At 63.8% G+C, this 54,147-nt stretch carries 60 protein-coding genes and 1 riboswitch (2 of these 61 only partly in view); of the genes, 36 read left to right on the top strand and 24 right to left on the bottom strand.

All coding sequences use genetic code 11. The annotated features are described in order from the left end of the window. The 3 genes in view from EN869_RS23705 to lptF are tightly spaced (at most 2 nt apart) and all read right to left on the bottom strand, a layout consistent with a single transcriptional unit that may run on beyond the window. On the bottom strand, positions 1-407 hold the beginning of the coding sequence (locus EN869_RS23705) for an LPS-assembly protein LptD (RefSeq protein ID WP_167507108.1). 1,993 nt of this gene lie to the left of the window's left edge; the window shows 407 of its 2,400 coding nt (coding positions 1-407); the start codon lies at positions 405-407; the stop codon falls past the left edge of the window. Then, complete coding sequence (lptG, locus tag EN869_RS23700) at positions 407-1,489, bottom strand: LPS export ABC transporter permease LptG (protein WP_127228400.1); 1,083 nt, start codon at positions 1,487-1,489, stop codon at positions 407-409. Before lptG ends, EN869_RS23705 begins: the two co-directional genes overlap by 1 nt. A 2-nt stretch (positions 1,490-1,491) precedes the next feature. After that, positions 1,492-2,688 carry an LPS export ABC transporter permease LptF gene (gene lptF, locus EN869_RS23695; protein ID WP_127228399.1) on the bottom strand — a complete coding sequence of 399 codons (1,197 nt, stop codon included), beginning with the start codon at positions 2,686-2,688 and terminating at the stop codon, positions 1,492-1,494. 377 nt (positions 2,689-3,065) lie between these two features. On the opposite strand from lptF, the gene EN869_RS23690 reads away from it, so the two are divergent. Further along, entirely contained in the window at positions 3,066-4,586 is a 1,521-nt protein-coding gene (locus EN869_RS23690; protein ID WP_127228398.1) for a leucyl aminopeptidase, read from the top strand. 7 nt (positions 4,587-4,593) lie between these two features. After that, positions 4,594-5,043 (top strand): DNA polymerase III subunit chi, encoded by a 450-nt coding sequence (locus EN869_RS23685; protein WP_127228397.1) that lies wholly within the window; start codon positions 4,594-4,596, stop codon positions 5,041-5,043. 30 nt (positions 5,044-5,073) lie between these two features. On the opposite strand, the gene EN869_RS23680 is transcribed toward EN869_RS23685, so the two are convergent. Continuing rightward, positions 5,074-5,496 carry a hypothetical protein gene (locus EN869_RS23680; RefSeq protein WP_127228396.1) on the bottom strand — a complete coding sequence of 141 codons (423 nt, stop codon included), beginning with the start codon at positions 5,494-5,496 and terminating at the stop codon, positions 5,074-5,076. Positions 5,497-5,618: 122 nt separating this feature from the next. On the opposite strand from EN869_RS23680, the gene EN869_RS23675 reads away from it, so the two are divergent. The 6 genes from EN869_RS23675 to EN869_RS23650 are packed head-to-tail and all read left to right on the top strand — an operon-like array spanning position 5,619 to position 11,803. Beyond that, a complete protein-coding gene (locus EN869_RS23675; RefSeq protein ID WP_127228395.1) occupies positions 5,619-6,608 on the top strand; it encodes a 3-oxoacyl-[acyl-carrier-protein] synthase III C-terminal domain-containing protein in 990 nt (329 codons plus the stop codon). A 3-nt stretch (positions 6,609-6,611) separates the two neighbouring features. After that, entirely contained in the window at positions 6,612-7,595 is a 984-nt protein-coding gene (locus EN869_RS23670; protein ID WP_127228394.1) for an NAD(P)-dependent oxidoreductase, read from the top strand. Continuing rightward, positions 7,592-8,416, top strand: coding sequence for an MBL fold metallo-hydrolase (locus tag EN869_RS23665; protein ID WP_127228393.1), 825 nt, complete (start codon positions 7,592-7,594; stop codon positions 8,414-8,416). Before EN869_RS23670 ends, EN869_RS23665 begins: the two co-directional genes overlap by 4 nt. Further along, positions 8,413-9,669, top strand: coding sequence for a F390 synthetase-related protein (locus EN869_RS23660; protein WP_127228392.1), 1,257 nt, complete (start codon positions 8,413-8,415; stop codon positions 9,667-9,669). The genes EN869_RS23665 and EN869_RS23660 overlap by 4 nt, the downstream gene beginning before the upstream one ends. Continuing rightward, positions 9,666-10,811, top strand: coding sequence for a GNAT family N-acetyltransferase (locus EN869_RS23655; RefSeq protein WP_245489592.1), 1,146 nt, complete (start codon positions 9,666-9,668; stop codon positions 10,809-10,811). The genes EN869_RS23660 and EN869_RS23655 overlap by 4 nt, the downstream gene beginning before the upstream one ends. Then, entirely contained in the window at positions 10,808-11,803 is a 996-nt protein-coding gene (locus EN869_RS23650) for a Rieske 2Fe-2S domain-containing protein (RefSeq protein WP_127228390.1), read from the top strand. Before EN869_RS23655 ends, EN869_RS23650 begins: the two co-directional genes overlap by 4 nt. A gap of 207 nt (positions 11,804-12,010) precedes the next feature. Here EN869_RS23650 and EN869_RS23640 read toward each other — a convergent pair whose 3' ends face one another. The 3 genes from EN869_RS23640 to EN869_RS23630 all read right to left on the bottom strand — a co-directional run bounded on the left by EN869_RS23640 (position 12,011) and on the right by EN869_RS23630 (position 17,479). After that, positions 12,011-13,177, bottom strand: a complete 1,167-nt coding sequence (locus EN869_RS23640; RefSeq protein WP_127228389.1) for an ATP-grasp domain-containing protein — start codon at positions 13,175-13,177, stop codon at positions 12,011-12,013. A gap of 212 nt (positions 13,178-13,389) precedes the next feature. Next, positions 13,390-14,166 (bottom strand): OmpA family protein, encoded by a 777-nt coding sequence (locus EN869_RS23635; RefSeq protein WP_127228388.1) that lies wholly within the window; start codon positions 14,164-14,166, stop codon positions 13,390-13,392. 85 nt (positions 14,167-14,251) lie between these two features. Continuing rightward, the gene (locus tag EN869_RS23630; protein WP_127228387.1) at positions 14,252-17,479 is read right to left on the bottom strand and encodes a DUF6212 domain-containing protein; all 3,228 of its coding nucleotides are present in this window, start codon (positions 17,477-17,479) and stop codon (positions 14,252-14,254) included. 204 nt (positions 17,480-17,683) lie between these two features. On the opposite strand from EN869_RS23630, the gene EN869_RS23625 reads away from it, so the two are divergent. After that, positions 17,684-18,697, top strand: a complete 1,014-nt coding sequence (locus EN869_RS23625; protein ID WP_127228386.1) for a glycosyltransferase family 2 protein — start codon at positions 17,684-17,686, stop codon at positions 18,695-18,697. 25 nt (positions 18,698-18,722) lie between these two features. Here EN869_RS23625 and EN869_RS23620 read toward each other — a convergent pair whose 3' ends face one another. Beyond that, a complete protein-coding gene (locus tag EN869_RS23620) occupies positions 18,723-19,013 on the bottom strand; it encodes a hypothetical protein (protein WP_127228385.1) in 291 nt (96 codons plus the stop codon). A 152-nt stretch (positions 19,014-19,165) separates the two neighbouring features. Beyond that, the gene (locus EN869_RS23615; protein WP_127228384.1) at positions 19,166-21,850 is read right to left on the bottom strand and encodes a glycosyltransferase family A protein; all 2,685 of its coding nucleotides are present in this window, start codon (positions 21,848-21,850) and stop codon (positions 19,166-19,168) included. 232 nt (positions 21,851-22,082) lie between these two features. On the opposite strand from EN869_RS23615, the gene EN869_RS23610 reads away from it, so the two are divergent. Together EN869_RS23610 and EN869_RS23605 are read left to right on the top strand one after the other, a co-directional pair. Further along, entirely contained in the window at positions 22,083-22,598 is a 516-nt protein-coding gene (locus EN869_RS23610) for a hypothetical protein (protein ID WP_245489593.1), read from the top strand. Positions 22,599-22,850: 252 nt separating this feature from the next. After that, positions 22,851-25,340, top strand: a complete 2,490-nt coding sequence (locus tag EN869_RS23605) for a sulfatase-like hydrolase/transferase (protein WP_127228383.1) — start codon at positions 22,851-22,853, stop codon at positions 25,338-25,340. A gap of 104 nt (positions 25,341-25,444) precedes the next feature. Here EN869_RS23605 and EN869_RS23600 read toward each other — a convergent pair whose 3' ends face one another. Further along, on the bottom strand, positions 25,445-25,930 hold the full coding sequence (locus EN869_RS23600) for a MarR family winged helix-turn-helix transcriptional regulator (RefSeq protein WP_127228382.1): 486 nt from the start codon (positions 25,928-25,930) through the stop codon (positions 25,445-25,447). 90 nt (positions 25,931-26,020) lie between these two features. Between EN869_RS23600 and EN869_RS23595 the strand changes: the two genes are divergently transcribed. Beyond that, a complete protein-coding gene (locus tag EN869_RS23595; RefSeq protein WP_127228381.1) occupies positions 26,021-26,389 on the top strand; it encodes an antibiotic biosynthesis monooxygenase family protein in 369 nt (122 codons plus the stop codon). Between the two features lie 3 nt (positions 26,390-26,392). On the opposite strand, the gene EN869_RS23590 is transcribed toward EN869_RS23595, so the two are convergent. Together EN869_RS23590 and EN869_RS23585 are read right to left on the bottom strand one after the other, a co-directional pair. Next, the gene (locus EN869_RS23590; protein ID WP_127228380.1) at positions 26,393-27,469 is read right to left on the bottom strand and encodes a glycosyltransferase family 2 protein; all 1,077 of its coding nucleotides are present in this window, start codon (positions 27,467-27,469) and stop codon (positions 26,393-26,395) included. Positions 27,470-27,474: 5 nt separating this feature from the next. After that, positions 27,475-28,392 carry a lysylphosphatidylglycerol synthase domain-containing protein gene (locus EN869_RS23585; RefSeq protein WP_127228379.1) on the bottom strand — a complete coding sequence of 306 codons (918 nt, stop codon included), beginning with the start codon at positions 28,390-28,392 and terminating at the stop codon, positions 27,475-27,477. Positions 28,393-28,753: 361 nt separating this feature from the next. On the opposite strand from EN869_RS23585, the gene EN869_RS23580 reads away from it, so the two are divergent. Continuing rightward, positions 28,754-29,338 (top strand): DUF995 domain-containing protein, encoded by a 585-nt coding sequence (locus EN869_RS23580; protein WP_245489594.1) that lies wholly within the window; start codon positions 28,754-28,756, stop codon positions 29,336-29,338. A gap of 144 nt (positions 29,339-29,482) precedes the next feature. Here EN869_RS23580 and galE read toward each other — a convergent pair whose 3' ends face one another. From galE to EN869_RS23565, 3 genes are all read right to left on the bottom strand, one after another. Then, a complete protein-coding gene (gene galE, locus EN869_RS23575; protein WP_127228378.1) occupies positions 29,483-30,604 on the bottom strand; it encodes a UDP-glucose 4-epimerase GalE in 1,122 nt (373 codons plus the stop codon). Next, entirely contained in the window at positions 30,601-31,659 is a 1,059-nt protein-coding gene (locus EN869_RS23570) for a UDP-glucuronic acid decarboxylase family protein (protein ID WP_127228377.1), read from the bottom strand. Before EN869_RS23570 ends, galE begins: the two co-directional genes overlap by 4 nt. 629 nt (positions 31,660-32,288) lie before the next feature. Beyond that, the gene (locus EN869_RS23565) at positions 32,289-32,750 is read right to left on the bottom strand and encodes a carboxymuconolactone decarboxylase family protein (protein WP_127228376.1); all 462 of its coding nucleotides are present in this window, start codon (positions 32,748-32,750) and stop codon (positions 32,289-32,291) included. A gap of 135 nt (positions 32,751-32,885) precedes the next feature. Here EN869_RS23565 and EN869_RS23560 point away from each other — a divergent pair, with 135 nt between their 5' ends. Genes EN869_RS23560 through EN869_RS23550 form a run of 3 tightly spaced genes read left to right on the top strand, consistent with a single transcriptional unit; the run spans position 32,886 to position 35,075 of the window. Then, entirely contained in the window at positions 32,886-33,506 is a 621-nt protein-coding gene (locus tag EN869_RS23560) for a TetR/AcrR family transcriptional regulator (protein WP_245489595.1), read from the top strand. Between the two features lie 32 nt (positions 33,507-33,538). Further along, entirely contained in the window at positions 33,539-34,168 is a 630-nt protein-coding gene (locus tag EN869_RS23555) for a hypothetical protein (protein ID WP_127228374.1), read from the top strand. A gap of 58 nt (positions 34,169-34,226) precedes the next feature. Then, complete coding sequence (locus tag EN869_RS23550; RefSeq protein ID WP_127228373.1) at positions 34,227-35,075, top strand: 23S rRNA (adenine(2030)-N(6))-methyltransferase RlmJ; 849 nt, start codon at positions 34,227-34,229, stop codon at positions 35,073-35,075. Between the two features lie 15 nt (positions 35,076-35,090). Here the strand turns inward: EN869_RS23550 and EN869_RS23545 are convergent, their stop codons facing one another. Continuing rightward, entirely contained in the window at positions 35,091-35,846 is a 756-nt protein-coding gene (locus EN869_RS23545; protein ID WP_127228372.1) for a helix-turn-helix domain-containing protein, read from the bottom strand. 188 nt (positions 35,847-36,034) lie between these two features. Here EN869_RS23545 and EN869_RS23540 point away from each other — a divergent pair, with 188 nt between their 5' ends. From EN869_RS23540 to EN869_RS23525, 4 genes are all read left to right on the top strand, one after another. Then, positions 36,035-36,457, top strand: coding sequence for a VOC family protein (locus tag EN869_RS23540; RefSeq protein WP_127228371.1), 423 nt, complete (start codon positions 36,035-36,037; stop codon positions 36,455-36,457). Between the two features lie 36 nt (positions 36,458-36,493). Then, complete coding sequence (locus tag EN869_RS23535; protein WP_127228370.1) at positions 36,494-36,859, top strand: DoxX family protein; 366 nt, start codon at positions 36,494-36,496, stop codon at positions 36,857-36,859. A gap of 126 nt (positions 36,860-36,985) precedes the next feature. Continuing rightward, positions 36,986-37,438, top strand: a complete 453-nt coding sequence (locus EN869_RS23530) for a hypothetical protein (protein ID WP_127228369.1) — start codon at positions 36,986-36,988, stop codon at positions 37,436-37,438. Between the two features lie 16 nt (positions 37,439-37,454). Beyond that, entirely contained in the window at positions 37,455-38,069 is a 615-nt protein-coding gene (locus tag EN869_RS23525; RefSeq protein ID WP_127228368.1) for a LysE family translocator, read from the top strand. A 71-nt stretch (positions 38,070-38,140) separates the two neighbouring features. On the opposite strand, the gene EN869_RS23520 is transcribed toward EN869_RS23525, so the two are convergent. The 3 genes from EN869_RS23520 to EN869_RS23510 all read right to left on the bottom strand — a co-directional run bounded on the left by EN869_RS23520 (position 38,141) and on the right by EN869_RS23510 (position 40,550). Then, positions 38,141-39,385 carry an RNA polymerase sigma factor gene (locus EN869_RS23520; protein WP_127228367.1) on the bottom strand — a complete coding sequence of 415 codons (1,245 nt, stop codon included), beginning with the start codon at positions 39,383-39,385 and terminating at the stop codon, positions 38,141-38,143. After that, positions 39,382-39,786 carry a YciI family protein gene (locus tag EN869_RS23515; protein WP_127228366.1) on the bottom strand — a complete coding sequence of 135 codons (405 nt, stop codon included), beginning with the start codon at positions 39,784-39,786 and terminating at the stop codon, positions 39,382-39,384. The genes EN869_RS23520 and EN869_RS23515 overlap by 4 nt, the downstream gene beginning before the upstream one ends. Positions 39,787-39,959: 173 nt before the next feature. After that, positions 39,960-40,550, bottom strand: a complete 591-nt coding sequence (locus EN869_RS23510; protein WP_127228461.1) for a TetR/AcrR family transcriptional regulator — start codon at positions 40,548-40,550, stop codon at positions 39,960-39,962. Between the two features lie 118 nt (positions 40,551-40,668). Here EN869_RS23510 and EN869_RS23505 point away from each other — a divergent pair, with 118 nt between their 5' ends. From EN869_RS23505 to EN869_RS23490, 4 genes are all read left to right on the top strand, one after another. Further along, on the top strand, positions 40,669-41,184 hold the full coding sequence (locus EN869_RS23505) for a DinB family protein (RefSeq protein WP_167507110.1): 516 nt from the start codon (positions 40,669-40,671) through the stop codon (positions 41,182-41,184). Between the two features lie 411 nt (positions 41,185-41,595). After that, positions 41,596-41,955, top strand: a complete 360-nt coding sequence (locus tag EN869_RS23500) for a hypothetical protein (RefSeq protein ID WP_189341269.1) — start codon at positions 41,596-41,598, stop codon at positions 41,953-41,955. A gap of 270 nt (positions 41,956-42,225) precedes the next feature. Continuing rightward, complete coding sequence (locus tag EN869_RS23495) at positions 42,226-42,822, top strand: glutathione S-transferase (RefSeq protein WP_127228365.1); 597 nt, start codon at positions 42,226-42,228, stop codon at positions 42,820-42,822. A gap of 270 nt (positions 42,823-43,092) precedes the next feature. Next, the gene (locus EN869_RS23490) at positions 43,093-43,461 is read left to right on the top strand and encodes a TfoX/Sxy family protein (protein ID WP_127228364.1); all 369 of its coding nucleotides are present in this window, start codon (positions 43,093-43,095) and stop codon (positions 43,459-43,461) included. Positions 43,462-43,533: 72 nt separating this feature from the next. Here the strand turns inward: EN869_RS23490 and EN869_RS23485 are convergent, their stop codons facing one another. Next, entirely contained in the window at positions 43,534-44,181 is a 648-nt protein-coding gene (locus EN869_RS23485) for an outer membrane protein (protein WP_127228363.1), read from the bottom strand. A 411-nt stretch (positions 44,182-44,592) separates the two neighbouring features. Here EN869_RS23485 and EN869_RS23480 point away from each other — a divergent pair, with 411 nt between their 5' ends. From EN869_RS23480 to EN869_RS23435, 10 genes are all read left to right on the top strand, one after another. Continuing rightward, positions 44,593-45,357: an SDR family oxidoreductase gene (locus tag EN869_RS23480; RefSeq protein WP_127228362.1), complete on the top strand. Its 765-nt coding sequence runs from the start codon at positions 44,593-44,595 to the stop codon at positions 45,355-45,357. Continuing rightward, a complete protein-coding gene (uvrC, locus tag EN869_RS23475; RefSeq protein WP_127228361.1) occupies positions 45,354-47,435 on the top strand; it encodes an excinuclease ABC subunit UvrC in 2,082 nt (693 codons plus the stop codon). The genes EN869_RS23480 and uvrC overlap by 4 nt, the downstream gene beginning before the upstream one ends. A gap of 163 nt (positions 47,436-47,598) precedes the next feature. Beyond that, positions 47,599-48,195, top strand: coding sequence for a CDP-diacylglycerol--glycerol-3-phosphate 3-phosphatidyltransferase (pgsA, locus tag EN869_RS23470; RefSeq protein WP_127228360.1), 597 nt, complete (start codon positions 47,599-47,601; stop codon positions 48,193-48,195). Positions 48,196-48,200: 5 nt separating this feature from the next. After that, positions 48,201-48,458 (top strand): molybdopterin converting factor subunit 1, encoded by a 258-nt coding sequence (gene moaD, locus EN869_RS23465; RefSeq protein ID WP_127228359.1) that lies wholly within the window; start codon positions 48,201-48,203, stop codon positions 48,456-48,458. A 1-nt stretch (position 48,459) separates the two neighbouring features. Then, the gene (locus tag EN869_RS23460) at positions 48,460-48,936 is read left to right on the top strand and encodes a molybdenum cofactor biosynthesis protein MoaE (protein WP_127228358.1); all 477 of its coding nucleotides are present in this window, start codon (positions 48,460-48,462) and stop codon (positions 48,934-48,936) included. Positions 48,937-49,230: 294 nt separating this feature from the next. After that, positions 49,231-49,644, top strand: coding sequence for a YbaY family lipoprotein (locus tag EN869_RS23450; protein WP_127228356.1), 414 nt, complete (start codon positions 49,231-49,233; stop codon positions 49,642-49,644). Between the two features lie 223 nt (positions 49,645-49,867). Further along, positions 49,868-50,137 (top strand): hypothetical protein, encoded by a 270-nt coding sequence (locus EN869_RS23445; RefSeq protein WP_127228355.1) that lies wholly within the window; start codon positions 49,868-49,870, stop codon positions 50,135-50,137. A 79-nt stretch (positions 50,138-50,216) separates the two neighbouring features. Continuing rightward, positions 50,217-50,279: riboswitch (Fluoride riboswitch) on the top strand. 98 nt (positions 50,280-50,377) lie between these two features. Next, positions 50,378-50,770, top strand: a complete 393-nt coding sequence (crcB, locus tag EN869_RS34560) for a fluoride efflux transporter CrcB (protein ID WP_127395068.1) — start codon at positions 50,378-50,380, stop codon at positions 50,768-50,770. A gap of 3 nt (positions 50,771-50,773) precedes the next feature. After that, positions 50,774-51,214 carry a fluoride efflux transporter CrcB gene (crcB, locus tag EN869_RS34555; RefSeq protein WP_127395069.1) on the top strand — a complete coding sequence of 147 codons (441 nt, stop codon included), beginning with the start codon at positions 50,774-50,776 and terminating at the stop codon, positions 51,212-51,214. 13 nt (positions 51,215-51,227) lie between these two features. Next, positions 51,228-51,572, top strand: a complete 345-nt coding sequence (locus EN869_RS23435; RefSeq protein WP_127228354.1) for a DUF190 domain-containing protein — start codon at positions 51,228-51,230, stop codon at positions 51,570-51,572. A gap of 113 nt (positions 51,573-51,685) precedes the next feature. Here the strand turns inward: EN869_RS23435 and EN869_RS23430 are convergent, their stop codons facing one another. Together EN869_RS23430 and ndk are read right to left on the bottom strand one after the other, a co-directional pair. Then, positions 51,686-51,892, bottom strand: coding sequence for a hypothetical protein (locus EN869_RS23430; RefSeq protein ID WP_127228353.1), 207 nt, complete (start codon positions 51,890-51,892; stop codon positions 51,686-51,688). A 184-nt stretch (positions 51,893-52,076) separates the two neighbouring features. Next, positions 52,077-52,499, bottom strand: coding sequence for a nucleoside-diphosphate kinase (ndk, locus tag EN869_RS23425; protein ID WP_127228352.1), 423 nt, complete (start codon positions 52,497-52,499; stop codon positions 52,077-52,079). A gap of 126 nt (positions 52,500-52,625) precedes the next feature. On the opposite strand from ndk, the gene EN869_RS23420 reads away from it, so the two are divergent. Continuing rightward, complete coding sequence (locus EN869_RS23420; protein ID WP_127228351.1) at positions 52,626-52,892, top strand: hypothetical protein; 267 nt, start codon at positions 52,626-52,628, stop codon at positions 52,890-52,892. Between the two features lie 20 nt (positions 52,893-52,912). Here EN869_RS23420 and EN869_RS23415 read toward each other — a convergent pair whose 3' ends face one another. Next, entirely contained in the window at positions 52,913-53,209 is a 297-nt protein-coding gene (locus EN869_RS23415; RefSeq protein WP_127228350.1) for a DUF1905 domain-containing protein, read from the bottom strand. 15 nt (positions 53,210-53,224) lie between these two features. Then, the gene (locus EN869_RS23410; protein ID WP_127228349.1) at positions 53,225-53,917 is read right to left on the bottom strand and encodes a glutathione S-transferase family protein; all 693 of its coding nucleotides are present in this window, start codon (positions 53,915-53,917) and stop codon (positions 53,225-53,227) included. A gap of 61 nt (positions 53,918-53,978) precedes the next feature. On the opposite strand from EN869_RS23410, the gene EN869_RS23405 reads away from it, so the two are divergent. Continuing rightward, positions 53,979-54,147 carry the start of a DinB family protein gene (locus EN869_RS23405; RefSeq protein WP_127228348.1) on the top strand. The gene runs 341 nt beyond the window's last position, so the window shows 169 of its 510 coding nt (coding positions 1-169); the start codon lies at positions 53,979-53,981; its stop codon lies beyond the right edge, outside the window.

Genomic DNA, 54,147 nt, shown 5'->3' with positions numbered 1-54,147 from the left:
GTCTCCACGCGCAGCGCGTTGAGGAAGCCGTCGGCAAAGTCGTCGGTGATGTCGATATGATCGGAATTGACCTTGGTGCCGTCGCTGTTGACGAGCTCGACGGCACCGCTGGCGACGAGTCGCTTGGTGTCGCGGTTGTACACCACGCGCTGGGCGACCAGCTTGTTGCCGCCATAGTCGATCTGGACGCCGCCGACGGCGGTCACCGTATGCTTGTCGTTGTCATAGACGAGCGTATCGGCGGCCAGCAGCATCTGCGTGCCGGAGGGGACGGGCTTGGCGGCAATCGTCTGCGCCAGCGCGGGTACCGTCGGTACCGCGCAAGCGAACAGACATGCCAAGGCTGTCGCCCCATAGAGGCGTGCCAAACCGGCCTGCCTATGGCTGCGCAATCCAGCCTCCCTCACTAGCCGTCTTCCTTGTATAGCAGAAAGGTCACCCCAAAGAACATAGCCACGACAACCGGAACCCATGCAGCCACCACCGTAGGCACGAATCCGGCTACACCGAATGCCTTGACCAGTACCGAAACGACATAAAGCAGAAAGCCGGCCACGACGCCACCCAGAATCATCGTTGCAGACTGCCCCATTCGCGCAAATCGCATTGAAACCGTTGCAGCAATCAGCGTCATGGCGACGAGAAGGAACGGCAACGCCACCAGCGAATCAAACTGCATGGCGAAGGCATTTGCCTTGAGCCCGAAGGAGCGGGCAACCTCGATCTTGCGCGGCAGCTCGTAGAAAGGGATGGTTTCCGGACGCGCCAGGCGCTCCTGCACGAATTCCGGCTTGAGATTGGTCGGCACCTTGTCGGACGCCAGCGCCTGGATATTGCCGCCCCTGAAGACCTTGACGTCCTGAAGTTCCCAGTAGCCGTCGCGCAGGAAGGCCTTGGCGGCATCCTTGCGCTCGGCGATGTTGCCCTGCGGGTCGAGGACGAAAAACACTACGTCAGCCATCTCCAGCCCCTGGTTGAGGATGGCGCGGGCGCCGATGATGGTGTCGCCCGATTCGGTCTTCTGCCTTAGCCATGGCGTGACATTGGTGGTGACGGCGTTCGACTTGCCGGCCCTGAGATCGTTCTCCATCTGCTCGGACCAGGAAAAACCATGCGCGGCGATCGGGTTCATCACGCCCACCGACAGCACGCCGAACATCAGCGCGCCGACGCAGCACGGGAACAGGAACTGCCAGGCCGAAACGCCGGCCGAACGTGCGATCACCAGCTCATAGCGTCGGTTGAGCGACACCAGCGTCGCCATCGCCGAGAACAGCCCGACGAACGGCACCGTCTGCAGCATGATCATCGGCATCCTGAGCGCCGAGATGGCGAAGGCGGTGCCGTAGGTGAAGCCCGGCAGGCCTGTCGTGCGGCCGGACAGCTCGGTGAAATCGATCAGGAACACCAGCGCCAGCAGGCCCAGGAAGAACCAGAAGGTGATCGTGACGTAGCGGAAGAAGAAATAGCGGCCCAGCGTCCAGCCCATGGTCAGGCTCCCTGGCCGGAAGTGCGCCGGGCGAGCCAGAGCTTGAACGCCGTCCAGCTGTCGCCGGCGCGCTTGGCAAGGTTGGTCAGCCAATCGGCCCAGCTGACTGGCAATTCCATGCTGCGCGAGGAAACGATGAACCAGATCGAAACCGCCGAAGCGACGAGCGGTATGGCGTAGAGCAGGTAGACGTAATACCCGACCCTGTCGGCCTTGCCAGCGGCGAAGAAGCCCAGCCATCGCACGAACAGCGCGACGGCGATTGCCGTGATCAGCGGATTGATGCGCGCCTCGCGGTGCGAGCGCGCGTCGCCGGCTACGGCAAGCGCGATCAGCGCGAACACCAGCGAATAGGACCATTCGGCGAAGCGCTGGTTGAGCTCCGCCCAGTAGCTGCCCGGTTCGCGCTGGAACATCTTGTCGTTGGGATCCGGGTTGAGCAGATACGCCGTCGTCCGGTCCTTGGGCAAAAGCGTGATGTCGTTCGCCGCCGACATGAAGGCTGACAAGTCGAAGGCATAAGAGGTGAAGCGGATGACGGAGAGGTCGCCGGTCACCGATTTGCGGTTGATGACGCCGTCATTCATCATCAGCACCTTCTCGTCACCCTTTTCGACGATGCTGCCGCTCTTGGCGTAATACGTGAGGCTGGCGCCTTCCTCGCGCGAATCGGCGACGAAGATGCCGCCGAGCCTATTGCCGGGAAGCCGTTCGCCGACCTGCAGGTAAAGGCCCTCGTCGATCTTGCGGAACGTGCCTTCCTGGATGATCAGCGACACGAGATCGGCGCGCGAAGCCGCCACCAGCTGCCGGTTCTTCTGCCTGGCATAGGGGTCGATGGCGTTGTCGACGATGAAGGAAAAGGCGCAGGCCGCGATCGCGAGCAGCAGGATCGGCCGCGCGATCGTCCAGCGCGAGGCGCCGGCGGCGCTGAGTACGGCCAGCTCCGAATCGGTGTTCATTGCGCTCAGCGTCTGCGCCACCGCCACGACCAGCGCGAACGGCACCACGATCGGGATGATCGAAGGGATGATGAGCGCCGCGACTTCGAAAAAGGTAAGCGCCGACTGGCCGTTGTCGGTAACGAGGTCGATCTTGGCCAGAACCTGCGTCGTCCACACGATCGCCAGCGTCCAGACCAGCGCTGCGAGGAACATCGTCAGCGCCCGGCGCATGATGTAGCGTTCAACGACCTTCATGAAGGCTTTTCTCGATTTTGCCGAACGGCATCATGCCCGCCGACAAGGTAGTGATCCGGCGGCGCCCGCACAACTGGGTCATCGGCGGCTCGCTCCGGTTTGTCGCCCCACGCCACATACCCCGGCGCGGCGGAGTCTCCGCGCCAATCGATAAGAAATGCAAAACATCGATGGTTAACAGCAGGTTGCGGCAGCAGGCTAAGGTCGTGCCGAGGCGAATCCCTCGTCTATGATGGCGCCGATATAGACCGCGATTTCGGCCAAAGTCTTGCCAAATGGCTGAAAACGACCAAATGTCGCGCACGCTTGCCAAACCGCTCGCTCGCTGAAAATTACCTTTGCCGGCACCTTACGGCCATCCCCGAAAGCAGGACCTGATGACGTTGAGACCATCCATTTCTTTCGCCAAATTCGCCGTGCCGAAAAAGGGCAGCGTCTTCGTGTTCGCGGCCGACGGCGGTGGGCTCGGCGAGGCGGCGAAGGCCTGCGATCCTGCCGGTGCGCTGGCGCGCGCGTTTCCGGTCGCCGATTTCTCCGGCAAATTCGCAAGCTCCGCCGAGGTGCTGGCGCCGGAAGGAACGTCCGTCGACAGGCTGGTGGCGGTGGGCGCCGGCAAGGTCTCTGCCCTCGACGACAACGCCTGGCTGAAGCTAGGCGGCGCCGTTGCCGCTTCACTGCGCAAGGCGACCGAGGTGGCGGTCATCCTCGATCTGCCGGAGCTGCAGCCCGATGGCCGCCAGGCGGCGAGCCTTGCCGCCGGCATCCTCCTGCGCAGCTACGCCTTCGACAAATACAAGACCAGGAAAGACAAGGAGGACGGCCAATCTGACGCGAAGGACGCCAGGAAGGCCGAGGCGGCGAAGCCCGCCAAGATAACCATCCACTGCGCCGACCCCGCGGCCGCGAAGAAGGCTTTTGCCGGCGAGGAGGCGGTGGTCGATGGCGTGCTGCTGGCGCGCGACCTCGTCAACGAGCCGGCCAATGCGCTGGGGCCGATAGAATTCGCCGAACGCGTCAAGGCGCTGGAGCAACTCGGCGTCGAGGTCGAGATCCTGACGGAAAAGGAAATGAAGAAGCTCGGTATGGGCTCGTTGCTCGGCGTTGCGCAAGGCTCGCCGCGCGGCGCGCGTCTTGCGGTGATGCGCTGGAATGGCGGCAAGGCCAAGGACGCGCCGCTCGCCTTCGTCGGCAAGGGCGTGACCTTCGACACCGGCGGCAATTCGATGAAGCCGGCCTCGGGCATGGAAGACATGAAGGGCGACATGGGCGGAGCGGCCGCCGTCACCGGGCTGATCCACGCGCTGGCGACGCGTAAGGCAAAGGCCAATGTGGTCGGCGTCGTCGGCCTGGTCGAGAACGCCGTGGACGGCCATGCCCAGCGCCCCGGCGACATCGTCACCTCGATGTCGGGCCAGACGATCGAAGTGCTCAACACCGACGCGGAGGGCCGCCTCGTGCTCGCCGACGCGCTCTGGTACACCAACGATCGTTTCAAGCCGAAATTCATGATCAATCTGGCGACCCTGACGGGCGCCATCATGGTGGCGCTCGGCCAGCACTATGCCGGCCTCTTTTCCAACAATGACGAGCTTGCCGGCCGGCTGTCCGGCGCCGGCCAGGCCAGCCAGGAGCGGCTGTGGCGCATGCCGCTCGGGCCGGAATACGACAAGCTGATCGATTCCAAGAATGCCGACATGAAGAATATCGGCGGCCGCTATGGCGGCGCCATCATCGCGGCGCAGTTCCTGCAGCGCTTCGTCAAGGACACGCCCTGGGCGCATCTCGACATCGCTGGTACCGCGATGGCCGCGCCCTCGAGCGAGATCAACCAGTCCTGGGGCTCGGGCTTCGGCGTGAGGCTGCTCGATCGCCTGGTGCGCGATCACTACGAAGGGTAGGCTCGGGATGGCCGACATCCTGTTCTACCACCTGACCGAATCGACGCTCGAGGAGGCGCTGCCCGGCCTGCTCGAGCGCAGTATCGAGCGCGGCTGGCGCGCGGTGGTGCAGACCGGCACGGAAGAGCGCCGCGACGCGCTCGACCAGCATCTGTGGATTTTCCGTGACGATTCCTTCCTGGCGCATGCAACCGACCGTGAGGCCTATCCGGCCGAGCAGCCGATCCTGCTCACCACGGGCGAGGGCAACCAGAACGCCGCGCAGATACGCTTCCTTGTCGACGGCGCGACGCCACCGGAGCTTTCCGGCTACGAACGCGCCGTCTTCCTGTTCGACGGCCATGACTCGGCACAGCTCGAAGCCGCGCGCGGCCATTGGAAGACGATGAAGGAAGCCGGCCACGCCGTAACCTACTGGCAGCAGACGCCGGATCGGCGCTGGGAGCGCAAGGCCTGAGCATCAGTGCCCTGCAGTTTGAGGTGGCTCTTACGGCGCTTTCTGCTGATGAAGCAGCGCCCGATTTGCCTGCAGCAGGTCGAGATACCGCTGCTTGGCCGCGGGCTCGGCCAGGCAGAAGAACCGGAGCAATTCGTTGGCCCGATCTTCGAAGGCACGGAACGCCGGAGCCTCTTTCGTTCCGGCACTGGTTGAACGACTAAGCACAAACTGGTCTCTGAAGTTCGACCCGTCCTCAGAATTGGCCACGGCGATCTTGTCGACTTGTCCGTCGACATAGGACGTCGTTATGCGCGACTCGTAGCCATTCGGGTTTTCGTCGACGGCTACGAGGATCCCGTTGCCATCTGGTTTTGGGCAGTCGACCGAGACTCTTAGAAAATCGCCGTTGGCAAAGCTGCAAGTGCAGCCGCAGAACACCAAAACCAACGCAAGATTGATTGAGTTCTGCACGTGTGGATCCCCTTCGCCTCGCCGGAAACATCAACGCCAACAATAGTTGGCGGAATGTCGCCACGAACTGCTAGCATCGATCTATGAGTTGGAAGAAGACCAATTCAAGCGGCGGGGGTAGAATGCGGATCAGGATTGTCGGAACCGGCAGGGCGGTACCGGCTGAGCGCCTCACCACACGGATGCTGGAAGAGCGGCTTGGCCTCGGCCAGGGCGCGCTGGAAACCGTCACCGGCGTCGCCGAGCGCTATGTCTGCGAGCTCGAATCGCAAATCGATCTCGCTTGCGCCGCGGCCACGCTTGCGCTTGAGGACGCCGGCCTCGATCCAGGCACCGTCGACCTGATCGTCGGCGGCTGCGGCGTGCCTTACCAACCGTTGCCGGCGAGCGCGCCCCTGGTCATGCAGCGCCTGGGGCTGGCGGACGGCTCGGCCGCCGCCTTCGACGTCAACAGCACCTGTCTTGGCTTCCTCACCGCCTTCGAGACCGCCGGCCGCATGATCGAGGCAGGGCAATGCGGGACGGCGCTGGTGTTTTCGTCCGAAGTCGCCTCGCGCGCTTTGCCGTGGCAGGACGCGCCGGAGGTCGCGGCGCTCTTCGGCGATGGCGCGGCGGCGGCCGTGCTGCGCAAGGCCAAGCCAAGCGAGGGCAAGGTGGCGGCTAGCCTGATGCGTACCTATCCCTCCGGCTGGGAAGCTTGCGGCATCGGTTCAGGCGGCACACGCTTCGATTTCCGCAAGGAGCAGGAAGCGTTCGCCGCGCACAGCCTGTTCCACATGGACGGCAAGGAATTGTTCCGGCTCACCTCGCGCCACTTCAACGGCTTCGTCGACATCCTGCTCGAGCGCGCCGGCTGGCGGCGGGAGGACGTCGATCTCGTCGTGCCGCATCAGGCGAGCCCGTTCGCGCTTGCGCATATGGCGCGCCAGACCGGGTTCGCGCCGCAAAAGCTCGTCGACATCTCCGCCCGCTTCGGCAACCAGATCGCGGCCTCCATTCCCTTCGCGCTGGACGTCGCGCGCCGTGAGGGCCGCGTGGCGCCGGGCATGAAGCTGCTCTTCCTCGGTACCTCGGCCGGCGTCTCCTTCGGCGGCATGGCGCTGGAGGTCTAATCGATGGCCGTCCTCGTAACCGGCGCAAGCGGCTTCCTCGGCGCCCATGTGCTCGAGCGGCTGGCCGCGTCCGGCATGCTGGCGCTCGGGCTCGGCCGCGACGACGAACGCTGCGCCGCGCTCGAAGCTGCCGGTCATCGCATCATCCGCCATGATCTGGCGCAGCCGCTCGACGCCGCGCTCGACCCTAGGCTGGGCAGGGTCGAACGGATCATCCATTGCGCGGCGCTCTCTTCGCCCTTCGGCCGGCTCGCGGATTTCGAGGCGGCGAATGTGACGGCGACGCGGAACCTCGTCGAGTTCGCCAGGCGGCAGGGCGTCAGCCGCTTCGTCCACATCTCCAGCCCATCTGTCTGCTTTGCCTTCCGCGATCAGCTTGGCCTGACCGAGGACATGGCTTTGCCGGAACCGGTCAATCACTATGCCCGCACCAAGCGCGAGGCGGAGAACATCGTGCTTGGCCAGCCTGCCATCCATCCAGTGGTGCTGCGGCCGCGCGGCATCTACGGCAAAGGCGATCGCGCGCTGCTGCCGCGCCTGATCAAGGCGGCAAGAACCCGGCCGCTGCCGCTGTTTCGCGATGGCCGCGCTGCCATCGACCTCACCCATGTCGACGATGTCGTCGACGCGGTGATGGCGGCGCTTGCGGCATCGGGTGAGGCCGAGGGCCAGGTCTTCAACATTTCCGGCGGCGTTGTGCTGCCGGTTCGCCGCATCGCCGACGAGGCCTGCATGCGCGCCGGCTTGCACGCGCGCTGGCGGCCGATGCCGCTCGTGCCGGCGATGCTGGCGGCGGGCCTCATGGAAGCGGTGGCGCTGCGGCTGCCCGGCCGCCCCGAGCCGCCGGTCACGCGCTACGGTCTCGGCCTCTTTGCCTATGCGCAAAGCCTCGATCTTTCCAAAGCGAAACGAATGCTCGGCTGGGCGCCGAAAGTTCCGTTCGAACAGGGACTCGACCGCACCTTTTCCGGGGGCGTCGGGCCATGAAGATCGTTTTCGCCAACAGTGCCTGGGTAAGCGCCGCCGAGCGGCTGATCCTGCGCGGCGGGAGCTGGCAAAGCGTCAGGCTGCGCGTCCGCTACGGGCTGATCTTTCACGCCGTTGCCGGCCCGGTTCTGATCGATACGGGCTACACGCCGGAAGCGCTGAGCGGCGAACGGCGCGGCCGGATGCTGCGGCTTTACGGCGCGCTGCTGAAACCTCAGCTCAATGCCGACGAGCAGGTTCTGCCGCTGCTGCGCCGTTTCGGCCTGTCGCCTAGCGACATCCGCAACGTCGTCGTCACGCATTTTCATGCCGACCACATCTCCGGCCTGTCACTGTTCCGCAACGCCCGCTTCATCGCCAACGATGCCGCCTGGGCGCGGGTCAAGGCGCGCACGCCGCGCCAGAATCTGCGCCACGGCGTCTTCACCGAGCTGTTTCCCGCCGACTTCGAGTCGCGGCTCGACGGACTATCCGGCAAGCCGCGCATCGAGCCACGTGGCGACATGCCAGGCGGCACGGATATCTTCGGCGATGGCAGCGTAGTCGCGGTCGATCTTCCCGGACATGCCGACGGCCAGTTCGGCCTGCTGTTCAATGGTCTCGAGCGGCCGCTGCTCTACGCCGTCGATGTGCAATGGTTGCTCACTGCTTTGACCGAGAAGCGCACGCCAGGTTTCCCGGCCACCTTGATCGCCGAGGATGCGGCGGCGATCGAACCGACCAGCGCCATGCTGCGCCGCTTCCTTGCCTCCGGCGGCGAAGTGATGCTCTGCCACGACCCCGCGCCGACATCCCGCGATCTTGCGCCGGAGGCCGCATGAACGGTCTGGCCGAAGCGGCAGGCTCGTTTGCCCTGACGCGCTGGCTGTCGCGCAAGACCCGGACCGGCTTCGAACGCTGGCAGGCCGCCGCCCTGCGGCGTTTCCTGGACCGCGACCTGCCGCGTGCGCCTTTCTATGGCAGAGCACCGGCCCGGCTCGCCGACCTGCCGGTCACCGACAAGGCGCTGCTGATGGCGCGCTTCGACGAGTTCAACATCCACGGCCTGACCGCCGCGCAAGCCTGGGCGGCGCTGGCGCGTGACAGGCGCGCCGGCGCGCTCACCGTCGGCGCCAGCACCGGCACCTCTGGCAATCGCGGCCTGTTCATGATTTCGGAAGCGGAGAAATACCGCTGGCTGGGCACAATCCTCGCCAAGGCGGCACCCGATCTTGTCTGGCGCGGCATGCGCGTTGCCGTCATCCTGCCGCAGAACACCGGGCTTTACGACAGCGCCCGCAAATCGCGCCTGATCAAGCTCGCCTTCTTCGACCTGACATTGGGACCGGAAAGCTGGCGCGGCGCGCTCGAAGCCTTCGATCCGACGGTCATCATCGCGCCGCCAAAAATGCTCCGGCATCTTGCGGCCGAAAACTTCCGTCTCCGGCCGAAGCGTGTCTTCTCGGCCGCCGAGACGCTCGACCCGGTCGACCGTCCGGTCATCGAGAGTTTCTTCAGGCTGCCGCTCGACCAGATCTATATGGCGACCGAAGGCCTGTTCGCCGTGACCTGCCGGAAGGGCGGCCTGCATCTCGCGGAAGACTCCGTTTTCTTCGAATTCGAGCCGGCGGGCGAGGGGCTGGTGACGCCGTTGGTGACGGCTTTTCGCCGCCGGACGCAGATCATGGCGCGATATCGGATGAACGACCTGCTGCGCCTGTCCGGGCAGCCTTGCGGCTGCGGGTCGCCGCTGCGCTGCGTCGACGAAATCGTCGGCCGCATGGACGATGTCTTCCGGCTCACTTCGCGGAACGGCCCGATCCTCGTCACGCCGGATGTGCTGCGCAACGCGGTGCTCAAGGCCGACCGCCGCATCGACGATTTCCGCCTCGTCCAGACCGGACCGGACCGGATCGAGCTCAGACTATCGCCGGCGCTCGCGGACGACGCGGCGGCCGCCGCTCATCAGTCGGTGCGCGCGCTCCTGGACATACGAAAGGCGGCCGCCACCGTAACGCTCGTCCGAGCGCCGCTGCCACTGGAAACAGGCCGCAAGCTGCGCCGCGTCGAATGCCGCCTGGAGCAGGCGCGGTGAGTGGCGCGGCGACGATGGAAAGGCCTGCGCCGCAGGCCGACCGGGTCGAGAACAGGCCGGCAAAGGTCGAGGCTTTTGTGAAGCTTTTCAACGAGATGCCGGTGCGCGATCTCATTGCCAACCTGAAGACGAAGGTCGAGACGTTCGAACTTTCCGGCCGCATTTTTCCGCTGACGCTGAACGACGCCGATGATGCGCCCAACTGCTACATCTGCTGCCCGACCAGCGCCTATATCGACTACGCGATCGACGAGACGCGCAACTTCGCCGCCCATCCGCTGCTCAAGCGCGCGCTCAAGGCGCTGATCGGCGCCTGCGCGCCGCTGGTGAGGGCAAGCGGCCTCGACCGTCAGGCGCAGGTGAACAACTGGCTCTATTCGACCAATCCGGTACCGCTGCTCGACCGGCCGACGGTCGCGTCGCTGCACGCGGTGCTGACCGCGCGCTTCCCCGATCGCGCCATCGTTATCCGCTCGCTGAACAACATCGCCGATCCGGCGACGATTGCCGCCTTGAAGGCCGAGGGGTTCCGCATGCTGGCGGCACGCCAGATCTACATCTTCGCCGACCGTAGCGCCGCGCCCGCGATGACGCGCGACATCAAACGCGATCGCGCCCGCCTGCGCACGGCGCCTTTCGAGCGGGTCGGCAATGGCGATTTCGGCGAGGCCGACTACGCCCGCGCTGAGCAACTCTACAAAATGCTCTATCTCGACAAATACACGCCGCTCAATCCGCACTACACGGCCCGCTACATCGCCGAGATGCATCGGCGCGGCATGATCAGCCTGGAGGGCCTGCGCCGGCCTGGCGGCGAGCTGGTTGCCATCACCGGCCTGTTCGAAAACGGCTGCACGCTGACCCAGCCGATCGTCGGCTACGACACCGGCCTGCCGGTCGCCGACGGGCTCTATCGCATGGCGATGGCGATGGCGCAGGATCACGCCACGGCGCGCGGCCTGTTCTTCAACATGAGCGCGGGTGCCGCCGGTTTCAAACGCCGGCGCGGCGCGGTCGCGGCGATAGAATACAACGCCGTCTATGCCGGGCATCTCCCGCTTCGCCGGCGCGTGGCGATCCGCATCATGGAGACCGTGCTGGCGCGGGTCGGCATTCCCCTGCTCAGGAGGTTCGAATTGTGAGTGAGCGCCGCGGCGAAGCCTACTGGCAGGCGGTGGCGCTGTCCGCCGATATCGGCAGGCGACCGAAGCGCATTCTCTTCGAAGGCGAGCCCGTGGTGCTGTTCCGCTCGGCGCAAGGCGTTGCCGCTCTTTTCGACCGCTGCCCGCACCGGCTGGTCGAGCTGTCGACCGGCAAGGTGGTCGGCGGCGAGATCGAATGCCCTTATCATGGCTGGCGCTATGACGGCCAGGGACGCTGCACGGCGATCCCCGGCCATGTCGGCGCCATGCCGCATTTCCGGGTCCGCCGCTACGCCGCGATCGAGCGCGACGGCGTCGTCTTCATCTCGTCGGGCATGCCGCGGGGCGAACCTTACCTGCACTGCATGCAGGGCAAGGACATAATCGTGCGGCGGGTGCGTTCATCGACCCAGTCGACGGTGATCGATGCGGCGGAAAACATCCTCGATGCCACCCATACACATTTCACCCATAAGGGCCTGCTGCGCGGCCTCACCTTCAAACGCCATCTGGTGCGGGTCGAGGTGACGGGAGGCGAGGGCTGGGTCGAGGCGAGCTACACCGGCGAGGACCGCCAGCAGGGCCTGATCAGCCGGCTGCTGGAAGGCGAGCGCGCGAAAACCATCGGCCGCTTCCGCCATCCCGGCATCGCGGAGCTCGAATATTGGGGCAAGGAGGGATTGGTGTTAGCCACCACCTTCCATCTGCGCCAGGCCGACGAGCGCACCGTCGAGGGCGTGGGCTGGCTGATCGGCCGGCGCCAGGGTCTGCTCGGCGAGCTGAAGGCGCTTGCTTTCAAGCCGCTCTTCGCCATGGCGCTGCATCAGGACCGCCGCGTGCTGAGATCGGCGAGCGACAATGCCCGTTTCGCCCCGCAGGCCGTGCCTGTGATCGGCCCGCTCGATTTCCTGCGCCGCGACATCGCCGCGATCATGGAAGGCAGAATGCCGGCGGCGGCGAGCGAGCCGAGGGTGCACGAGATTGAACTGTAGTTTTCGCTTGAGAGATAGTTAGGTCGCGTTCCTTCACACCCCCCTCTGGCCTGCCGGCCATCTCCCCCGCAAGGGGGGAGATTGGCTGTCGCGACTGCTTTCGCCAATCATCAACGTTGCAGGAGTGGCGCCTTCGGCGGAACTGCTGATCTCTCCCCTTGCGGGGGAGATGGCCGGCAGGCCAGAGGGGGTGCTGTCCCGCCGGCGTCAACGGCAATCTGCCGGCCCGTTCCACTCGATATCCCGCGTCGAGGCCGCCTGCAGGCTGATGCGTTCGCGCAATGCCACGCGCGCAATCTCCGCAAGCGCCGGCCATTGGGCCCTTACCGGGGCTGAATCTCCCGGCCAATCGAGCAGTTCCTGGCCCTCGCGCATTGCCTTTCGAAAACTGGCGAGCCTGCCTGAACGCAACGCCGCCGGCAGTCCATAAATCCACATCGCAAGCCGCACGGTCTGCGGCGCGGTGAGATCAGGCGCGACTTCCGGACCGCTGCCGAGCGCGGCATCCGCGAACGGCGCCGGATCGCGGAAGAAATGCAGGCCGCTGACCGCGCGCGGGTTGCATTCGAGCGGCAGCACGCGTCCATCCGTCTCGCGCATCAGGTCGAACGAAATCTGCCCGGTCCATGCGGTGCCGGCGACGATGCGCTCGACCAGTGCGCGCGCCGCATCGTCCTCGACCCGTTCGAAGAAGATGCCGGCGCCCTTGCCGGCGCGATAGAGCGAACGATAGAGCGCCAGCGCCTTGAGCCTGCCCTCGCGCGCCACAGCATAGGCGCTGATCTCCTCGCCCTCGACAAAACGCTGCGCCACCCAGGGCATGGCGGGCGAGGGCGCGATCGCATCAAGGAAATCTGGTGCCGGACGCAGCAGAACATGATTGGCGAAGCGCGACCAGACCGGCTTGAGCACCAGGTCACGCGAGTGGCCACGCACCGCCTCCCGATCGTCGCGGGAATTGACAAGCGTGGTCTCTGGCACCTCCAGCCCAAGCCGTTCGGCGAGCCGGATGAAGCTGTGCTTGTTGTGGACCTGCGCCAACAACTCGATATCGGGTGCGAACAAAAGCGCCGGCATGGTCCTGCCGCGCCAGGCAAGCGCAAGATGAAAGACTTCCTCGCAGGTCGGGATGACCAGGCTGATGCTTTCAGCCCGTATCAGCGTCTGCACCGCCTCGGCATAAGCCTGCGGTTCGAAGCGCGGCGGCGGCAGCCGGTGGTAGCGCGCTGCGGCCTTGCTCGCCGCCGCGATTGGCCGCGCCGGCGTGTCGGCCAGGATCACCCTGTGCCCGGCGCCATGGAGGAGGCGTGCCAGATGCAGTGCCACCGGCGCGCGCGCCCCGGTAATCAGGATGGTTCCGTCAGCCCCCGGCATCTGGTCTCACGGTCGTTTCGGTCGCGAAGACCGTTGCGCGATATTGACCTTATTGGCAATTGCTTGCCGCCCTGCCGACGGCAGGGCGCGTCGCACGAGTTGAGCAAGGAGCGGAAGCTCGCATCAATGGGTTTCGTGCGGCGCTGGCGTCGCCTGAGGATAAGTTGCTGATCAAGTCGTAACCGCCGTACTGAGCGAGCCAGCGACGACCGCTACATCAGCGATGCCGTGGCCAGACGGTTTTTGGCGGTGTTCGGCTTCTTGTCGCCAACATAGTCCACATTTGTATCGACAAGCCTGTCACTATCGATGCCGGCTGCGGTGAGGATATCCATGATCGCCTTGACGCGCTGCTTGGCCAGATCCTTGTTCGTCTTTGCGGGATCGGCGCTAGTCATTTCCTTGGCGGCGGTCGCCGTCAGTTCCACGTTGCAACGCGTATCCTTGATGCTGGCGGCGAATTTCTCGAGCGCGCTTTTGACCTGCGGCGAAATCACCGAGGATTTGCTGTCGAAGAAAAGGGGGACTTGGACGGGGTTCCGCTTCTCATACTGCCGGCACGAGATCCCTTGCTTCGGCAAGGTGTACAAGATGGCGCTCCGCGCCTGATTCGTATCGGCGGCGCTGTCATCGACCCAATGAGAAAGTGCCAGCACCATCTCGGGCTTGACGCCCTGCGCCTTGAGAAAATCGCTTGTTGCGTTCAGCCTGCGGCCGGCAACGGTGTCCGCCTTGTCGTAAGCGCCTTCGTTGCTGGCCGTGGCGTAGAGCCGGTAGCCGCAATCCCGTCCGGCGTCCTTGAGGAACGCAGCCAGCCCCTTCGCGGCCTCGCCCGAAATCTTGCCGTCGTCCTTTTTGAACAGGACGCGGTACGAGTTCCATTGGGTGCACTTCGGCCCCACGTCGCGCTCCTGGGCAGTCGCCGTGAAGAATGCTGCGCTGATGGCAACGATGAAAAGGCCGAGCACAAGACTGACAATGCTTTTCATTCGTTGGTACCCTCCAAGCTCACCCGCACGGTTTATCGCACTTCAGGCTCAAAGGTAACGTTCCCGCGATTGTGGCTACCGCCGGTCAGTCCCAGACGAGCAGCAATTTGCGCCAGAAGGCGTTGGACGGCATCGGTTTCGAACCGCGCGGCAGCCGGATCGCCAGATAGATGGTCAGCCATTTGCGATCCACCTCGCGCATGGAAAGTTTCAGATCATGCAACTCGAATGGTCTCGAAACGCGCGTCCATCCGGAGAACGCCAAAGCGCCGACCGGAGCGTCGTGTTTCCAGACCAGCTTTTCTTCCGGCCGACCCAGAGCCATGGCGAACTCGAACGGCGACGCCTCCTCGTGAGCGATCTCCACCGTAGCGACGACACTCCTGGCAAAGGCCGGGAAGGTGGAATTGAGCGCGGCCACCACGAGACCATGCGTGCTCGGCCGCAGGAAGATGCCGCCATCGGAGACGAGCAGCGCAGGCAATTCCGTCGGATGGTTCGTCACGAGCGTTGAACGCTTCAACTCGTCACCGGTCAGCTGGCGCGTACGTTGCCGCTGCTGCGGCGCGTTGAGGCGCGGGTGCTTCGCGCCGTTCAAGACGACATGGCGGATCTGGATGCTTGAAAAGCCGCCAAGCACCGTTGCGCCCGACCAATTGCCGCCGCATCTGACTGCAAGCAGCAAATCGCGCCTGCCGGTCGTGGGCGAATTGACGTTTGTCGCGATCTCGCGTGGCTCATGGGGGCGGCTGACATCGGCCCAACCGTTCCCTCCGTCATCTTCGAGGAGCCGGGCGAGCTGATCAAAGGTCTGGTTTTCAGCGTCGACGATCGCGATCTGAAACTGCGCGGGTCCCGTCAGCGCCTCGTCGAGATAGACCCAGCAGCTCGAGCCGATCGTGCCGGCCGGACAGACACCTTTCAGCAATGCCATCGAGACGGTGCTGCCTGTGGCCTGCACGAACAGCTGATCCGGCGATTGCTCGACATAGCTCAGCAGATCCGCATCGGTATGTGGATGCGAGCCGATATGGGCGCGGCGCAGGGCTTCGACCGGGAGATACTGCTCCCTGTAGAGCGAGGAATGCAGTTCCGGCACCGTTTCCTCGGCGGCGGCATGGAGCATCTCGACGACGCCCAGCGTGAAGTCGGACCGCCCTGCGTGGGCCAGAAGCGAAATCGCTGTATCTGCCCTGCCTTCGCGCGCCGCTATTTCCGCCAGCAATTGCATCGCGTCAGCGGAGTTGGCGGAAGCGGCGCTCAGCCGCAGATACCGCTCGTCCTTGGCGCGCAGCTCAAGGTTCCAGAGGTTGAGATCTTTCTCGTGATTGGCGGTGTTCGAGCTGATGCCGAGCTGAACGAACATATCGGTATGCGCGAACTTGTGCTTCCGGAACACATTGATGATCGGCCGGCGGTTCCTCAGCCACTCGGCATTCCGGTTCATGCCTGTCGGCGAAGACCGATACCAATAGAGCGGTTCCGGGACAGTGACGATCTCCAGGCCCGCCAGATCAGCGCGCAGGAAGAACTCCCAATCGCTTGCCGAAAAGCCGCGCTCCTCGTTGAGGTAGCCCACCTTGTCGAACACCTCGCGCCGGAACATCGCATTGGCGTCGCCATACGGGTTGGTGATCAGCGCGATGTCCGGCGGGCCGCCGACCGGAAAGTAGAGCATATAGCCGCTCTTGGTGTCCGGCGGCACGAAGGGCTCATTGAGCCACTTGGCAAACGTCGTGCAGATATCAGCGCCGGACTTTTGCATGCCGGCCACGAACGTGCTGACCGCGTTGGGGAAGAGGGCGTTGTCGTCGTCCAGGAACAGGATCAAGGATCCCTTGGCGGCGCGAATGCCGGTGTTTCGGGCCTTGCCGAGGAAGCCGTTCTTTTGCCGGATGATCCGCCAGCCGCGCTGCTCGAACTCAGGCTCGACTTCAGCGAGCAGGCGTATTGCGTCCGGATCGGTGCTGCCGTCGTCGACGACGATCAATTCGATATTGGGGTAGTCCTGGCGACGGACCGATGCGATCGCCTGCGGCAACAGGCGCGCCCGATTGTAGTGGGCCGTGATGATCGAAACGAGCGGCAACCGGGCTCGACCGCGGCCAGCGGCCTTGGCGGGCTGCCGGCACAATTTGACGTGCAATCTGGTCCAGCTCTTCTCGCGCGCTTCCCGGTCTTGCAAGGGCCTTGCCGGACCGAAAGATTGGCTCTCCAGCACCGACGCGATCTTGGCGGCGATCGCGGAAGGGGACGCCTGCATCATGACCGCGTCAGCGGATTTCGGCTGGAGCAGCTCACGTATACTGCCGACGTCCGTCGCGATGAAGGGGATTTCCTCGTCTAGGCACGTCACCACGTCCAGCGGAAGCTGCGCAGCTGAATGCGTGATTGCTATCAGCGCGTGGCTCTGCCGCAGATAGCGGAAGATTTCGGGCTCGTCTCGGATCGGCAGGAGCTTCAGTTTGAACGGCCACTGCCGGGCCCGCCGCACGACCATGCCGCCCGAATGCTCGCCGAGCACATGACCAAACGCCCCGACGATCGTCACGGCGAGATCGGTCACGCCGCTGTCGGCCAGGCGATCGAGCGCGTCGCAGAACAGCGTCAGCCCGCTTCGCGTCTCCGTGCCTGAGAAATGAACCAATTCGGCAGCGGGCCGTTGCCGAGGCCGGTAGTGATCGACGGTGAAATTCGAACGCCACTCTTCGGGCTCCAGCGGCGTCGCGATTTGATGGCTGGTCGACAGCTTCCATCCCGCTTTGATCATCCAGTCGAGCAAGGATTGGCCGGTGACGACGAGGTGGTCGCAGGTCTCGGCGGAGGTCCGTTCCATATGCGCGACGGTCATCTGCTCCTTGCGCTCGATCGCCTTGGCATTGGCCTCCAGATCCCACATCAGCGGCTCATGCGCGAGCACCACGAGAATGGGAGGATCGGGAAAGACGCCCGTGCGCTTGGCAACGGCCGGGAAATGCGCCAGTCCGCCTTCGAGAGCGAAATAGACGACGTCGAAGGTGTTCTGCTTGAGGAAGTGGTAGACGGCGACTGAATTCTTGTCGCTGGACTCCAGGCCACGCAACAATTCGGGCGACGGCGGCAGCAGTTCGAGCCGGACCAGGAAATTGTCAAAACACCATTTGGCGAGCCTGGCGATCTCCTGCTCATCGGGCTGGCTGCCGACCGGGCTCGGCACCCACAACAGCGTGACGGTTTCGCCGATTTTCGCCAGATGCTGGGCCAGCGCATACGTCGCCGATCCGGGATCGGCTGTCACCGTCGAGCCGAACTCGACCTCGGAAACGACACACACCCTGCGGGGTTTGTGGCTCGACGACCGCTTCGGGGCGGACGGCGCGCCTGTCTTAGAACCAACGCTCAATCAGTCCCCCTCGATCATCAGCCGCAAGCGGGCAGTCTTGCCAACAGGTGGATAACACTTTGATAATTGTCTAACAGAGATAATCAGCTGGAGACTGCCCTGCCTCTTCGCGCAAACCGAATTGATGATCTTCGCATGCATGTCCATCGATCTCCAAAACACCTCGAACGGTTGGACGATCGACCTATCGATACGAAGAAGGATGAGATCCTCTGCTTTGTCGCGCTGCGCAACGAGGCGACATTGCTGCCGCATCTTCTCAATCACTATCGCGGCCTTGGGGTCGACCGGTTCTTCTTCCTGGACAATGGCTCCACTGATGGGACGAGGGAACTGATCCTCGATCAGCCCGACAGCCACTGCTTCCATGCCGAAGGGTCGCACTTCGCCTTGAACATCACCCCACCGCGATGGATCAACATCCTGATGCGCGTCCACGGGTCCGGCCACTGGTGCCTGTCGGTCGACGCCGACGAGCTTCTCGTCTATCCCGACTTCGAGCACGTGAACCTGCGTCGGCTTTGTGCCTATTTCGATTCGACCGGTGCCGCGGCAGTGATCGGATCGATGGTCGACATGTATGCCGCCGGTCCGTTGGCCGAGTGCAGCTACGACGGCAGCATCCCGCTTGTCGATGCTTCCCCCTATTTCGATCCGGAGCCGGGTTGGCTGCGCGCACGTGACGGCCTGTACCCGCCTGAGCAGATGTTCGGCGGGGTGAGGGAGCGGGTGTTCTGGCATGGCCGCTTCAAGCAGACGTTTCCCCCGTGCCTGACCAAGGTGCCGATCGTGCGGTGGGACAGGAGCACGCATTACCATGCGGCGCAGCACACCATCAGCAAGGTGCGGTTCAGCGAACTCCGCGTCGCTCTGCTGCACTTCAAATTCGTCTGGGGCTTTCACCAGAAATCGGCGTCGTCGCTGAACGAAAACGCCCAACTCAAGGAAAAGACGCTGGAGGAACGTGCGGCCTACATGGAAGCGTTGGAGCGCAATCCGAAGCTGTCGCTTCGGGACCACCGGTCTGTCCGCTATCGTGGCGATAGCACCCAACTCGTGGAACTAGGCTGGATGAAATCCTCGGATAGCTACGCCGAATACGTCGCGAAAACGGCCAAGCCGCGGTTACATGAAACCGCGGTCACGTGACGTGACGATCTACTGAGCCGGGTGCTCAACCGCCGTAGCGGTGCCCGCCGTCCCCGCCGTTATGGCCGCCGCCATTCGCCGCAAACTGCGACAAGCTGTTCAGCGCCAGCGCCTTACAAGCTGTCGGCGCATTCGGATAACGGTGCAGATAGTCCTCGAGCGCCTCGATCGTGCCGATCTTGAGAGCCTGCTCGCAAGCAAGCTCAGCTTCCTTGACCGGAGCAACTTCGATTTGTGCTTGCGCCGCGTTGGAAAAAGCGACGCTTACGCCCAGAATGCTCAGTCCGCCCAACAGTAGCGATTGAATCTTACGCATGACAAACCCCGTTCCCTACACACCCCATACCCCATTGAAAATATTGGTCTGTTAGTAATTTGTCAACCATAACGGGTGGCCGGCGCGCCACCGACTGAGGCTGAGCGCGATTAACCTTAACAGGGCAATCTCTCATCCAGTCGTGGATCGCGCTAGTCGTTGAAAAGCGTCAGTTTTCGAAAGAATGCGTTGGTCGGAAAACCGTTCGGCGTGCCCGCGAAGCGAACCGCGACAATGACCGACAGCGGTATCCTGCGCCGGGCGCGAAGCGCCACCTTCAGCCTGTGACGCGCGAATTTGTCTCGAACGGTTGCCCAGCCGGAAAAGGCGATCGTTTGCGTGGCGATGTCCTGGTGCCAGTCGATGATCTGGTCAGGGCGAACGAGAGCCAGGGCGAAATCGATTGCCGGCGCGTCGGCATGCGCGACTTCCACTGTTGCTTCGATCCCTCGGAAGAACGGCAAGAATTGATGATCGAGTGATGCAACGACAGGCCCTTCCACGTGCGGGCGCAGGAATATCCCGCCGTCGTCCGGCGCTACCAGGAGCAAAGGAAGATCGGAGATCCGCTGCGTTAGAAGCCTGGCATTCCTGAGCGCTTGATAGGTGAGGGTGTACGAGCCGTCGGCCCGGCCCGCGGGGTCTTGGTCTGCCTTGGCTACGTCCCGTTCAAGCAGGCTTGCCGCAGTATCGGGACGTCCGGCCGATGCCGCGATGGCGGCGAGTGTCTCGATGGCTGCATTGCTGTTCGGTTCGAGATCGCACAGTTCGAGGTACCTTCGATAGGCGGGGGTGTACCTCAGATTTTCGCGCGCGCTTTCGATCTCGGGCCGAGCCGTGTTCTGGGCGATCGCCAACTGGTAAACTTGCTCGGCGCCATCAAACCGGCCCGACCTGAACGCCTCGACGATGGGACGGCGATTATCATACCAGTTCGAGGTCCGGAACATTCCGTTCGATTTCGAGCGATACCAGTAGAGCGGCTTCGGTATCGGCCTGATTTTCAGCCCGGCAAGGGAGGCTCGCGCAAAGAATTCCCAGTCATGCATTGCATAGCCAGGCTCTTCGATCAGAAACCCGATCTGGGAGAAAACCTCCCTGCGCACCATCGCATTGGCGTCGCCGTAGACATTGTGGATGAGCCCGAGCGCATCGGGGCCGCCGAGCGGCAGATACTGGATCAGCCCGTCCGTCCGGTCGCTGGGAACGAAATCCTCATAGAAGATCAGTTGGAACGCCGTGCAGATATCCGCGCCGGACGCAGCCATGGCGCGGACGAAATGGTCGACGGCCTCCGGAAAAAGCGCGTTGTCGTCGTCGGCGAACAGGATGAGCGCGCCGCGCGCGGCGCGGACGCCGGCGTTTCGCGTCGCGCCAAGGTGTTTGTGCGGCCGGCGCAAGATCTTCCATCCGCGCTGACGGAATGTCGGCTCAAGCGCGTCCAGCAATCGTCTTGCTTCGTCCTGGTCGCTTCCGTCATCGACCAGCACCAGCTCCAGCCGCTCGTAGGTTTGCGCTTCGATTGCCGCGATCGCCTGCTTCAGGAACGACGGCCGGTTGCGATGGGCCATGACGATCGAGACCAGCGGCGATGTCAGGGCTGAGCCACGTCTTCTACGCGCCGAAGGCGAAGTATCGCGCGTGTCTAGCCAGGCCAGCCGGCACCGGCCAAACACGTCGATCCGTCGCGGGCGTGGCGGCTTGTCGAGCGCGGCAAGGACTGTCCGGGCCAACTGCCCGGCCTCAGGCGCGGTCAATTTAGGTTGCCTCGCCTCTGCGTTCCACGCCTCGGCATTGGCGCCGGCGTTGGTGGCAACGAACGGCAACCCCGCCGCGATACAGGCAGCGACGGCGGCGCCGGTCGACGCGGCGAGCGAGGGTATGATCGCCAAGGCACTGCGGCGTTCGACATAGTCGAGCTTCGCAGTCAGATTCGCGGCTGGCAAAAACTTAAGCTTCAACGGCCATTTCTCGGCGCGGCGCAGAAGCAGTCCGCCGCTGTGCTCGCCCATGATCTTTCCGAATGGAGCGAATACGGTGAGGCTCAGGTTTTCTGGCGCCGATGGCGCCAGGATGTCGAGCGCGTCGCAGAGCAATGTCAGGCCGTCGCGAAAATGCGCTGTCTGGAAGACGACGAGTTCTTTCCCATCGTCGCTTTCGGGCGCCGGCTGCGCAGTAGCTTGGCCGGCGTCGGCAGACAGCGGCAACATCGGGACTACCGCCGCTTTGCGGGCCTTCCAGCCTTTCGACAGCATCCACTTGCGAAGCGCGGCCGAGGCGCAGATCGTTCTGTCGGCCATTTCGGCGCAGTACCGCTCCATATGTGCAATGGCGATCGACTCGGTGCTTCCCATGAAAGCCTTGTCGGCTTCGTGCACCCATTCCTCCGGGGCGCTGGCGAAAACGGCGATTGCCGGGGCCGCAAAAGCGGCGGTTTCTGCCGCCAGCAGCGTGTAATACGCCGTTCCGCCCTCAAGGGGCGCGTAGACCAGATCGTGATTGGACCGTTCGAGGTAGTGCAGCAGAGCCGCGGACTGGCTCTCGGGCGTCGCTAGCGCAGGAAGCAACTGATCGGACCGGTCGAGAACGTCCAGCTTGACCGAGGCCGCCTCGAATTCCGCCCGGAGCGCCGCTACCTCGTCCGTGGATGGCGCTTCGCGGCCGGCAACCCACAACAGGGTAACGTCGTCGCCGTTTTCGGCGAACAGCCTGGCAAGTTCGCAGGGCGCCATGGCGTCGTCGAAATCGACGTCGCGCCGGATGGCTCGCGTTACCACGCAGATGCGGCGATGCCCATCCGGCCTCAACGGCTTCCTCAGCTTGCTCTCGACTGCCATTGAAGTTTCCCTTAACCCAATTCCGCTACCAACGTTTTGGCACTCTCCCTGCCTTCTAGCCGCGCCGGATTTACTTTTCGGTGATCATCCTTCTGCGCCATTGGTAAACCAGGGCAATCAAGCGGTTCCTAAAACGGCTGTACAATCAATCGACTGTTACAAATTTATCGACACGGCATAACCAATATTTACGCCTCCCACCTAATAGTTCACGGCATAGCAGGAGGCGCAAATGAAAACGATAATGAAGTTTCTCGGCGCGCTCGGTCTGATGGGCGCGATGATCTCGGCGAGTTCGGCGGGAGAATTGCTGCGTCCGCGCATCAACCTCGGCACCGCCAACGTCAAAACAATCAGCGGCGATCGCGGCGGCTACGTGATCGACTACGCCATCCGCGTGCTGAAGATGCGCCGCAGCGGCGGCTTTGTGCGCTTCAGCGGTGCGTGCGACTCGGCTTGCACGCTTTACCTGTCGATGCCCAAGAGCAAGGTGTGCATCACGCAGGGCGCATCGTTCGGTTTCCACTTGCCTTATGGCGCCGGCGCGCAGGGCAATCAGGTTGCCGCGAATTTCATGATGAAAAACTATCCTGGCTGGGTTCGTGGGTGGATCGCCAGCCGCGGTGGGCTGAAGAGTTCCATCACGACCATGACATACGCGGATGCGAGCCGCTTCCTCCCGACCTGTCCGTCCCAGCAGCGTATGACCATTGCCAGCCTGAGCCCGATACGCCTACACGGCGGCTGATTCTCGAAGACCAAGGCTGGAAAGGGCAGTGGCGGGCGCTTCGCAGCGTCCGCCATTGCCGTTTAAGATGGCGATCTGCCCAGCAAATCCGGTGGCTTCCAACCGTGTTGGGTTAACCAGTTCTGAAAAGACATGGTTAACTCACGGTTGATTTTGTTGACTCTTTCCTGGGTCGGGCCGATTTTGTGGGCGGGGGTTTGAAAGCGTCGGCCAGCTCCCGGCCGGCGCGCAAACTGGCGGCGAGCAATTTGCATGAGCATTGGCGGCATGACGGGATCGGCGGGCCGATCTGAAAGCGGCCAGACGCAATCGAAGACGAAAACGGCTTTGCCGCGTGAGGTGCGCCTCAGGCGTATGTTCCCGCGCGTCATCTGCACCGGCCTGTTGTCATGGTTGCTGCTCGGCGTCTACCGGGGTGTCATCCTCGATCCGCAAACGACATTTCAGGGTGTCTTGGCGTCCATCCCAACGGGATTGGCGGCAAGCTATTACGACCTAATCCTCATCGCATCGGTGACGGCGACAACGTTGATCCTGCTCTTCCTTGCGAAAGCGAGCCGGCTCGCGTCCTGGGCGATCGTCTTTCTGTTCTATTTTCTCGTTGCGGTGTCACTGGTGTGGGGGTTTGCCAACATCGATCTCGTCAAGATGCTGGGTGAGCCATTCACCTTCCAGTGGCTGGTGTATGGCGACTTCCTGCAGAATGCCGACGCCAAGAACGCCATGGGCGACGCGGTCAAGGCCAGGGATGCGGCAATCCTGTGCGGGTCGGTCATCCTGGTATTGGTCCTCGGCTGGGCCGCGGCAAGGCTATGCCTGGGGCTGGGCGTCGTCGGACGCAGGACCCTTCTGGTCGCGCTTTTGCTGTGCGTGGGCGGGGCTTTGATCGGCACCGGCAAATATGTCCGCGCGGCAGCGTTGCCGGCATCCAAGATCGAGAACCCGATTGTCTATTTCGTTCGATCGGCCTGGTTGAGCTCGACGCCGGTCGCATTCGCGATGAGCGCAGGCGCCAATGATCCCGATGTCGCCAGCGTCGGGGAGCGTCCGGCGGAAACGTCAAGTTTCAAGGCGCCGACACCAAATCCGATCAAGAACGTGCTGATTTTCATGATGGAGTCGGTGCCGTCGAAATACATCGAGACTTTTGGCGGCCAGTATCCGGTCACCCCGAACATAAAGAGCTATGCCGCCGATTCCATCCGCTTCGACAACATCTACGCACATGCGCCATCGACGCACTACTCGATATTCTCCCTGCTGACCTCGATGTATAACGACATCTCGTTCTATGGGATGACCGCCAAGTATCCATATCTGCCGCTGGATTCGATTTCCAATACCTTGTCCAAGCACAATTTCCGCACCGGCTTTTTCTGGAGCGCGGATTCCCGTTTCCAGCGAGTGGACGAGTTTCTGCTCAACAAGGGGCTGGGCGTTATCCAGGATTTCCGGGGGCAGAAATGCGCCACTCCGACCTTCAAGCTCAGTTCCGAGCAGTGGAAGAACATGGACTACAACAGCGATCTATGCACCGCGCGATCGATCATCGACTGGATGAACGCGGATTCGGACAAGCCTTTCTTCGGCATAATGTTCACGGCGATGACGCACTATCCTTACATCACCGACAGTCCGATGTTCTCCAAGATGGCGCCGTCATCCCAAAACCAGGCGATGGTGCATTACACTGACGATGAAAAATTCAACGCCTATCTCAATGCCCTGAAGGTTGGCGACACCGCGCTTGGCGAAATCCTTGAATCGCTCAAGCAGTCCGGCAAGCTGGATTCGACGCTCGTCGTCATCCTTGGCGATCATGGCGAGGCGTTCGGCGAGCATGGCGACTACGTCCATGCGACCGCGCTCTACGATGAGAACGTCCACATCCCGCTGATCATGGTCAACAAGCATCTTTTCCGGGGCGAGGTTGCGCATCCGGTCGGCGGCATCATCGATATCGCCCCGACGATCATGGATGTATTGGGACTGCCGCTGCCCGACCAGTGGCAGGGACGCAGCCTGTTCAGCGAACAGCGGCCGAACAAGACCTTCTTCTTCAATCCATGGGCCGGCTCCTTGCTCGGCTATCGTGAGAACGATCGAAAGGTGATCTTCAACGCGACTACCGGAAAGGTCGAGGAATTCGACCTCAAGGCTGATCCCGGGGAGAAGACAAACCTCTTCAGCGATGATGCGAGCGACCGAACGGCGCTGCTGCAGCCTATCGCCGGGTGGGTGCAGTCGCAGAAGCGGCGCATAGCCAACCTTGTCGCAGACAACGCGAAGGACGCAGGGCATTGCACGGCCACAAGCCTGGAGATCGATGCTGCCGGCACCGACTACCAGGGGCCGCCTCAGTTCGAGGTTTTCGTCGATGGCAAGCGTCTTGCCGAGATTGCCGTCCAGGGCAAGCCAAGCACGGCGTCGACGGCCGAAGCTCGCGTGGCGGAACTGAAAGACGCGGCAATCGCAGCGCAGTCGTTCCGCGTGGACCTCAGCGGCACGCCCAACCCGCGAGCGATCGAAATTCGCTACGTCAACGATATGTGGGCAGGGGACGGCTTACCCGGCGACCGCAACCTTTTCATCAGGAGCGTCAAGGTGAACGGACAGTTGGTGCCCACCGGCAAGCTGCGCGTGGACGAGCGGTCGCATGGTTTCACCGACGACAGCGGCACCGCCATGTACACCGACGGTTCACTGTGGGTCAGCGGCCCTTTCATCGAAGGATGCATGTAGGGCGGGGCATGGCGACGTTCCCGTTATCACTTGCCTTCCGGCCGCCAGTTGTTCCGGCGCCAGTCCACGAACCTCGTGGATGACACCCCACGGAGCCGCAGCGGTCAGCTCTGCTCCTCCAGATCCGCGTCCCCTTCCAATCTTCGCCGCAGCACCGTGATCACGCCATGCATGGTGTTGATGTCCTCGACCGAGAGCCCTTCGGCGAGGTCGTTGATCCAGGGTGCCTGAAGGCGCATGGCCGCGTCGTAGGCCTCGCTGCCCTTGTCCGTCAGCGTCACGAGCTGCGCCCTCCGATGGTGCGGGTTGGTCTTGAAGGCGACGAGGCCCTCGCTTTGCAGGTCGTTGACGATGCGCTGCACATTCTGCCGGTTGGCGCCGAGGTCGCGCGCCAGCCATGCCACGGGCTGTGGCCGCTCGGCCGCTACGATGGCGCCAAGAACCTGCCAACGGGCGCTGGTGAGGCCGAGATCGGCCACCAGCCTGTCGCCGGCTGCACTGATGCGGCTGTTCAACCTGAACAGGTCGAGAATGAGATCGCTCAAGGCCTTGCCAGCCGCTGTCCGTTTCATATCGCGCGAATTTGTCATTCTATATCCATATTGACATCATAATGTCAAATTTAGTATGTGTGCATGGTAACAGATTGACATCATAACACCAACATAAGGAGTTCTCCGATGACCCATTTGCGTCCTCTCGACCCTGCTTTCCCGATCGACCGTCAAGTCGCGCTCGACGCCAACGCCGTCGTGCTGGTCAATGTCTTCACGCTCGACAAGGCCGACGAGCAGGCCTTCCTGGAGGTCTGGCAAGACGACGCAGCCTTCATGAAGCGACAGCCGGGCTTCATCGCGACCCAACTGCACCGGGCGCTCGGCGACAGCCCGACCTATCTGAACTACGCGATCTGGGAATCGACCGCCGCTTTCCGCGCGGCATTCATGCATCCGCAATTCAGGGCGAAGATTTCGGCCTATCCGTCCTCGTCGGTCGCTTCGCCGCACCTTTTCCAGAAAGTCGCCGTGCCCGGCATCTGTGTAGCCTGAGCGCTATTTCCGGCGCGGCTTCGCCTTCCCGATCTGCGGCTTGCTCGGCCATTGCCAGCCGTCCCCTTCGCCAGGGGCGGGCTGCGGCCGCGCTACATAGGCGAGCGCGCCGTTGGCCTCGAGGTAGACACGCGACAGCATCTCCGCCAGCACGCCCGACGTCACCGCCTGCAGCCCGGCGATCACCAGGAAGAAGCCGGTGATGAGCATCGGCCTTGTGCCGATGTCCTGGCCCCAAAACACCTTGATCGCGAACAGATAGGCCAGGATCAGCGAGCCGATGACGCCGAGCACGATGCCGATGCCGCCGAAGAAATGACCGGGCCTGGTGCGGTAGCGCATGAAGAAGAACATGAAGACGAGGTCGAGCACGACGCGGAAGGTGCGCGAGATGCCGTATTTCGACTGGCCGTGGATGCGGGCGTGATGCGTCACCACTTCCTCGGCGATGCGGCGCGGCGTCGTCACCGTCGCGAGCCACGCTGGGATGAAGCGATGCATCTCGCCATAGAGGCGTACGCTGCGGATGACGCTGCCGCGAAACACCTTCAGGCTGCAGCCATAATCGTTGAGCCGCACGCCGGTGACGCGCGCGATCAGCCTGTTGGCGATGCGCGAGGGCAGGCGGCGCAACCAGAACCCTTCCTTACGGTTCTTGCGCCAGCCGGCGACGAGGTCGAGATCCTCGGTCAGCAGGCGATAGACCATGCGCGGAATATCGAACGGATCGTTCTGCAGGTCGCCGTCGAGCGTCGCGATGACATCGCCGCGCGCGGCGTCGAGGCCGGCCTGCATGGCGGCCGTCTGCTTGTAGTTGCGCACCAGCTCCACGCCATGCACATGCGGCCCGTATTGCGCCGCCAGCCGGCGGATCTCTGCGGGGGTGGCATCGGTGCTGCCATCGTCGACCAGCACCACTTCCCAGGGCTGGCTGTAATTTTCCATCGCCTGGTGGATGCGCACCAGCAGCGGCTCGACATTGTCGGCCTCGTTGTACATCGGGATGACGATGGAGAGCTTGTGCTCGGGCATGACGGCGCCCTCGGGCAATCCGAAAGCCGGAATGGGAAGCACGTTCATGGCGGTCATTTCCTTGCCGGTCCCGCCGCCGGTGTTTCCGGCAGCGTCGATTTAGAGGGGAACAGCCAGGCGATCGCACCGGTTGCGACCGCCGAGCACAGGATGAAGAGATGCAGCGCGAGCGCCGCCTGCAGGCCGTCCTTCATGGCGATGCCGGAATAGAGCAGCGCCGCCGCGGCACCTGCCTCATAGGTGCCGAAGCCGGCGACGCCCTGCACCGGCAGGATGGCGGCTGCTTCCGCGCCGACGGCGCCGGGAAAGGCGGTCTGGAACGAGGTGCCGAGCAGCATGGCGAGCAGCCAGCCCTGCACGCCGAGCTTCAACGCCCAGTTGGCGATCGTCCACCACCAGCCGTAGCGCGAGCGGCCCGTCGCCTCGGTGAAGATGTCGCGCAGCTTGCCGAATTTCGAGACGATCCTGCCGCCGGCCGTCCAGTTATGCGGCGCGCGTGCCCAGCGCGGCAGGTACCATGCGGCGACAATCAGCGCCGCGATGCCGGCGGCCCTCAGCGCCGGATGCAAGCCCGGCCAGACAAGGCAGGCCAGCACGCCGACGACGAAGGCGTCCTGCAGCCTGAACCAGAGAAGGGAGGCACTGGCGCGCACGATCGAAACGCCGAACACCTGGCGCAACAGGATCGGAAAGGCCGTCTCGCCGCCGCGGAATGGGACGATGTTGATCATCGCATTGTGGATCAGGATGACGCGCAGCGTGGCGCCGAAGCGGCCGTTCACGTCGTCGCGGAACTCGTCGCAGACACGCAGCGCCCTGAGCACATAGGTGACGAACAGCGCCGCCGCGATCGCCACGAAAGCGCCGGGCGTGATGGAGGCGAAGGCATCGCCCACCATCTTCCAGCGCTGGTCGCTGGCAAGCCATGCCAGCAGCGCCAGAGTCAGGATTATCGATACCGCTCGCTTCAACCAAATCTCCGCTGGCTTTCACCGCCGCGTTCCAGGTAGCTGCTTCGCTTTTCGAAGACGCACCGCGCCGGGTGCCTTGCCGGTTTCCTTGCCCGGTTGGGCCACCGCCGAACTTGCCCGGTCTGCGGCCCGTTAAACGTCTCCGCTCCATCGAGGCGGCTGATCCTATAGACCAGCGGCTCGCTCAAATCCACACGCTTGGTGTGGCCGCGATCACGATCGGCAACACAATCCGGCCCCACCGCAAAGGGACCGTTGACACTGTTCCTTGGGCGGCGATTAATAGCCCGCGGGGGCGGTAGCTGCGCGTTGGGATCGACGACCCAAGCTGGGTGGTGACGCCAGGTCGAAAGGATCCGACATGCTATCGCTGTTCATACCCGCAGCTCGAAAACGATTGCCATCCGAACAAGCCGAGGGCGCGGGTCGCCATAGGCCCGACAATCATGCCGTCCGGATGCTTCTGCTCGCCTGCGGAATGGCGTCATGCGTCACCCCCGACGCCGCCGCCGCGCAAGGTTCAGCGCCGCCTCCGGCCGCCGCCACGCCGACGGCGTTCGAACTGCAGCTCTTCTACGCGGACCGCACATGGAATTGGGACGACGGAGCCGCCTATTTCGCCCAGGACAGGCGGATGCGGGCTTGGACGTCAACACCTGACGCAGCTTCCGTCGCCGAAGGGACATGGCATCTCAGCAATGACGGCGAGATGTGCATGAACCTTGTCTGGCGGTCCACAACCTATGCGCCAAAACCCATTCGAACCTGTTTTAGCCACCGCGTCCGCAACGGGATCGTCGAGCAACGGAAGGAGCCGGACGGCCAGTGGTACAGTTTCAGGCATGCCTCGGGAGATCCCGCCGACGAATTGAAGAAAATTCAGGCGGGCGACACCAGAGGCGCCGATTTCGAAAAGATCCAGAAACTGGTCGATTCCAAAAGCTAGCCCCGGCCAGCGCAATTCCAAAAAAGGTGCGTTGCGGTTCCGCGACCGCAATCGCCTGACGCAAGGCACTTGGAGCGGATCGTCGATTTCACCAAACGCTGGACCATGCCAGCGGATCAAAATTAGAGGCTCGCTGAGGTGGCCTTAGCCGATCTCAGCGAGCCCACGCCCCGACACATTACTCACAGGGCCGACCGCCGGCCTTGCGGGCCGGCGTTTCGTGATGGCGTTCGCGCCACAGGACGCGCGCTTTGCGCGCGGCATGACGGCTGAAGCGCCGGAAGTGCGCGAGACCGGAGCGAGCCCAAAGAAGGGCGCTGCCGTCCCGACTATGGTGTCGATGTCGGAAAGCTCGGCCACAAAGCCCAGTCGCGTCCGGGCAAGCCCGGGGTCGGCAAACAGCCCGGCCGGATCGCCGGGGCGGCGCGCCTTGTACGCGACCGGCACCGGCCGGGATGTGATCCGCTCGACGGCTCCCAGTATTTCCCTGATCGAGATGCCGCGGCCGGTGCCGAGGTTGACCGCTAGGCTTTCGCCGCCGGCATCCAGATGCAGCAGGGCCTTGAGATGCGCGCGGGCGAGGTCGCCGACATGGATGTAGTCGCGCACGCAGGTGCCGTCCGCGGTCTCATAGTCCGTGCCGAAGACCTCGATCGCTTCGATCATGCCCGACGCGGCCATCAATACCCTGGGGATCAGATGCGTTTCCGGCGTGTGCCATTCGCCGAGCTCGCCTTCGGGGTCGGCACCGCAAGCGTTGAAGTAGCGCAGGATCGCGTATTTCATCCCATAGGCCGAGGCATAGTCCTTGATGATTTCTTCGCCCATCAGCTTGCTGCGGCCATAGGGGCTGATCGGTTTCTGGGCCGAGGTTTCGCGCACCGGCAGCGCTTCGGGCATGCCGTAGGTCGCGCAGCTCGACGAAAAGATCATGTTGTCGATGCCGTTCGCGCGCGCGGCATCGAGCACGGCGATCGTCCCGCCGACATTGACCGAATAATAGTCCGCCGGTTCACTGATCGACTCGCCGACATAGGCAAGCGCGGCGAAATGGATGATCGCCCGCGGCTTGTGGACATCGATGGCCTGCTGTAGGGCAGCGCGGTCGCGGATATCGCCGACCGCCAGCGGACCCCAGGCCACCGCCTTCTCATTGCCGCGGCTCAGATTGTCGTAGACCACCGGCAAATAGCCTGCCGCCGCGAGTTGCTTGCAGGTATGGCTGCCGATGAAGCCGGCGCCACCCGTCACCAGAACGGGAGTCATTGCACCGCCGCCTCCCGGACGGACGTGCGGCTGCCATGCTGCGCCACGAGCCGGCGCCCGCCCAGCAGGGCCTCGAAATAGGCCGTTGTGTAAGCCAACCCCTCGCTGAGCGCAACCCTCGGCTCCCAGCCCAGATGCTGCCTGGCACAGGAAATGTCGGGCTTGCGCTGCCTGGGATCGTCGGCCGGCAGCGGCCGGTGCACGATCCGCGAGCGGGAATTGGTGTAGTCGAGCACGAGCTCGGCCAATTCCATGATGGTGAACTCACCCGGGTTGCCGAGGTTGACCGGGTGTTGCGGCGCCGCCGGCGCCTGCATCAGCCGCACAAAACCCTCGATCAGGTCGTCGACATAGCAGAAAGAGCGTGTCTGCGTGCCGCTGCCGTAAACCGTGATGTCGTCGCCGCGCAGCGCCTGGACGATGAAGTTCGACACCACGCGCCCGTCGTCGGGCTGCATGCGCGGTCCGTAGGTGTTGAAGATGCGCGCAACGCGCACGTCGATGCCGTATGTCCTCGAATAGTCGAAGAACAGCGTTTCGGCCGAGCGCTTGCCCTCGTCGTAGCAAGAGCGCGGGCCGTGCGTGTTGACGTTGCCGAAATAGCCCTCGGGCTGCGGATGCACCAGCGGATCGCCATAGACCTCGGAGGTGGAGGCTTGGAATATCTTGGCGCCGTGGCGCCGGGCGAGTTCCAGAAGATTGATCGCGCCCAGCACGCTCGTCTTGAATGTATGAATCGGATCGGCCTGGTAGTGTGGCGGCGAGGCAGGGCAGGCAAGGTTGTAGATCTCGTCGACGGCAAGATCCATCGGCAAGGTGTCGATGACGTCGTGCTTGACGCAGGTGAAGGAGGCGCCGCGCGCGATGCCGGCGAGATTGTATCTTTTGCCGGTGTGGAAATTGTCCAGCGCGATGACTTCATAGCCGTCGGCGAGCAGCCGCTCGCATAGATGCGAGCCCAGGAAGCCCGCACCGCCTGCAACCAGGGCGCGACCGCGATCGATGCCCTTTCGACTTGAACCGACCGGTTTCAGAACCTTTATGACCCTGTTCATGGCACCCCTCGCGCGCACACACTTCCCCGTTCCGGGCCGAGGCATCGCTCGACCAGGTCACAAACAGCGATCCTCCGCATATGCGGAATCGCCCGTACTGATGTGCGTCGAAGTTTATGAGTTCGCAGGGCTCGTCGCTTTACGGCTTATGCTTCCGCCTGCGCGTCCCTTCTGCCCCTAAGTCGCGATCCACGAATCGGTTGCCACCACCGCGGACTGCTCGCCCAAATTGCACACCCAACGCATACAAAGATATACCGGTCGGCTGGGTAGTCAACTAAATTAGCATTCCGTTAACCGCACGTCTTTGCGATTGGTTAACGATAGGCCGGTCGAAGCGGGCTTGCGCGGCTTAACGGCCCGTGCGGCGAATTGTGCAATCAAAACAGGCAAACAATGCGCCCGGCGGATATCCGGCGAAGCCGGCTTTACCGGAATTTTGCCGGTCACCGCGATGGCTGAAGTGGTATATACGCAAGCGAATCCGCCGGCGCGCCAGAGCACGCATCCGGTATATTCCAATATGAGGTCCGATCTCGGATGTTCTGAATCGAAGCGGTCCGGCCGCTCTCGCAAAAATGGCCGCAAAACGCGGACCAAGCCACATTGCGGCAGTCCGCCGTTCAGCGTTACTGCCCGCCCATCTCCTTCTTGAAGGTCTCGAAATCGACCTGCATGCCGTTGAAGATGGTGCTCCAGTGACGCGTCAGCGCCGCCATGGCGACGGCCTCCTGGATCTCCTCGTCGGTGGCGCCGGCGCGCTTGGCGTCCTGCGTGTCGGACCAGATGCAGTAATTGCAGGGGATCTGGGCCGCGACCGCGAGCGAGATCAGCGACTTCACCTTCGGCGGCAACGCCGTCTTGTCGCTGAGCTCGATGGCCTTGACCTCGGCCCAGGCGCCGGGCAGACCGGCTTTCGGGAATTGCTTCACGAAGCTCGGCACACCGCCCATCGTCGATTGGATGTCCTTGAGGGTGGCGTCGTAGTCATCGGCCCGGGCGGGCGCGGAAGCCAGCACGGCGGCGAACATGGAAGCCGCAGCGATGAGCGAGGCGGAACGAAAGCAGGAATGCATGCGAATGACGGACATGATGTTCTCCTCTGGATTTTGTTAGCCTTACGATGTAAGGTATGTGGACGATGAACCTTACAGTGTAAGTTGTCAAGCGCCGCCATGGATTCACCGAGCAAAAAAAAGCGACCCCGCGGAAAGCTCTCCCGCCAGATGATCGAGGATGCCGCCTTCGAGGTGATCGAGCGGGAAGGGCTGTCCGGCTTTTCGATGCGCAAGCTCGCCGCCAGGCTCGGCTGCGAGGCGATGAGCATTTATCACCACTTCCCCTCGCAGGCGCATCTCTATGAAGCGCTGGTCGACCGGCAGATGAGCGGGCTTGTCATTCCCGACGACAGCCTGCCCTGGCGCGAACGGGCTCGCGTCGGCATGCAGGAGTTCCGCCGTGTCGCCACCGAGCACCCGGCCTTTGCGCCTTTCATCGTCGTCTACCGCATGAACTCGCCGCCTTGCCTTGCCAAGCTCAACGCCATCATCGGCCTGTTCGAGGATGGCGGCTTCGGGCCAGAGCTCAGCGCTCGCCTGTTCCGCGCCGCCGGCTACTATCTGATGGGCGCGATCCTCGACGAGACGGCTGGCTACGCCAAAGGCCCTTCGGCGGTCACCACCGTCGGCGAAGAGGAGCTGGCGCGTGACTATCCGAGCGTCATGAAGGCCGGCGCCTATTTCGGCGCCGAGAGCTTCGACAAGACTTTCGAGCTTGGCCTGGAAATGTTTCTGGACGAGATGGAGCGGGTCCGCGAAGCTGCCCGAAACGAAACCGCCTCAAAATAGCGGCTATCTCGCCCCGAAGACCAAGGCTTTGAATGCGCTTCCTCTGCCTCCTTCTTCTCATCGCCGGTGCCGCCATCGGCATCTTCTATCCCTGGGCGATGAGCAATTTTTCCGGCCATGCCATCGGCACCTGGCGTGTCTATGAGGGCGGCCGCTTCCGGCCGGTCACCGTGCAGCTTGCCGCAAGCGATGCGCCGGTGCGAGTGCTGGTCGACCTTACCGCGCGCGCCGAGCGCGTCGCCGGCCAGCAGCGCACGGTGCTGACGCTGACCGCGGCGAGCGGTGGCCGGACGGCGCTGGCCTCGACGCTCTCCTTCAACCACACCGACAATCCGCGCCAGGTCAGTCCGCAACTGCCCGACAAGATTTTTCGCGACGAGGCCGGCGTCATCGAGACGGTCACGCCTGGTCCTTACGTCTTCGCGGTCGGCCCGGGTGATGCCGACGGCATCGACATGCGCGCGGTCGATCTCATCCTGCGCGCCGGCACCGGCTCGATCGACGAGCGCGCTGAGCCGGCCGGCTATACGCTGATGGGCGTCGGCCTTGCCGGGTTGGTGCTGTCGCTGGCCTTTGGCCGCCGCGATGGCGGGCCTCCGCAAAATCCCAATTCGCAGCCGCCACCGCCGCGCTGGGGCCGCAACGGTTCGCCACGAGCATGATGCCGAAAAGTGTGAAACGGTTTTCGGACGACATCATGCTCTCTAGAGTGAGGCCGGCATGAATTATCGCCACGCCTACCACGCCGGCAATTTCGCCGATGTCATCAAGCACGCCGTGCTCGCGCGCCTCGTCGAATATCTCAAGCAGAAGGACAAGGCTTTTCGCGTCATCGACACCCATGCCGGCATTGGCCGGTATGATCTTGCCTCCGTCGAGGCCGGCAAGACCGGCGAGTGGCAGGGCGGCATTGGCCGGCTGGTGGAGGCGACGCTCGAGCCGCAAGCGGCGGCACTGCTTCAGCCTTATCTGGAAGCGGTGCGCGCGCAAAATCCCGACGGCGGCCACAAACACTATCCCGGCTCGCCGCTGATCGTTCGCCATCTCCTGCGCAACCAGGACCGGCTGACGGCGATCGAACTGCACCCCCAGGATGCCGCGCAGCTGAAATCGGTTTTCGCCGGCGATTTCCAGGCAAGAGTGATCGAGCTCGACGGCTGGCTGGCGCTGGGCGCGCAACTGCCGCCGAAGGAAAAGCGCGGCTTGGTCCTCATCGATCCGCCCTTCGAGGAGGAAGGCGAGTTCTCCCGTCTGATCGATGGCCTGCGCAACGCGCATCGGCGCTGGCCGGGCGGCATCTATGCGCTCTGGTACCCGATCAAGGACCGTAAGGCGGTGGCCGCTTTCCGCGCGGCGCTGAAGGAAACAGGCATTCCGAAACTGCTCGACATCGCCTTCGAGATACGGCCTGCCTCGGACGAGCCCAGCCTCGACGGCAGCGGCCTGGTGGTGGTCAATCCGCCCTACACGCTGGAAGGCGAGTTGAAGGTCCTGTTGCCCGCCCTGCACAAGGCGCTCGCCGTCCGGCAACCCTCGCGCTGGGCGCTCGATTGGCTGGCCGGCGAATAGGGCGCGTGCAGTCTTCTATCCCAGTGCTGGCGGCGTCGCGCCGGTCAGCCGCCGGCTTTCGCGGATCAGATGCGCCTGGTCGGCATAGCCGGCCTCGATCGCCAGCAGCGCGGTCGAGGCGTCGCTCTGCTGTCGTTGCAGGCGGCGGAAGCGGTGGAAGCGCAGGATGCGGTCGAGCGTCTTCGGACCATAGCCGAACGTGTCGTCGAAGCGCCGGCGCAGCGTCCGCTCGCTCATATGCAGGTGGCGCTGCAGGAACGGAACCAGCGGTGTTTCCGGCGGCAGTCCATCGCGGATGACGTCGAAGGCCCGACCCATCTGCCGGTCGAGGGCAGCGCGTCCTTCCGTATGCATGCCAACGGTCTTCTCGAGTTGCCGCACCAGCTCGGCAAGGTCGGGCTTCGCCTTGATGCTGTCGGTGAGCACGCGGGCGCGCGTGCCCCACACCTCGCTAAGGCCCAGCCGCTCGCCGACAATTTCGCCGGCCGGCACGCCGAGCCAGCCGGCGGCGGCGCCCGGCCGGAAGCGGAAACCGATGATCACCGCGCCGGCCGGCGGCGTCTCGATCTGCAGCTCCTTGTCCGGCCCGGCAATGCGGAAGCGGCCGTCGATCCATTGCAGGTCGATCGTGGCGTCCGGCGTGATGACGATCGGTGGTGCTGCCCGGCCATCCATGCGGTGGACCCAGACCGCACAGAAGGCGTCGGCCAGGCCGCGAGGGGCGGGCCGCTCTCGAAAGAAGCCGGTGCTCTGCGCCAGGACCGGTTCCATTCTCTCTCCGATCTGCTCCGCTGATTTTCTCTTGCGGATTGGTGCGACGGTCACTTTGGCCGAAATCTTCAATGCCGGCCACTTCATCCATGGCAGAACAGACGCAGCCTGCTGGCGCCCATCGGCGCCTTTGCCAAACCACATCCCATTTCGGACGTTGGTCACGAATATAGAAAGGAGTGAGAGAAATGAAAGCGCGCATCACCGTATTGACGCTCGGCGTCGACGATCTGGAAGCCTCGCTCAAATTTTATCGCAACGGCCTCGGCCTGCCGACCGAGGGCATCATCGGCCGCGAATTCGAGCATGGAGCCGTCGCCTTCTTCGACCTCGCCGGCGGGTTGAAATTCGCCATCTACGAGCGCGCCAGCATCGCCTGGGATTCCACGGTGCCGCAAAGCGGCCGCAGCCCGACCGAATTGACCATCGGCCACAATGTCGGCAGCGAGGCCGAGGTCGACGCGGTGATGGTCGAGGCCGTCAAGGCCGGCGCGCGCGTGGTCAAGCCGGCGCAGAAAACCTTCTGGGGCGGCTATGCCGGCTACTTCCAGGATCCCGACGATCATCTGTGGGAGGTCGTCTACAACCCGGCCTTCATCCCCGAGGACTGAACGGAACGAAGCACGTCGTCGAGAGAGGAGGCCGCCATGCCTGTTCAAATTATCCAAGCTGTCGGCGCTCTCCTCATCGGTTGCGTGTTCATCTTCGCCGGCATCGGGCATTTCGTGAAATTCGCGGCGATGCGCGACTATCTGGCCATCCAGAAATTTCCAGCTCCAGCCTTGATGCTGGCCGCGGGTTCGACGGTCGAGATCGTTGCCGGTTTCCTGCTTGCTATTGGCATGGTCCGGCCGTTTGCCGCCGGCGCGCTGGTCATCTTCACGCTGGCGACGAACGTGATGCTGTTGCGTTTCTGGGCCAGCGAGGAGCCGGAACGCCAGGTGCTGCGCAATGCCTTCCTGATCAACATCGCCGTCATCGGCGGGCTGCTGCTGGCCGGCACGCTTGATTAGTCGGTGAAATCCGGAACGAAGCTTTGCGGAAACCCCAAAGTCTCTTCCGAAAACCTTTATTCGCACCCGCTTGACCGCCGCCAAGCGAACCCGCACAGTGCGTGCAACCGACCTTGAGAGGCTGTCATGACTCGCTTCGCCCATTCCGCTCTTGCCGCGCTGGTTGCGCTGTCCACTCCCTTCGCCGCTCCGCTGGGCTTCAGCCAGGCGGCGCAGGCCGCAGACCTTTCCGTCTACAGCGGCGACGATGGCAGTGTCTGCGGCGAAAGCTGGGTGCTGAGCAAGATCACCGACCGCTTCTCCTATCAGGTGCACCACGTGCCGCATCTGCCGAACGTCGCGATCACCGATTTCCGCAACATTCGCCAGCACCGCTATGAGCCGGCGAGCGACGAATGGCCGATCGGCCGCCACTACTGCCGCGCCACCGTCAACCTGTCCGACGGCCGCGACCGCTCGATCTTCTACCTGATCGAGGAAGGCCAGGGCTTTGCCTCGATCGGCGACAATGTCGAGTTCTGCGTCTTGGGTTTCGACCGCTGGATGGTCTATAACGGCCGCTGCCGCGTGCTGCGCTGAGGCGGCGCTGACGGGCATGGATATCACGACGCTGCTGGCCTTCGCGGCCGCATTCTTCGTGTTTGCCGCCAGTCCCGGCCCGGACAATATGACGATCGTCGCCCGCACGATCTCCAGCGGTGCCGCGTCGGGCATCGCCTATGGGGCTGGGACGGTGGTCGGTATCCTGATCTTTCTGGTGCTCGCCACCTTCGGGCTGTCGATCGTCGCCGCCAAGATGGCGGTTGTCATGACCGTGCTTCGCTATGGTGGCGCGGCCTATCTGATCTTGATGGGCATCAGGTTGTGGACCGCCGTTCCCGTGGTGCCGGCATCGCAGCCGGTATCGAACCGGCGCGGCTTGCTGGCGACCTTCGCCACCGGCATCGCGCTCAACCTCGGCAATCCGAAGATGCCGCTGTTTTACGTCGCCCTGCTGCCCAACGTGGTCGGCGCGTCGCTCAACACAGCCGATCTTGGCGTGTTGGCGACGGCGATCCTGATCGTCGAGGCCGTGGTCATCGGTGGACATGTCCTGCTGGCCGGCCGAGCCCGCGGCCTTTTGCGCACACCAGCGATCGTGCGCCGCGTGAACCGCGCCGCCGGTGGCGTGATGATCGGCGCCGGCGTGGCCGTGGTCGCCACGCGCTGAGAGACGCCGGTTCAATGGCAGCTGATGGACAGCTGAGGTAGGCGCTGTCCCGCCGACCATCCTGAGTTGGTTTAACCGCCATCAGCCCGCGCAAGCAGCAGCGCGCGCTCCTTCTCATTGCCCGTCAGCCCGGCGGCGCGTCGAAACTCCGCGCGGGCTTCGTCGATACGTCCGAGCTTCGCCAGAAGGTCGCCGCGTACGGTGGGCAACAAATGCGTATCCTTGAGCCGAGGTTCGTCGCGCAGCGCGTCGGCGATCGCCAACCCTTGGGCCGGTCCGAACGCCATGCCGGCAGCGACCGCCCGGTTCACCTCGACGATAGGCGAGGGCGCCGCCATCGCAAGCGCCTGGTAGTACGCGGCGATGGCGATCCAGTCGGTGTCGGCCGCGCTCACGGCGCGGGCGTGGCAGGCGGCGATCATCGCTTGCAACTGATAGGGGCCAGGTGTCGGCGTCAGCGCCATCGCGCGGTTCAGCCCGTCGAGGCCGCGCCGGATCAGCGACCAGTCCCAGCGGCTGCGGTCCTGGTCGAGCAGAAGGACCGGGTTGCCCGCCGCGTCGACGCGGGCGCCAAAGCGCGACGCGCTGAGCTCCATCACAGCCACCAGGCTGAGCGCCTCGGGCTCCTGCGGCACCAGCGCCGCCAGCAGGCGGCCGAGGCGCATCGCTTCGCCGCTGAGGTCCGTGCGCAGCCAATCCGGTCCGGAGGAAGCGACATAGCCTTCGTTGAAGATCAGGTAGATCACTTCCAGCACTGCGCCGAGGCGCTCGCGCCGCTCCTGCCCGCGCGGCGTCTCGAAGGCAATGCAGGCTTCGCGCAGCGTTCTTTTGGCGCGCACGATGCGCTGGGCGACGGTTGCCTCGGGCACCAGGAAGGCGCGCGCGATTTGAGGCGTCGACAGCCCGCCCAGCATCCGCAAGGCAAGCGCGGCCCGCTGTTCGGCCGGCAGCACCGGATGGCAGGCGGTGAAGATCAGCCGCAACAGATCATCGTCGATGTCCTCGTCCAGCGCCGCCTCGATGTTGGGCATCGTTCGCTCCAGTTCGGCGAGATCGACGGCCAACTGGCGATGCTTGCCGTCGATCAGCACGGTTCGGCGCAGGCGGTCGAGCGCCCGGTTGGTGGCGACCTGAGTCAGCCAGGCGGCCGGATTGTGTGGAATGCCTTCCCCGGGCCAGCGTTCCAGCGCCAGCACGAAAGCATCCTGCACCACCTCTTCGGCCAGCCCGACATCGCGCAAATAGCGGGTGAGCCTGGCGGCAAGCTTCGGCTGCTCGATCCGCCAGACCGCTTCGATCGCCGCCGTGGCGGTCAACCCTTCAACTCGTCGAACCCGTCGACGACCTTTTGGACGTCCTCGGGAAAATCATTCATCTCGAAAACGCGCCGGACCTCGATGACGTCGTTCTCGCCAGCGGGGCAGCGGCGCGCCCATTCGACGGCTTCCTCGGGCGAGCGCACGTCGATCATCCAGTAGCCGCCGAGCACTTCCTTGACTTCGGCGAACGGGCCATCGGTGACGGTAGGCTTGCCGCCCTTGAAGGAGACCCGCGCGCCCGAGGACGGCGGATGCAGCCCGTCGAGCGCGAGCAGCACGCCGGCCCGCTTCAGCTCTTCATTGTATTTCATCATCGTCGCCACGGCTTCCGCTTCGGGCCTGACGTCGGGAGCCGCGGTCGCGTAGCCGCCGGGGATCATCAGCATCATGAAACGCATTGTTGTGTTGTCCTTCGTTGGTTGGTTGCGATGATACGACGAACGGGGATCGGCGGAATCGACAGGCGATGCAAAATTAGTTTGCGGTGCCGGTCACCGAAGAGCCGCAGGCACGCGGGCTGGCGCCAGCCTGTTTCGCCGTCGCCGGCTCTGCTGCCTTGGCGCCCGACGGGTCAGGTAGCCCGGCTACCGGACAGATAGGCCGAGATCAGCTCGACGAGTTGCTTCTGCAGTTCCGGCGCGTCGAGCATGTTCCGGCGCGCAGCGTTGTGGATCACGCCCTCGATCGCCGAGGAGAGCACGCGCGCCATCGTCTCGGTATCCTTGCGGCGTCTGCGGTACTGCGCGACGGCCGCCGCGTAACGTTCGAGATAGCGCGCCTGGAACGAAGCATGCGCGGCGCGCGAGCCGCGGTCGCCGGGCGCCTCGTCGAGCAGCACCTGGTGCAGCGTCGGATGGACGCTGTGCGCTCCGATCATGCCGCGCACCAGTTCGCGCGCGAACTGCCTGAGCGGCTTCTGGTCGGCCGCCGCTTCGCTGATCACCGACAGCACATGATCGAAGTGACGGCGCCGGATTGCCTCGACCAGAGCAAGCTTGTCGGGAAAATATTGATAGAGCGAGCCGATGCTGACGCCGGCGGCCTCCGCCACCTTGTTGGTGGAAAAGCCAGCCCAGCCGAGCTCGCTCAGAACCCGAGCACCGGCCTCGATGATCGCCTCGACGGTAGCGATCGAACGCGCCTGGCGCGGCTGCTTGCGCATGCGCGCGGCCGGCCTTGCAATGCGAGTAGACATCCTGGCGGGTCTCCCGAGAATATAAACAGGATACTCACATTCATTTCACCAACGCAAATGGAGCCGGGCGATGAGCGCATAGACGCTGCTGAAGAGCCTGCTTGCCTATCAGGCCTGGGCGAACGATGAGCTCGCGGAAAAGCTTGCCGGGATGGATCCGGTTCGCGATGCCGGGGAGCGCCATGCCGCGATCCGGCTGATGAACCACATCCATGTCGTGTCGCGGATCTTTGCCGCGCATCTGAAGGGCGTTGCCCATGGCTATGCGAGCGACAACACCGAGGAAATGCCGGAGCCGGCTGCTTTGCGCGCCGCGATGTCCGAGGCAGACCGCTGGTATCTCGACTATCTCGAAATCGTTTCGGAGCAAGAGCTTGCCGAGCCGGTCGCCTTCACCTTCACCGACGGCGACAAAGGCGGCATGACGCGGCAGGAGATGCTGACCCACGTCGTCCTGCATGGCAGCTACCATCGCGGCGAGATCGGCCGCATGGTGGTGCGGATCGCGGTCTCGCCGCCCTGGGACACCTACGCCGTGCATCTGCACCGAGCCGAGCCGGCGCGCCGCCTCGGGGGCGAGCGCGAGCCGGCGGAGGTCTGACGGCAGCGCTTGAATATGAGCTTGAAGCTCGCTTTTCACCAAGCAAGCTTTGCCCTCCGCGCGCTGCAGGATCATCTGTAGATGTTTGTGCTGGACAAGATGAAACGAGCGGTCGACGGCTTCTTCTTTATTGTGAGCACTGCGCTCACATTCCGATATAGGGTTATGCTGCGGGTTGATGGATGATCAGGCGATAGATGCCGGGCGAAAATCTGTCCGGCCAGCCGTCACTTCGAAAGTGACAGATTCGCTCACAATTTTTCAATGAGATGCATCTTCATGCGTTTTGCGTAACCAAAATTCAATAACTGAAAATCATTGTGTTGCTTCGCTGGCTAGACAGTCGCGAGTCAGATATGCATAGACACGCCGGGTCACTCACGACCCTCGGCAAAACGCAAGGGGCATCGCATGGCAAAGACGACAACCAAGGCGCCGGCGGCGAAAGCGCCGGCAAAGAAGCCGGCAGCTAAGGCTGCCGCGAAACCTGCAGCAGTGAAGAAGGCAGCACCGAAGGCAGCCGCCAAGGCTCCGGCCAAGGCAGCAGCGAAGCCTGCGGCTAAGCCGGCCGCGAAGGCTGCGGCCAAGCCCGCCGCCAAGGCAGCAGCTAAGCCGGCTGCAAAGGCAGCAGCCAAGCCCGCCGCCAAGAAGCCGGCAGCGAAGGCCGCAGCCAAGCCCGCCGCCAAGGCTCCGATGAAGGCCGCCGCCGCCAAGGCTCCGGCCGCCGTGAAAAAGGCAGCTCCGGCCAAGAAGCCGGCCGCCAAGAAGTAATCGCGTAGCTTCGCGCGCGAACCGCAAGGTGAGGGCGGGCGCCATTCAGGCACCCCTCTCGCCAAATTCGGTGTCTGAGCGAGCGGAGTCGGAGCGGACGCTCCTCCTAAAGCTCTCGGAAATTTTGCCGCCAGGCAAAACTTCCGGGAGCTTTTTCGTTGCGGTAGCGAGCTCCGGCAAAAGGCATTGGCTAATCCGGATCGGCTCGCTGGGCCGTTGCCCCGCAGACCCATTCGGGCAACAGTCCGGCAAACAATTGGGAAGCCGATCATGCCGAAACTGCTCTATGCGTCCACGTCCCCCTACAGTTCGAAGGTCCGCATGGCCGCCGCCTATGCCGGCATCGGCATCGACCTTGTGCCTATAAAGACCGAGGAGAAGCCCGCCGAACTGATCTCGGCCAATCCGCTCGGCAAGATCCCGGTGCTGGTCCTGGAGGATGGTCGCACGATCCACGACAGCCGCACTATTACCCAGCATCTCAACCGGCTGTCGAAGAACGCGCTGTTCCCGCGTAACACGGACAAGCGGCTCGAGGCGGAGGTTCTTGAGGCGCTCGCCGACGGCATCTGCGACTGCGCGCTGTCGATGGTCTATGAGCGGCGCACGCGGCCGGAAGAGATGGTCTACCAGCCCTGGCTCGACCGCCAATGGACGAAGATCACCACGGCGCTCGACCTGCTCAATGCCAACCCGCCAAAATTGCCGAAGAAGATCACCGCCGGCCACATGGCGCTGCGCGCCACCCTCGGCTATCTCGCACTGCGCTTTTCGGGCCAATGGGAGAAGGGCCGCAGCCGCCTGGTCCGCTGGGCCGCAAGGTTTGATGAGAAATTTCCGGAACTGAAAGCGAGCGTGCCGGGGTAGGTACAGCCAATCTCCCCCCTTGTGGGGGAGATGCCCGGCAGGGCAGAGGGGGGCGCTGTCCCGCCAGCATCTCAGTCATTGCCAAGCATGCGCTGCCATCAAAGACAAAGATCGACAACCTCGAAAGTTGGCGTTCCTTCGCGCCCCCCTCTGGCCTGCCGGCCATCTCCCCCACAAGGGGGGAGATTGGCAGCTTCGGCCTCGCGCCCACCTTGAACCCCACCCCCTTCCGTGCTTGCCTGACATCACCCAATTCGCGGAGTGCTGAGCATGGCAAAGCCCTCAACCAGCGTCGCGCCCGACCCGATGGTCGCGCGTCTGCGCGCCGCCCTCGGCAAGCGCGCGTTCACCGAGCAGAAGATGTTCGGCGGCACCTGCTTCATGATCAACGGCAATATGCTGATCGGGACCTCGAAGCGCGGACTCCTGGTGCGTGTCGGCAAGGATGCGCATGCGGCGGCCGCGGCTCTTCCTCATGCGAGCACGATGGAAATGGGCGGCCGCTCCATGGAGGGCTATATCCGTGTCGCGCCGGAGGGCACGGCGAGCGATGCGGATCTCACCGGCTGGCTCGATCGCGCGCTGGCCTTCGTCGGGACGCTGCCGTCGAAGGTGAAATCGGCAAAGAAGCGCGCCTGAGCCGAGGCAAGCGCCGCCACAAAAAAAGCCGGGCGCAAGGCCCGGCTTTTCCGTGTCGTGGCTTCTAACGACTTAGAACTTCATACCGACGCCGAAGGTGACGCGGTTGTCCGAGGACTTGACCTTGCCCGTGTCGCCGAAGGTCTTGCTGCCGTAGTCGGTGTAACGATACTCGACGCGGCCGAACACGTTGTCCGTGATCTTGATGTCGGTGCCCGCGCCGGCCGTCCAGCCGAGCATGCCCTTGCTGTCGTTCACGCCGGTGACGCTATCATCGATCTTCTGGTTCTTGGCAGCGAGACCGCCCGTGCCGTAGAGCAGGATTTCCGGGGTCACGGCATAGCCGAGGCGAGCGCGCAACGAGCCCTCGATGCCCGACTTGGCGGACAGGCCATTGTCCGAACCCTTGGTGCCATTGTAGCCGAGGTCGGCTTCAGCACCGTATACGAAGTTTTCCTGCTGCCAGTTGTAGCCGCCGAAAACGCCGCCGATGAAGCCTTTGGTCTTGGCGTCGACGCCCGGGGCCTTCACATGACCGCCGAAGCCGTAGCCGAGATTGATACCGGCATAGGGGCCGGCCCAGGAAGCGACCGGAAGCTCGGCAACCGGGGCGGGAGCCGGCGGCTCTTCGGAAACGACGTCGGCCGCAAAAGCGGTACCAGCAAAGGCGAACAGCCCGAGCGCGGCGGCAAGCGGCGCGAATTTAAGATTGGTCTTCATTGTTATACTCCTTAAGCCACAAGACACTTAGGCTTGGTTGTTCATGAAACGCCCCGGCCCGTCCGGGGGGATAAACGAGCCTGGCGTTTAACGGTTCCGAATGTCGTGCTGAAATGCGGCTGAAGCGAACCTGAACTTGGGTCATTCCCCGGCGCGAATGAGGCCGAAACTTGACGTTGCATCTTCGCAACAGCGAATGTCAGCAGGCTAATCATGTTGCGCTGCACACCGCTTGGTTCAAGGGGTGCTGGGACATATATTGCGGTGTGCGACGCGCCGAATCCGGTGGATCGGATGCGCCTACGAGCCGCTTCGCCACATTCCTGCCCCAGGTGGAAATGGCATTTAACGCTTGGCCCGTCATATTGTGCCGGCATCCCGGAATCGTGAAGCCGATTGAGGATTGACAAGATGAGACAAGCCACTGCCGTCGCGCTGGTGACGGGTGGAGCAAGGCGGATCGGCAGGGCGATCGTCGAGGACCTGGCAGCCAATGGCTTCGCCGTCGCCATCCACGCCAACCGGTCAAGCGACGAGGCCGAGGCGTTGGCCAGCAAGATCGCGGGTGAGGGTGGCCGTGCCGCCGTGGTCGCCGCCGACCTTACCGATATGGATGCGGTCGGTGGTCTCATAGGTCGCGCGCAAGCCGCGCTCGGTCCTGTGACGCTGCTGGTCAACAACGCGTCCTTGTTCGTCGACGACCGCGTCGAGGATTTCGACTGGCAGGCCTGGGACCGCCATTTCGCCATCCATGTGAAGACGCCGGCGCTTTTGGCGCAGAATTTTGCGAGTGCGCTGCCGCAGGGCGAGGAGGGGCTGATCGTCAACATCATCGACCAGCGTGTCTGGCGGCCGACGCCGCGCTATTTCTCCTATGCGCTGTCGAAATCGGCGCTGTGGACGCAAACGCAGATGCTGGCGCAGGCACTCGGGCCGCGCATCCGCGTCAACGCCATAGGCCCAGGCCCGACGCTGAAGAACAAGCGCCAGGATGACGATGATTTCGAGAACCAGGTCGAGGGCCTGATCCTGAAGCGCGGCCCGCAATTGCCCGAATTCGGTGCCACGATCCGCTATCTCTGGCAGGCGCGCTCGGTGACCGGCCAGATGATCGCGCTCGATGGCGGTCAGCATCTTGCGTGGCAGACGCCCGATGTGACAGGCATGGTGGAATGAGTCCCGCAGCCCAAAAACACAGACGTAACGGCGCCGCCGACGACCTGCCGCCCGATGTGGATCTCGACGTCGAGGACGAGGCGGCCGAGGAGATCGTCGAACCCGAGGCTTTGCCGACCGGCCCCGACGTCGCCTTCACGGCCATCGACTGGACGCCGCATGCCGGCGATGCCGACGGCATGGTCGGCGCCGAGGTGATCCAGACCTTCGTCAAGCGGCTGCCCAACCAGCCCGGCGTCTACCGCATGATGAACGCCGCCGGCGACGTGCTCTATGTCGGCAAGGCGCGCAGCCTGAAGAAGCGCGTCACCAATTACGCGCAAGGGCGGTTCCACACCGCCCGCATCGGCCGCATGGTGCGCGAGACGGCGACGATGGAGTTCGTCGTCACCCGCACCGAGATCGAGGCGCTGCTGCTCGAGGCCAACCTCATCAAGCGGCTGAGGCCCCGCTTCAACGTGCTGATGCGGGACGACAAGTCGTTCCCTTATATCCTGCTCACCGGCGACCATGTCTCGCCCGGCATCTACAAGCACCGCGGCGCGCGCTCGCGCAAGGGCGACTATTTCGGGCCTTTCGCTTCCGCTGGCGCGGTCGGCCGCACCATCAATTCGCTGCAGCGCGCCTTTCTGCTCAGAAGCTGCACCAACTCCTTCTACGAGAACCGCACGCGGCCTTGCCTGCTTTACCAGATCAAGCGATGCGCCGGTCCTTGCACCGGCGAGATCTCGCATGAGGGCTATGCCGAACTGGTCGCGGAAGCCAAGGATTTCCTGTCCGGCCGCAGCCAGAAGGTGAAGACTGAAATCTCGGCCGCCATGCAGCAGGCCTCCGAGGAGCTCGATTTCGAGCGCGCCGCCATCTACCGCGATCGTCTTGCGGCGCTGTCGCATGTGCAGGCGCATCAGGGCATCAATCCGCAGACGGTGGAGGAGGCCGACGTCTTCGCCATCCACCAGGAGGGCGGCCAGACCTGCATCCAGGTGTTCTTCTTCCGCACCGGCCAGAACTGGGGCAACCGCGCCTATTTCCCCAAGGCCGATCCGGCGCTGGAACCGGCCGAGGTGCTGGGCTCGTTCCTGGCGCAGTTCTATGACGACAAATTGCCGGCGCGCACGCTGCTGCTGTCGCAGACCGCGCAGGAACAGGAACTGCTGGCGGAAGCGCTTTCTACCCATGCCGGCCGCAAGATTACGATCTCTGTGCCGCAGCGCGGCGAGAAGAAGGACCTGACCGATCACGCGCTGCAGAATGCGCGCGAGGCGCTCGGCCGAAGGCTCGCCGAGACCTCGACGCAGGCGCGACTGCTGCAGGGATTCGCCGAAACCTTCGGCCTGGCAAAACCGCCCGTGCGCATCGAGGTCTATGACAACTCGCACATCATGGGCACCAATGCGGTCGGCGCCATGGTCGTCGCCGGGCCGGAAGGGTTCGTGAAGAACCAGTACCGGAAATTCAACATCCGCTCGACCGAGATCACGCCGGGCGACGATTTCGGCATGATGCGCGAGGTGATGCAGCGGCGTTTCTCGCGGCTACTCAAGGAGCATGGCGACGAGCAGCCCGGCGCAACCACGGACGACGCCGGAGACGAGGATCTGGTCGCCGGCAATGGCGGCTTCCCGGCCTGGCCCGACGTCATCCTGATCGACGGCGGCCAGGGCCAGATGACGGCGGTGCGGCAGATCCTTGCCGATCTCGGCGTCGAGGACCGCGTCACCGCGATAGGCATCGCCAAGGGTCCCGACCGCGATGCCGGACGCGAACGCTTCTTCGTCAAGGGCAGGGAAAGCTTCATGCTGCCGGTGCGCGATCCGGTGCTCTATTTCGTCCAGCGCCTGCGTGACGAGGTGCACCGTTTCGCCATCGGCTCGCACCGCGCCCGCCGTAAGAAGGAGATGGTCAAAAGCCCGCTCGATGAGATCGCCGGCATCGGCCCCGGCCGCAAGCGCGCGCTGCTGCTCGCCTTCGGCACCGCCAAGGCGGTCAGCCGCGCCGCGGTCGAGGACCTGGTCAAGGTCGACGGCATTTCCGAGCACGTGGCGAAGCTGGTCTACAATCATTTTCATGAGAGCTGAGGCCTGGCTTCAGCCACGCAAGTTTCATGGCACGGGCTGCGGGCGGAGAGGGCGCGGCCGACACAAACGCCATTTTTGGCTGGTCAATCGAATCTCGGCTGTTGACCCCCTACATTGGCTTCTGATTTGAGTACCTCTGGCGGAGAAGATTTCCCGAGACGACATGGCACAGCGCGCGTTCAACCTGCCGAACATCCTGACCTACGCCCGCATCATCGCGGTGCCGCTGGTCGTGCTGTGCTTTTTTCTCGAAGGCCACCTGAAGTCGTCCGACTTCGCCCGCTGGTCGGCGCTGGCCATTTTCCTGCTCGCCTCGATCACCGATTACTTTGACGGCTATTTTGCCCGCGCCTGGCAGCAGACCTCCAACATCGGCAAGATGCTGGACCCGATCGCCGACAAATTGCTGGTCGCCACCTGCCTGCTGCTGCTCGCCGCCGACACCGATCGCCATGGCGGCATCGCCGGCTGGTCGCTGTGGGCGGCGATCATCATCTTGTGCCGCGAGATCCTGGTTTCGGGCCTGCGCGAATATCTGGCCGCCTTGAAAGTGTCGGTGCCGGTCACCCAGCTTGCCAAATGGAAGACCACCATCCAGATGGTTGCCATCGCCTTCCTGCTGGTCGGCCCGGCCGGCGACAAGATCTTTCCGCTGACCACCCAGATTGGTCTGGTGCTGCTGTGGGTCGCCGCGCTCGTCACACTCTACACCGGCTATGATTACTTCCGCGCCGGCCTCAAGCACATCATGGACGAGTGAAGACAATGTCCACGAAGCTCATCTATTTCGCCTGGGTACGCGAGCGGATCGGCAAGCCGGAAGAGGATGTCGAGCTGCCGGCCGGCATCGAGACGGTTGCCGACCTGCTGCGTTGGCTGAGATCGCGCGGCGAGGAATATGAGAACGCGCTGCAATATCCGGACGTCATCCGCGTCGCCCTCAACCAGGAACATGTCGGCCACCGCGAGAAGATAGCGGGCGCGCGCGAGATCGCGCTGTTTCCGCCGATGACCGGAGGCTGAGATGGCCGGCGTCGTGCCCGCCATTCGCATCCAGCGCGAGGATTTCGACGTCGCCGCCGAGATCGCCAGCCTGACCCAGGGCCGGACCGATATCGGCGCCGTGGTCACCTTCTCCGGCCTTTGCCGCGACGAGCAGGGCGCGCTGTCGGCGCTCGAGCTCGAGCACTATCCCGGCATGGCCGAGGCCGAGATCGGCCGCATCGCCAGGGAGGCCGTCGAGCGCTGGCCGCTGCAGGGGCTCACCGTCATCCATCGTCACGGCAAGATAAGACCGGGCGAGAACATAGTGCTGGTGGTCGCGGCCTCGTCGCACCGGCAGGCGGCCTTCGAGGCGGCGAATTTCCTGATGGATTATCTGAAGTCGCGCGCGCCCTTCTGGAAGAAGGAGCATCTTGCCGACGGCTCAGAGGGCGGCTGGGTCGAGGCCAAGGAAGCCGACGATCACGCGGCGGACCGCTGGAAGAAGCCGCGTGAATAACCACGGCCGGGAACATGGTTTCATGTCACAATGACTCGCCCTCTATTCCCGTGCCAGTGTTGTCGTTCGCTCGCCGTAAGTGAGCCGGGCAACTATCAAATCTGCCAAGAATGCGGGTGGGAAGACGACCCGGTGCAGGCCGCCGACCCCGATTATGCAGGCGGGGCAAACGAACTCAGTCTAAATCAATACCGCGATCGAATTTCAAACGAGGCCACCGGTTGCGGCCATTGAACGACCGCAATCCTTCCCGACCTTGCCAATCGGGTCTGATTTACTTGGGCGTGCAATCTCGTGCTGGATCGCATCGCGGAATTCTTCCTCTTCGGGCTGGTGCCGCTGGTCGTCGGCGTGCTGGCCGTGCCGGAAGTGATCAAGGCCGGGGAAACGACGATTGCCGGCGAGGTGACCTACCGCGAGCGCATCGCCCTGCCGCCGGACGCCGTGCTGGTGGTCGAACTCGCCGACGTCTCGTTGGCCGATGCGCCGGCAATCGTCATCGCCAAGCGCAGGATAGCGCCCACCGGCCAGATGCCGATCAAGTTCGAGATCGGCTTCGACCCCAAGGCGATCCACAAGGGCCGGACCTACGCGCTGCAGGCGCGCATCACTGTCGGCGAGCGGCTGATGTTCATCAGCGATGGCCGCCATCAGATCGATCCGCTGGAGGCCAAGCCGCGGACGGTGGTGATGAAAATGGCGCGCTGACGGCGCGCGCCGGCCCGACTGCGCGAAGCTTGCCGTCGCCGACAAGGACGGCCGCCATACCCTGCGCGACTTTTCAACCTGGAAACCGTGTTCGCCGGAATAAACCGGCGGCGCCGAGCGTTGACTTATGCAGATGGCGGGCAGGCTAAGGGACAAACGTCCCTTCACTTAGGCCGCCGGACCGAATGCGCGGGATCGATCTGGCACTCAATGGAGACCAGATATGAAAAAGCACACGCTCATTCTCGCAATCACAGGCGTATCGCTGATGGCCTTCGCCGGTTTTGCCCGTGCGGACGATCATCTGTTCAACGCCACGCAGCATGGCCTCAGCCCCGACAGCCAGCCTTTCCAGACCAACAAGGCCGGCCATGGCGGCGACCTTGCGCCTGGACAGGGCAGCCCGTTCACCGGCGAGGAGACGAAGACGCCGGCCACTGACACTGCGGCGGCGAACGCCCACGCGAACGTGAAAGACCGCCAAGCCAAATGACGTCTGCCCGCCGGGGGGCCGGCGGGCTTTTCATTGAGGCGAGTCGCAATTGACCGCGCCGCCGCAACCGCCTAGGTTCGCCAAAAATGGGGATGGGGTTCCCCCGAAACCGCCCTTACGGGCTGATGACTCCTGCCAGGCGTGCTCTCGCGCGGCAGGATTTGTTTTTTCCGCACGCATCACGTCTTCTTTGCTGACACGATTCCCAATCGGAATCGTCTGTTGAGAGGTTGCGAAGCGATGACCCTTGCGGCTTGCGCCCTGGTCCTGATCGGCGGTTTCTTCGGTGGTATTTCCCGCTTTTTCCTGTCCGGCGTGGTCGGCCGTGGTGTCGGCGAGACCTTTCCCTGGGGCACGCTGGCGGTCAATATCTCCGGCGCCTTTGCCATCGGCGCCTTCGCGGGTGCCGCGCGAGCGGTGGGCGGCGTCTTTGCCAGCGATCTCGTCCGCGACCTGATCGTCGTCGGCCTGTTCGGCGGCTACACCACGGTGTCGTCCCTCTGCTTGCAGACGCTGAACCTCGCGCTCGAAGGCGAGGGGCGGCTTGCCGCCTTCAACGTCGTTGCCTCTTCGGTGCTATGCGTCGTGTTCGTCGCTGCAGGCTTCTGGGCTGTCGTCTGGATCGTGGGGTAAGGCATGTCCGGGAGCGACAGACAGATGGCGATGCGGCTTTATCTGGCGGTCGGCTGCGGCGCAGCGATCGGCTCGCTGGCCCGCTTCCTGTCGGGCTATGTCATCGTCTCGCTGCTTGGCCTGAACGCGCTTTGTTCGACCGCTTTCGTCAATGTCGTCGGCTCGTGGGTCATCATGGCCTTCGCCACGCTGACCGGGCCGGATGGCCGCCTGATGGTCGGTCCCGTCACCCGCAATTTCGTCATGGCCGGCTTCTGCGGCGGCCTCACCACGTTTTCCGCGATGAGCCTCGACACTTTCATCCTGCTCTTCGAAGGCGACTTACGGCTGGCCGCGACCTATCTCGTTAGTGTGGTCGTGCTGTCGCTGGCCGCGGCGTGGCTGGGCTATCTCATGGCGTCGAGGCTCAACCGTTTGCCAAAAGGTGGTCAGGCCAACAGCTAATCAGGAGGAGAACATGGAACTTCCCGCGCAATGCGCGCTGCTCAGGATCTTCTTCGGCGAGGACGATAGGGCTGCCGATGGCACGCCGCTGCATGAGGCAATCGTCATCAAGGCGCGCGAGACCGGCATGGCCGGCGCCACGGTGCTGAGGGGTCCGCTCGGTTTCGGCCGCTCCAGCGTGCTCCATACCGCCAAGATCCTTCGCCTGTCGCAGGATTTGCCCATCGTTGTCGAGATCGTCGACGCGCCGGAGAAGATCGACGCGCTGATCCCCGAAATCAAAGCGCTGACCAGGACGAAGAGCTGCCTGATCACCAGGGAAAAGGTCGAGGTCATCCGCTACGGCGATGGGAACTGAACCGGCTGCCCATGAGAGCAATTCCAGGAAAAGTGTGAGCGGTTTTCCGTCCGGAATTGCGTAAAAACAAAGAGATAGAGCGTGTCGTCGCTTGCGTGAAACGGTGAAGCGCTCTAGCCGCCGCGAAGACGGCGGCCGATTGTTCCTTCATCGAAGATACCGGCGGAAAAGAGTCTCATGGCCTCGATCGCCAGCTCCGATGCCTCTGGGCTGCCCACGACAATGCCGCGCTCTTCGCAGACCTGGTCATAGATACGTTTCAGCAGGACGAGATCGTCCGGATAGGCAACGCCACTTTTAGAAACATGAGGCTTGATCATGCCTCCTACCCTCCTATCGGGCGGAAGCGCGATGGTCGCTCACAGCCGGCGACGCCCTTGGCCATATGTCGCCGATGCCGCTGAAAACTAGGGTGTTCGGCGAGCTTGTCCACCACCCACCAAGCAAAGAGGCGACCCGGCCGGACCGGATCGCCTCGATGTATCGAGCCGGAATGTCGGCGGCTCAGCCGAAGATTTCGGTGTCGGAGAACCAGTACTTGATCTCCTGCGCGGCGGTTTCCGGAGCGTCGGAGCCATGCACCGAGTTCTCGCCGATCGACAGGGCGTGGACCTTGCGGATGGTGCCGTCGGCGGCGTTGGCCGGGTTGGTGGCGCCCATCACTTCGCGATTCCGGGCGATGGCGTTCTCGCCTTCCAGCACCTGCACGATGGTCGGAGCCGACGACATGAACTCCACCAGCTCGCCGAAGAACGGGCGATCCTTGTGGACAGCGTAGAAACCTTCGGCCTCGCGGCGGCTCATCCACACGCGGCGCGATGCGACGACGCGGAGGCCGGCATCTTCCAGCATCTTGGTGATGGCGCCCGTCAGGTTGCGCCTGGTCGCGTCCGGCTTGATCATGGAGAAGGTGCGTTCGATCGCCATAGGGTCGTCCTTGTTTCTGGGAATGGAAATTGGAGTGGCGGGCTCTATACAAGCCGCTTGGCGGCTTGCCAAGGGGAGGCGGCTTCTGGTCAAGGCGGCCCTTTTGCGGGATAATTAGACGGCTGCATGCGCCTCGAGCGCCTGGTTCCCGGAGCGCCTGTGGCGGCGGAGCCGGAGGCGATGAACTGGCCTTATCTCAGACGCGGCGACGTGGCGGGCATTGTCCTAATGGCGCTCATGTGTGCTGTGATCGCCTTCTTCCTGCTGATCCTCGCGCCGCGGGAGCACAATTTCGGCTTCGGCCCGGAATGGCAATGCGCGCGCATGGGCGAAGGCGATCCGATCTGCGTCAGGCTTGTCGATAAGGACGCGGCGAAGGAACGCCAGGACTGACCTCTGAGCGGTGAAATGCACTAAAGCTCGACCTCAATGGTCAGCGCCGGCGCGTCGCCAGCCTTTAGGCCTTCGCGCTGACGCACCGATGCCTTGACCGGCAACAGCAGGCTGCCGGACGCCTTGTCGGGAAAGAGCGATGTTTGCCACCTCGTCTTGCCGATGATCGCTGTCACGCCGAGCGAGCCCCATGGGCGGGCAAGTCCCGCCATCGCCACCTTGATCCGCGTCGCGACCTCCGTTGGCAGCGTCACGAAATGCCAGCCGCCCTTGCCGGGATAGACCCAGATCGCGGCCCGCATCTCATGGCGCAACATGGCGACGCTCGCGCCTTACGCCGCTGCCGCGACTTGCCTGCCGATCCCGCCATGCAGGTCGAGGCAGCGCTCGAACCAGCGGGCGATGCTGTCGCTGCTGTCGAGCAGTTGGAAAGGCGAGGCGATACGACCCCACTGCAGCGCCCCGAACACGATGTAATCGGCAAACAGCGGCGCCTCGCCGCCGATGAAGGGCTGGTAGGTGAGCGTGGAACGCAGCGGCTCCAGCGCGGCGCGGAAGGCTGAGAGCCCGGCATCGCGGTTGGCCACGACATCTTCCAGCCGCTTGCCGTAGCGCTGCTCGCGGCTTTCGCGGAAATAGGCGGCGTTCGCCTCGTCTTGCATGGCATGCAGACCGGTCAGCGCCACCGTCGCGACATAAGGGTGGATGGTCAGCTGCGACCAGCGCTCGATGAAGCGCGCCATCGCCTTGCCGCCTTCGCCGGCAAACAGCGTCGGCCGATCCGGATAGACTTCGTCGAGATAGAGCGCGATGGCGAAGGAATCGGCCACCACGCGCTCGCCGTCGCGGATCACCGGCACCGTCTTCGACACGCCGCCCTCGACGCCAGGCACCTCCAGGAAGCGCGTCGGCACCTTGGTGGCGGGGAGCCCCTTATGCGCCAGCGCCATCTTGGTCTTCCAGCAATGCGGGCTGAACGGGCGTTCGGCGTCATGGCCGACGAGGTCGTAAAGCAGAATGGTCATTGGCGGGTCCGTTGCTGCGGGTTACGAAGGGTCCGGATTCGAGTTGAGCCGGGTGGGAAGAATGAAGCAGCATTTCATGATGTTTGCGGCCTACAATCAATGGGCCAACGGCCGCCTCTACGATGCCGCCGGCGACCTCGGCGAGGACGAGCTCGGCCGTGACGTCGGCGCCGTCTTCGGCTCGATGCTCGGCACCCTCAACCATCTGCTCGCCGTCGACCGCGTCTGGA

The sequence above is a fragment of the Mesorhizobium sp. M2D.F.Ca.ET.226.01.1.1 genome, from assembly GCF_004022705.2.
GTDB lineage: Bacteria > Pseudomonadota > Alphaproteobacteria > Rhizobiales > Rhizobiaceae > Mesorhizobium.
Note: the sequence above shows the minus strand (reverse complement) of the source record. Positions and strands in the feature narration are given on the sequence as shown.

What these genes read in the sequence shown, in the direction of transcription:
- EN869_RS23445 (WP_127228355.1), top strand. Translation starts at nt 49,868, where the DNA reads ATGAAAAAGCACACGCTCATTCTCGCAATCACAGGCGTATCGCTGATG.
- EN869_RS23555 (WP_127228374.1), top strand. Translation starts at nt 33,539, where the DNA reads ATGCGCTTCCTCTGCCTCCTTCTTCTCATCGCCGGTGCCGCCATCGGC.
- crcB (WP_127395069.1), top strand. Translation starts at nt 50,774, where the DNA reads ATGTCCGGGAGCGACAGACAGATGGCGATGCGGCTTTATCTGGCGGTC.
- EN869_RS23510 (WP_127228461.1), bottom strand. Translation starts at nt 40,550, where the DNA reads ATGCGCAAGCAGCCGCGCCAGGCGCGTTCGATCGCTACCGTCGAGGCG.
- uvrC (WP_127228361.1), top strand. Translation starts at nt 45,354, where the DNA reads ATGAGTCCCGCAGCCCAAAAACACAGACGTAACGGCGCCGCCGACGAC.
- EN869_RS23540 (WP_127228371.1), top strand. Translation starts at nt 36,035, where the DNA reads ATGAAAGCGCGCATCACCGTATTGACGCTCGGCGTCGACGATCTGGAA.
- EN869_RS23435 (WP_127228354.1), top strand. Translation starts at nt 51,228, where the DNA reads ATGGAACTTCCCGCGCAATGCGCGCTGCTCAGGATCTTCTTCGGCGAG.
- EN869_RS23635 (WP_127228388.1), bottom strand. Translation starts at nt 14,166, where the DNA reads ATGAAAAGCATTGTCAGTCTTGTGCTCGGCCTTTTCATCGTTGCCATC.
- EN869_RS23605 (WP_127228383.1), top strand. Translation starts at nt 22,851, where the DNA reads ATGAGCATTGGCGGCATGACGGGATCGGCGGGCCGATCTGAAAGCGGC.
- EN869_RS23485 (WP_127228363.1), bottom strand. Translation starts at nt 44,181, where the DNA reads ATGAAGACCAATCTTAAATTCGCGCCGCTTGCCGCCGCGCTCGGGCTG.
- ndk (WP_127228352.1), bottom strand. Translation starts at nt 52,499, where the DNA reads ATGGCGATCGAACGCACCTTCTCCATGATCAAGCCGGACGCGACCAGG.
- EN869_RS23490 (WP_127228364.1), top strand. Translation starts at nt 43,093, where the DNA reads ATGGCAAAGCCCTCAACCAGCGTCGCGCCCGACCCGATGGTCGCGCGT.
- EN869_RS23675 (WP_127228395.1), top strand. Translation starts at nt 5,619, where the DNA reads ATGCGGATCAGGATTGTCGGAACCGGCAGGGCGGTACCGGCTGAGCGC.
- EN869_RS23625 (WP_127228386.1), top strand. Translation starts at nt 17,684, where the DNA reads ATGCATGTCCATCGATCTCCAAAACACCTCGAACGGTTGGACGATCGA.
- EN869_RS23500 (WP_189341269.1), top strand. Translation starts at nt 41,596, where the DNA reads ATGGCAAAGACGACAACCAAGGCGCCGGCGGCGAAAGCGCCGGCAAAG.
- EN869_RS23660 (WP_127228392.1), top strand. Translation starts at nt 8,413, where the DNA reads ATGAACGGTCTGGCCGAAGCGGCAGGCTCGTTTGCCCTGACGCGCTGG.
- EN869_RS23460 (WP_127228358.1), top strand. Translation starts at nt 48,460, where the DNA reads ATGGCCGGCGTCGTGCCCGCCATTCGCATCCAGCGCGAGGATTTCGAC.
- EN869_RS23595 (WP_127228381.1), top strand. Translation starts at nt 26,021, where the DNA reads ATGACCCATTTGCGTCCTCTCGACCCTGCTTTCCCGATCGACCGTCAA.
- EN869_RS23550 (WP_127228373.1), top strand. Translation starts at nt 34,227, where the DNA reads ATGAATTATCGCCACGCCTACCACGCCGGCAATTTCGCCGATGTCATC.
- EN869_RS23560 (WP_245489595.1), top strand. Translation starts at nt 32,886, where the DNA reads ATGATCGAGGATGCCGCCTTCGAGGTGATCGAGCGGGAAGGGCTGTCC.
- EN869_RS23685 (WP_127228397.1), top strand. Translation starts at nt 4,594, where the DNA reads ATGGCCGACATCCTGTTCTACCACCTGACCGAATCGACGCTCGAGGAG.
- pgsA (WP_127228360.1), top strand. Translation starts at nt 47,599, where the DNA reads ATGGCACAGCGCGCGTTCAACCTGCCGAACATCCTGACCTACGCCCGC.
- moaD (WP_127228359.1), top strand. Translation starts at nt 48,201, where the DNA reads ATGTCCACGAAGCTCATCTATTTCGCCTGGGTACGCGAGCGGATCGGC.
- lptF (WP_127228399.1), bottom strand. Translation starts at nt 2,688, where the DNA reads ATGAAGGTCGTTGAACGCTACATCATGCGCCGGGCGCTGACGATGTTC.
- EN869_RS23600 (WP_127228382.1), bottom strand. Translation starts at nt 25,930, where the DNA reads ATGACAAATTCGCGCGATATGAAACGGACAGCGGCTGGCAAGGCCTTG.
- EN869_RS23530 (WP_127228369.1), top strand. Translation starts at nt 36,986, where the DNA reads ATGACTCGCTTCGCCCATTCCGCTCTTGCCGCGCTGGTTGCGCTGTCC.
- EN869_RS23580 (WP_245489594.1), top strand. Translation starts at nt 28,754, where the DNA reads ATGCTATCGCTGTTCATACCCGCAGCTCGAAAACGATTGCCATCCGAA.
- EN869_RS23515 (WP_127228366.1), bottom strand. Translation starts at nt 39,786, where the DNA reads ATGCGTTTCATGATGCTGATGATCCCCGGCGGCTACGCGACCGCGGCT.
- lptG (WP_127228400.1), bottom strand. Translation starts at nt 1,489, where the DNA reads ATGGGCTGGACGCTGGGCCGCTATTTCTTCTTCCGCTACGTCACGATC.
- EN869_RS23410 (WP_127228349.1), bottom strand. Translation starts at nt 53,917, where the DNA reads ATGACCATTCTGCTTTACGACCTCGTCGGCCATGACGCCGAACGCCCG.
- EN869_RS23415 (WP_127228350.1), bottom strand. Translation starts at nt 53,209, where the DNA reads ATGTTGCGCCATGAGATGCGGGCCGCGATCTGGGTCTATCCCGGCAAG.
- EN869_RS23480 (WP_127228362.1), top strand. Translation starts at nt 44,593, where the DNA reads ATGAGACAAGCCACTGCCGTCGCGCTGGTGACGGGTGGAGCAAGGCGG.
- EN869_RS23545 (WP_127228372.1), bottom strand. Translation starts at nt 35,846, where the DNA reads ATGGAACCGGTCCTGGCGCAGAGCACCGGCTTCTTTCGAGAGCGGCCC.
- EN869_RS23665 (WP_127228393.1), top strand. Translation starts at nt 7,592, where the DNA reads ATGAAGATCGTTTTCGCCAACAGTGCCTGGGTAAGCGCCGCCGAGCGG.
- EN869_RS23670 (WP_127228394.1), top strand. Translation starts at nt 6,612, where the DNA reads ATGGCCGTCCTCGTAACCGGCGCAAGCGGCTTCCTCGGCGCCCATGTG.
- EN869_RS23535 (WP_127228370.1), top strand. Translation starts at nt 36,494, where the DNA reads ATGCCTGTTCAAATTATCCAAGCTGTCGGCGCTCTCCTCATCGGTTGC.
- EN869_RS23495 (WP_127228365.1), top strand. Translation starts at nt 42,226, where the DNA reads ATGCCGAAACTGCTCTATGCGTCCACGTCCCCCTACAGTTCGAAGGTC.
- EN869_RS23565 (WP_127228376.1), bottom strand. Translation starts at nt 32,750, where the DNA reads ATGTCCGTCATTCGCATGCATTCCTGCTTTCGTTCCGCCTCGCTCATC.
- EN869_RS23430 (WP_127228353.1), bottom strand. Translation starts at nt 51,892, where the DNA reads ATGATCAAGCCTCATGTTTCTAAAAGTGGCGTTGCCTATCCGGACGAT.
- EN869_RS23615 (WP_127228384.1), bottom strand. Translation starts at nt 21,850, where the DNA reads ATGGCAGTCGAGAGCAAGCTGAGGAAGCCGTTGAGGCCGGATGGGCAT.
- crcB (WP_127395068.1), top strand. Translation starts at nt 50,378, where the DNA reads ATGACCCTTGCGGCTTGCGCCCTGGTCCTGATCGGCGGTTTCTTCGGT.
- EN869_RS23525 (WP_127228368.1), top strand. Translation starts at nt 37,455, where the DNA reads ATGGATATCACGACGCTGCTGGCCTTCGCGGCCGCATTCTTCGTGTTT.
- EN869_RS23610 (WP_245489593.1), top strand. Translation starts at nt 22,083, where the DNA reads ATGAAAACGATAATGAAGTTTCTCGGCGCGCTCGGTCTGATGGGCGCG.
- galE (WP_127228378.1), bottom strand. Translation starts at nt 30,604, where the DNA reads ATGACTCCCGTTCTGGTGACGGGTGGCGCCGGCTTCATCGGCAGCCAT.
- EN869_RS23690 (WP_127228398.1), top strand. Translation starts at nt 3,066, where the DNA reads ATGACGTTGAGACCATCCATTTCTTTCGCCAAATTCGCCGTGCCGAAA.
- EN869_RS23590 (WP_127228380.1), bottom strand. Translation starts at nt 27,469, where the DNA reads ATGAACGTGCTTCCCATTCCGGCTTTCGGATTGCCCGAGGGCGCCGTC.
- EN869_RS23570 (WP_127228377.1), bottom strand. Translation starts at nt 31,659, where the DNA reads ATGAACAGGGTCATAAAGGTTCTGAAACCGGTCGGTTCAAGTCGAAAG.
- EN869_RS23640 (WP_127228389.1), bottom strand. Translation starts at nt 13,177, where the DNA reads ATGCCGGGGGCTGACGGAACCATCCTGATTACCGGGGCGCGCGCGCCG.
- EN869_RS23620 (WP_127228385.1), bottom strand. Translation starts at nt 19,013, where the DNA reads ATGCGTAAGATTCAATCGCTACTGTTGGGCGGACTGAGCATTCTGGGC.
- EN869_RS23420 (WP_127228351.1), top strand. Translation starts at nt 52,626, where the DNA reads ATGCGCCTCGAGCGCCTGGTTCCCGGAGCGCCTGTGGCGGCGGAGCCG.